The following is a 42400-nucleotide window of genomic DNA, read 5'->3' as shown; positions in this document are numbered from 1 at the left end:
AATCCGAAAACAACGCAAGTGTTTTTTTCAGAAAAATTGCAAAAAACTTTAAAAAAACGACCGCTTGGTGAAAAACAGAACAAAATGATTATTTATAATTCTATTTTATTTATTCAATTCGCAGTATTATGCAACTGCTTTTTTCTTAACTTAAATTAATAAGGAATTTTTATGCAAAACCAACATTTCATCGGCTTAGGCGTTGCAGGCAACTTTGCAGGGCATTTAGAACAAGCAGGAGAAGCGGCTGATTTCTTACAAGTAAAAACAGCCGAAGCAATTCAACCTAAAGCAATCTTTCCTTTTTATGTTCCTAGTAAAACATTATCTGAAACCTACCGCTTTCTTGCCACTTACCCACTATCAGCTGACACCATTACCTTTCCCAATGATGCGGATCATTTACAAATCGAACCTGAAGTTGCATTGATTTGCGATATTGAGTATTCAGATAAAAAGGTTATTGCCCTAACGCCAACGCATTTTGCTGCTTACAACGATTGTTCCATTCGCCGACCAAATGCTCGTAAAATTTGTGAGAAGAAAAATTGGGGAGAAAATTCTAAAGGGCTTTCCAATACATTTATTGCATTGGATCATTTTAACCAAGGCGGGAACTTAGATAATTACAATATCGCTTGCTTTCATAAACGTAACGGCGAGCTAAATGAGTATGGCGTTGATAGCCAAACTGTTGGTTATAGTTACTTTCATCAAAAATTATTAGATTGGATTGTAGATAGAATGAATAATCAACCTGATGAAGGCCCAATGAACCATATTGCCGAACTGCTACAACAAGCAGATTACCCAACCAAAGCGGTTATTAGTATCGGCGCAACACGCTATACTGATTTTGGCGAACATAATTTCTTACAAAAAGGCGATACTAGTATTGTTGTAGTTTATCCTCGAGAGCAGTATTCACATCAACAAATTGTCGAAATGGCACAAAATGAACAATTTGCACAAAATATTTCTGCTCTTATTCAATATGTGAAGTAATACAACGACTAGCGGTAAGATTTCGCAAATCTTTTGCAAAATTTATCGTAAATCCTACCGCTTATTCAGATAATTCCTTGACGACTAAGGGCTAAATCGTTACCATTCGCTCGTTTTTTTCACCTTGAGGATACAGCATTTTGGACAGTCACAGTCGATACTCATCAGTTTGTTAATTTCCCCTCGTCCAAAGTTCCTTTTGCCGACGAGAGTCGGTCTGTTCAGTATCTTATTTTTGTTCATTTGTGTTCATCGCCTCATACCATTTATTAGGAGTATGAAATGATCAGAGCTTTTTCGTTAAATAACGATCGCCTAATCAGCGTTGATGAAACCAACCCAAACACATTAAACGACGCCATTTGGATAGATCTTGTTGATCCAAGTGATGAAGAGCGTACAGTTCTCGAAAAACGTTTAGATCAAACCCTTGCCGAAGAGCGAGAATTAGAAGACCTAGAAGCCTCTGCTCGTTTTTTTGAAGACGAAGATGGATTACATCTTCACTCATTCTTTTACTGCTTAGATGATGATGACTATGCAGATATTGCCACCGTTGGCTTTACCATTCGTGATGGGCGTTTATTTACCTTACGAGACCGAGATCTACCCGCTTTCCGCTTATACCGAATGCGATCACGCAGGGAAAAAATGATCGATGGTAATGCCTATGAATTATTACTTGATTTATTTGAAACCAAAATTGAGCAATTAGCGGACGTGATTGAAAATATCTATGCAGATTTGGAAAAGTTAAGCCGAGTCGTATTAAACACTCAAGATAAAAGTGAAAAAGAAAAAAGAAACGGTACTGAATTTGATGATGCACTATCCGATTTAACAGAGTTGGAAGATATGAGTTCTAAAGTACGTTTATGTTTGATGGATACCCAGCGAGCCTTAAGCTTTTTATTACGCAAAACGCGTTTACCAAATAACCAGCTAGAACAGGCACGCGACATTATGCGAGACATTGAATCCCTTCAACCGCATAACGAATCATTGTTCCAAAAGGTAAACTTTCTAATGCAAGCTGCAATGGGTTTCATCAACATTGAACAGAACCGAATAATGAAATTCTTCTCATTGGTTTCAGTTATGTTCCTACCAGCAACACTTGTTGCATCGACTTATGGAATGAACTTTGAGTTTATGCCTGAGCTACATTTCCAATATGGATACCCAATGGCAATCGGCTTAATGATCTGTGCTGCCACTACCCCTTATCTTTATTTTAAACGGAAAGGGTGGTTGTAAAGTCGATATACTAAAGTTCTTCATTTTGACAACTCTATCAAACCAGTCAAAATTATGATCCATATCACAAAATAGACAAAAATATGAAAGGTATGCAGATTGAGCATTCCTTTCTAATCTGCTCAATGCTACTATTTTCTAGTTTACTCGTAACATTTAACTATGACTTTTAGGAGAAATTATGGAATTCCGTATTGAAAAAGACACAATGGGCGAAGTGAAAGTACCAGCAGATCGTTACTGGGCTGCACAAACTGAACGTTCTCGTAACAACTTTAAAATCGGTCCTGAAGGCTCAATGCCAGCTGAAATTATTGAAGCATTTGGCTACTTAAAAAAAGCAGCAGCCTATGCAAACCACGATTTAGGCGTATTACCCGTTGAAAAACGTGATTTAATTGCAACCGCTTGTGATGAAATTTTAGCAAATAAGTTAGATGATGAATTTCCATTAGTAATTTGGCAAACTGGTTCGGGCACACAATCCAATATGAATGTGAATGAAGTTGTGGCAAACCGTGCTCACGTTTTAAATGGGGGAAAACTAGGTGAAAAATCCATTATCCACCCAAATGATGATGTAAATAAATCACAATCTTCAAATGACACTTACCCAACCGCAATGCACATTGCAGCCTACAAAAAAGTTGTAGAGCATACACTTCCTTGTGTTAAACGCTTACAAAAAACCTTAGCAGATAAAGCTGAAGCCTTTAAAGATGTAGTAAAAATTGGCCGTACTCACTTAATGGACGCAACCCCTCTTACATTAGGCCAAGAATTTTCCGCTTATGCAGCACAACTCGCATTTGGTATTAAAGCCCTTGAAAATACCTTACCGCATCTTGCTGAACTCGCTTTAGGGGGAACAGCTGTCGGTACAGGTTTAAACACACCAAAAGGCTATGATGTAAAAGTGGCTGACTATATTGCCAAATTTACAGGATTACCTTTTGTTACTGCACAAAATAAATTTGAAGCACTCGCCACTCACGATGCGATTGTTGAAACCCACGGTGCATTAAAACAGCTTGCAGTCTCTCTCTACAAAATTGCCAATGATGTACGCCTATTAGCATCAGGCCCTCGCTCTGGCATTGGGGAAATTTTAATTCCTGAAAATGAACCAGGTTCATCAATTATGCCTGGTAAAGTAAACCCAACTCAATGTGAAGCAATGACAATGGTTTGTGCTCAGGTACTAGGTAATGACGTTACGATCTCCTTTGCTGGCACACAAGGTCATTTCCAATTAAATGTGTATAAACCAGTTATGGCATATAACTTCTTACAATCGGCACAACTATTAGCAGATGCTTGCGTTTCATTTGATGAACATTGCGCTATTGGTATTGAACCAAACCACCCACGCATTAAACAACAATTAGATCAATCACTAATGCTTGTTACTGCATTAAATACCCACATTGGTTATGAAAATGCAGCGAAAATTGCTAAAACAGCACATAAAAATGGTACTACACTTAAAGAAGAAGCCATTAACTTAGGATTAGTGACTGCAGAGCAATTTGATGAATGGGTTCGCCCTGAAGATATGGTTGGAAGTTTGAAGTAATCAACAACTCTAATAACTAAAATAATATTGTAGGACGTTTATAGCGTCCTACTTTTTCTATTATCCAAACTTGCGTTGAATATCCTGTATTACTTCAATGGGATTAAGCTCTAATCCTTCACAATATGCAATAAATTCAAATATATCTAGCCTTCTATCTCCAGTTTCTACTTTCCCAACAAAAGAAGAAACCACGCCCATTTTTTCACATAATGCTCGTTGAGAAAGTTGCAATTCAATACGTCGGTTAATCAAATGTTGTCGTAACCAAACATATTCTTCTGAATGAATAGATAATCTTAAATTTTTCATTGCACCTATTTTAGGTGCGAGTTATAATTGAACCTGTTTTAGGTTCAAAATATATTCTAAGGAGAAAAAAATGGAAAATAAAACAAAATCATCAGGTTTAATTGCAAGTATCGTTACTTGTGTATTAGCTGTATCTGGTATTACTGCTTGCAAGGAAGAACCAAAAACCATTTACGATTATTTAACAAATGAACCTTTATTAAATTCAGTCTTAAATGATTGTAAAAGTGGAAAGTTAGACAATAAGCATACTTGCAATAATGTAAAACGTGCCAATGGTTTATTAGATAATTACAAAAGCGGACTTTTAACTGAAGAAAGATTAAAAGAATTAGGTAAAAAATAACAAATAGGGGATTTTTACCTATATAGATAATTCAATATCAACATTAAAATAACTCAAACAAATGTAGCATTTATTCTAAATACAGAGGAATGCTGACACTTGCAGAAGAAGCAGTTGAAGAATTAGGGAAATATAGATAGTAATGGGGGGGGGGGGAATAAATCTAACACCTTACATATCCCCCACTAACCTGTTTAATAGCATCAAGTAGCTCTAAATTAAGCAATTCAATTAACGCATTGTCAATACCCATTCCACACGCTTTGGCGAGATCATCAATACTAATGGGCTCAAGCCCTATTTGAGCCAGTAGCTGTTGTTGGCAAGCGGTGAGATTAGGCAAATTTTTTGCAAGTGGTGGTGAAGCAGGCAAATGTGTAAATTCTTGAGTAGAACTGACCGCTTGTTCCGTCGAAAATAATGAAGGTTGGGTCACTCTATTCATTACACTATCTTGTCGTTGATATGCAATCGTTTCCAAAATATCGTCGATACTCTCAACCAATAATGCCCCATCTTTAATCAATTTATGGCACCCCTGACTATACGGATTTTGCACGCTATTGGGTAAGGCAAACACTTCTCTACCTTGCTCTAAGGCATATCGGGCAGTTATCAATGAACCGCTATTCAGCGTAGCTTCTACCACGAGTGTTCCTAAGGATAAACCACTAATAATACGGTTTCGTCTTGGGAAATTCTCTGCGAGCGGTGGTTGGTCAGGAAAAAATTCTGATACTAACGCCCCACCTTTTGCGACAATATTTTCCGCCAATTTTTTATGTCGGCTTGGGTAAACTTGATCTAAACCGCTTCCTAGCACCGCAATAGTTATACCATTCTCTGCCAGTGCTTTCTGATGACAAAACCCATCAATCCCTATCGCTAACCCACTTGTTACTGCAATTTGATTTTTGACTAACTCACTAGCAAAATAGCCAGCCCAATATTCTCCATAATGAGAATAATCCCGACTGCCCACCATTGCAATTTGAGCCATTGAAAGCACTTCAGTTTGCCCTTTCACAAATAATATAGGCGGTGCGGTACTAATTTGGCGTAGCAGAAAAGGATATTCCACATCAAATAATGAAATTAAATGCTGTTGTGGTTTTTCCGCCCAAGCTAAAGCAGTATCAATCCAACGCCAATCAGGATTAAACCAACGTTGGATCTGTTTTTCATTCCACCCGATTTGGCGTAACTGTTCTCTGTCATAGTCACAAAACACTGTAAAATCGACTTCATTTAATAATCGCCCAATTTTTTGGGCTCCCAACTGTGGAACTTGCAATAATGCTAATAATTTCGTGGTCTCGATCATTTTTTATTCTATTTCGTAATTTTCTTGCCTATCGTTTCCCTAATAGTAAGAAAAAGACTAGAATAGCCGAACTAATTATTTTTAATTTTTCGATGGAGATCGTAAAAATGGCAGTATTAGATGTACTAATTTACCCTGATGAGAATTTGGCAACCGTTTGCCAACCCGTAGATAAAGTCGATGACGAATTACGTCAATTTATTGATGATATGTTTGAAACAATGTACCAACACGAAGGTATTGGCTTAGCCGCACCACAAGTGAATGTATTAAAACGAGTTATCACTATTGATATTGAAGGCGATAAAGCTAACCAAATCGTACTGATTAACCCTGAAATTCTAGAAAGTAGTGGTGAAACAGGCATTGAAGAAGGTTGTTTATCTATCCCAGGTTGTCGAGCCTTAGTTCCACGCAAAGAAAAACTCACTGTTAAAGCATTAAACCGCCAAGGCGAAGAGTTTATCCTAGATGCAGATGGGCTATTAGCCATTTGTATTCAACACGAAATTGATCACTTAAACGGCGTATTATTTGTCGATCATATTTCTCCACTTAAACGCCAACGTTTCCGCGAGAAAATGCAAAAACTCAAGAAACAAATTGCTAGATCGAAATAACAAGCGGTCTGATTCCTGATATTTTTTACAAGAATAGTAATTATGAACAGTCTAGAAAAAACACAAGCCCTAGAAACGGCTTACAATGATATCCCTTATACTTCAGTTGCTTTCCCTCACTGCCAACCTAATCGTTTGCAAGCATTAGCTAAGTTAAAAGGGTTAAACCCACCTGAATTAGATAATGCACGAGTACTCGAGATTGGTTGCTCTTTTGGGGGCAATCTTATTCCTTTTGCAATCCGTTATCCCAATAGTCAGATTGTTGGCATTGATTTATCTGAAATCCAGATCAATATTGGACAAAAAATGATGCAAGAGATTGGACTAAACAATGTCCACCTTGTTGCTGCTGATATTAGTAAAGTCAACTTTGAGAATTTGCAATTCGATTACATTATCTGTCACGGTGTATTTAGCTGGATACCTGAATTTGTTCAAAACGCCATTCTACAATTAATTCAAACTTATCTAACCCCTAACGGGGTGGCTTTCATTAGCTATAATGCTTACCCAGGTTGGCATTTAAAAGATATGGTAAAAGAATTAATGCAGTTTGGCACAAGCAGCGATATTCACCACTATGAGCGTATTGACCAAGCCAAAGAACTCTTCGCACAAACAGAGACGCTATTGGAACGCTTTCATCCACAAACTAAACCTGAGTTTTCAAGAATTGCTCAACATATCCAAGATGCGGATAAATATTATGTTGCCCACGAATACCTAGAAGAAATTAATCAACCATTTTATTTTCATCAGTTTATCAAAAAAATTACCCCTTATGGCTTGGGCTATATTACAGATACCTCTTTACCTAGCACCAAAACGCTTAATATTTTCTCAGGGGAAAAATACGAGCAACTTTGTCAATATTTCCATAGAGATATTGTCAAAATTGAGCAATATACTGATTTTATCAATCAACGACCTTTCCGTTGCAGTATCTTGACACACCAGCATAATTTGAATGGTTATAACATTGATAAATATGATATGGTTCACGAATTTTATGAGCTGTATATCAAAGGTAATCTGACCAAATCCGATGATAATAGCCATTGGCTTCTGCCTAATGGTAACCAAGCATTTGCATCATTCCCATTATCTGATGAACTAGCAAAAGTGCTAAATGAAAACACAGTTCCTTATCCCATCAAGGAACTTTTCCCACTTCTTGCCAAAAATGAAGAAGATAAGAATACCTTAACGAAACTTTTAGTGGCATTGGTGCATCAAGAATCAATGTATATAAGTTACCATACTGAAGAATTAGCCCCCTTCGGTGAATATCCTAAATTATCAGACAAATTTGAACGCTTAATTAAATTTGTAAAAGATAACCCCAACATTACTAAATTATCCAGCATCTATGGTCAGCCAATAGAATTTAATGTTTTCACCTTATATTTAGTAAAACACTTAGATGGCAATCATAGCCTCGATGCTCTAAATAACATTATTCGCAAAGCCTTTGAAAACGATGAGCTTACTTTAAATCGAGAAGGTAAACCTGTTCCGTATGCTGAAATTCAAGATAAAGAAATCAGTGATATGCTCAATGGAACATTGCAGTACCTACAAAATCTTGGTTATTTCAACAATTATAATGAGGAGCAACAATGCTAACGCTATACGCCCTAAAACAATCTCGTGCCTACCGCATTGTTTGGTTGTTAGAACTATTAGAACTTGACTACAAATTAGAAATTGTTGAGCGAGATAAACACACTTTTCTTGCTCCGCATTCTTTACGCAATATCCACCCGCTTGGTAAATCACCCTTAATTCAAGATGGGGAATTAGTATTGGGCGAAAGCGGTGCGATTGTGGAATATCTTCTCAATAAATATGATCCTGAAAATCGCTTCCGCATCACAGCAGATCAACCTAATTACCCAAATTATCTCTACTGGTTGCACTATGCAGAAGGGTCAATAATGCCGTTTCTGATTATCTCGCTTCTTCTCAGACGGATTGATGAACGTAAAATGCCATTTTTCATCAAGCCGATTGTACGAAAAATTACCAATGGTGTAAGAGAGAGTTTTGTTACGCCACAACTTAAGCTACATTTAGACTACATTGAACAACATCTTGCTGAAAAACAATGGTTTTTAGGCGAGCAATTAAGCGGTGCAGATATTATGATGAGCTTTCCATTACAAGTTTTGACAGCTCGTGGCTTGGACGGATATCCAAATATTCACGCCTATACGCAACGAATTGGGCAAACTGCATCGTTTAAACGTGCTGAAGAAAAACTCGGCACATTTAAGCTCTAATTTCAACATAACAAAGGACAATAATATGATTATCGTAACAGGCGGCGCTGGCTTTATTGGCAGTAATATTGTTAAAGCATTAAATCAAATCGGACGTACTGATATTTTGGTGGTAGATAACCTTAAAAACGGAGAAAAATTTGTTAATTTAGTCGATCTAGATATTGCTGATTATTGTGATAAAGAAGATTTTATTGCCTCTATTATTGCAGGCGATGATTTTGGTGATATTGATGCCGTTTTCCACGAAGGTGCTTGTTCTGCCACAACAGAATGGGACGGCAAATATATGATGCAAAATAACTACGAATATTCAAAAGAGTTATTACATTATTGCTTAGATCGTCAAATTCCATTTTTCTACGCATCAAGTGCGGCAACCTACGGTGGACGTTCAGATAACTTTATCGAAAAACGAGAATTTGAACAGCCTTTAAATGTATATGGCTACTCAAAATTCTTATTTGATGAATATGTGCGTAAGTTACTCCCTGAAGCACAATCTCCTGTTTGTGGCTTTAAATATTTCAATGTTTATGGCCCGAGAGAGCAACATAAAGGCTCAATGGCGAGTGTTGCTTTCCACCTAAACACACAAATTTTAAAAGGCGAAAATCCAAAACTCTTCACAGGATCAGAAACATTCTTGCGTGATTTTGTTTATGTTGAAGATGTTGCTCAAGTCAATATTTGGGCTTGGCAAAATGCGATCTCAGGTATCTTCAATTTAGGTACAGGTAATGCGGAATCTTTCAGAGCGGTTGCTCAAGCAGTTATTGATTTCCACCAAAAAGGGCAAATTGAAACTATTCCATTCCCTGATCACTTAAAATCACGCTATCAAACTTTCACTCAAGCGGATTTAACTCAATTACGCCAAGCTGGCTATGATAAACCTTTCAAAACGGTTGCAGAAGGTACTCGTGCTTATATGGAATGGTTGAATAGATAAAATCTAAAAAATAATAGATTTTATTAAACAAAAATCAACAATACTTGGTTTTTATTTAAATTTCCCCTTATAAAATTGTCTCATCAAAGAAAAACCCCTAATATCACAACGCACCTCATATGAAGTGCGTTGTATTTCACTATATTAGGAGTACCAATGAAGCAAATCACAACCATTTTAAACCCTTTCCGCCTTGATGATTTAAGAGAAGCGGTTTCTGATCTTGGCATACAAGGAATGACAGTCACCGAAGTTAAAGGCTTTGGTCGCCAAAAAGGACATATTGAAAACTATCGTGGTGCGGAATATACGGTGGATTTTTTGCCTAAACTAAAAGTAGAAATTGCAGTAAGTGATGATATGGTTGAAAGTGTCGTTGATGCCATTCAGCAAGCAGTTAAAACAGGCAAAGTGGGCGATGGCAAAATTTTTGTCAATAATATAGAACAAGTTATTCGTATCCGAACAGGTGAAACTGACGATGAAGCTCTATAAATAATAAGGACGTTAATATGAAAAAATTATCAATTTTATCAATGCTATCGCTATTACCCACTTTTAGTTATGCCAAAACAACTTGGTGGCAACCGTTATCAGTGATCAACAATGGCGATACTGCTTGGGTAATGATTTCCACTATTCTTGTGCTATTTATGACAATTCCTGGGCTGGCATTATTTTACGGTGGTATGGTTCGTAAAAAGAACGTTCTTAATACGATGATGCACAGTTTTTCTATTACCGCACTCATCTGCTTATTGTGGGTTGCAGTGGGCTATTCTCTTGCATTTACTGAAGGAAACGCTTTTATTGGTGGCTTTGATCGCTTTTTTCTACAAGGAATGGGGCTAGATTTAGCCAACCAAATGGTCACTGTTGCACCAAATGCAAGCACAATTCCTGAACCTGTTTTTATGCTGTTTCAAATGACCTTTGCTATTATCTCTGTCGCCATTATTTCGGGAGCATTTGCAGAGCGTATTAAATTTTCTGCAATGATGTGGTTTTCAGGAATTTGGTTCTTACTCGTTTATGTGCCAACTTGCCACTGGGTTTGGGGCGGTGGATTTATGGCTGAAGGCGGTGTACTAGATTATGCAGGTGGCACTGTGGTGCATATTAACGCAGGTATTGCAGGGTTAGTTGCCTCCATAATGATAGGAAAACGTGTAGGCTATGGTAAAGAAGCAATGCCGCCACACAATATGGTTCTGACATTAATGGGAGCAGCAATGCTTTGGGTCGGCTGGTTTGGCTTTAATGCAGGCTCAGCAGTTGCTGCAAATGCCTCTGCTGGAATGGCAATGGCTGTAACACAAATATCCGCTGGGTGTGGGGCTTTGATGTGGCTATTATGTGAGAAAATTGCAGGACATCGTCCTTCATCTCTTGGACTTGCCTCAGGGGCGGTGGCTGGCTTGGTAGGCATTACACCCGCAGCAGGATTTGTTGATCCACAAGGTGCCATTTTTATCGGTTTGCTCACTTCACTTGCGTGCTATTTCTCTGTGGCAAAATTAAAACATAAGTTAGGCTATGATGATTCTTTAGATGCTTTTGGTATCCACGGTTTCGGCGGTATTATTGGGGCAATTTTAACAGGGTTGTTTTTTAACAATACCATTTTTGCAGGAAATTCAACCATTCCAACACAGCTTTTAATTCAGTTAAAAGATGCAGCGATTACCATCGTATATAGCGGTATAATGAGTGCCATTATTCTCACTGTTGTCACTAAAATTTGCGGTGGCTTGCGTGTAGAACGTGATGAAGAACGAGAAGGATTAGATATTTCTATCCACGGTGAACGTGTCGAATAATGCGTTGAACTATCAAGCGGTGAGATTATCTAATTATTTTGCAAAATATAATGATAATCTTACCGCTTTCTTTTTAAAGGAGATCAATAATGAAAAAACCATTTTTATTCAGTGTAATCGCCCTTTCTGTTGCAATGACGGCTTGTAGCTCGAAAAATTATCAAAGCACCTTAATGGAAGGGATTGATCCACAAGTTGCACCGCAACAGGATTTCTATCGCTATGTGAACGGAAAATGGCTGGCGACTGCTCAAATTCCTGCAGATAGAACATCGTGGGGAACAATAGCCGAACTCAGTGAACTCAATGAGAAACGCTCGGTGGAATTGCTACAAGCGGTGATTTCTGACCCAACACTTGCAAATGATCCAAAAGCACAACGCCTTAAAGCACTTTATGAAAGTTACACCGATTTATCTGCAAGAGAAAAAGCAGGTTTAGCCCCTATTCAAACGGATTTAGCCAAAATTGATCAAATCCAAAATTTTGCGGATTTAGAGCGTCATTTAATTGAAGAAACCAAGCAAGGTAATGACGTTTTATTTGGTTGGTCTGTTTTTGCTCATTTGAAAAATTCTCGCCAGAATGCGATCTATTTTAGCAATACGGATTTAGGATTAAGTAACGATTATTTCCAAAAAGACACGCCAGAAAACCGCAAAACCTTACAACTTTATCAAGAATATATCAGCCAAATGCTAGCCTTTGCAGGAGTAAAAAATCCTAAGCAAAAAGCGAAAGAAATTGTCAATTTTGAGAAGTCTATTGCTCAAACACTCTTTACCAACGAGCAACGTAGAGATATTCAAAAGCGTTATAATCCGATGAAAATCAGTGAGTTAGCCACCCAAAGTCGTTATCTCAACTTAGCAAATTACCTAAAAGCTGTTGGTGTAAATAGCGATGAAGTGATTGTTTGGGAGCCTGATTTCTTAAAACAATTTGACCGCCTAATTAACCCACAAAATCTATCGGTAATTAAAGATTATCTGCGTTTCCGCACCATTTCAGATTCAGCACCTTACTTAAATAAAGCCTTAGACGATGCACATTTTGAATTTTATCGCCATAAATTAGTGGGGCAAAAACAGCAACGACCGTTAGATAAACGAGCATTACGCTTAATCAATGGACAAATCGGGCAGGAGTTCGCTCAATTTTATGTGGAAAAATTCTTCCCTGCCAGTGCAAAAAAAGACTTATTGGAAATGGCAAGCTATTTAGTTAAAGCCTATCATCATCGTATTGATAATCTAACGTGGATGTCGCCTGAAACCAAAGCGAAAGCCAAAGTGAAATTAGATAAATTTATCACTGAAGTCGGCTACCCAAATAAATGGAAAGATTACAGCAAGCTACAACTGAAATCCCTTGCTGAAGGTGGAACACTCTACGACAACTTACGCAAAGTCGCAGCGTGGAATTACCAAGAAGCACTCGATAAAATTGGCAAACCTGTTGATTTAAATGAATGGGGAATGTTGCCACAAGTGGTAAACGCATCATACAGCCCATTGATGAACCGTATTGTTTTCCCTGCTGGTATTTTACAAGCACCACTTTATGATATTCACGCCGACCCTGCGGTAAACTTTGGAGCAATCGGAGCTATTATCGGACACGAAATTACACACGGTTTCGATGATAGTGGTTCTAAATTTGATGGCGATGGAAATTTACAAGATTGGTGGACAAAAGAAGATCGTCAAAAATTTGAAGCCCTTGCCGATCAGCTTGTGGCACAGTTTGATAAATTTGAAGTCGCACCGAATGTCTTTGTAAACGGACGTTTTACCTTAGGTGAAAACATTGCCGATTTGGGTGGACTAAGTATTGCTTACGATGCCTTAAAATTGTATGAAAAAGAGAATGGAAAAGCCCCACTGATTGAGAATTTAAGCTCCGATCAGCGTTTCTTTATGAGCTGGACTCGCTCGTGGAGAAATAAAGCCACCGTACAATCGCTCACTCACCAAGTCAAAAGCGATCCGCACGCACCAAGTGAGTATCGAGCATTCGCTACGGTTCTCAATATCAATGGATTCCATAATACCTTTGGCACAAAAGCAGGCGATGCAATGTTTAAACCAATCAATGAACGTATTCAGATTTGGTAGTTTCTAGCTGAAAGCAAATAAAAAGCGGTGCGATTGTTGCAAAATTTTGCAAAGATCGCACCGCTTGTTTATAGCGTTAATTAAGCATTTGTTGCTTTTTTCCCACCGAATATATTACCGATTAAGAAGGCAACTAGCCCGATAAGTAACGATGGAACAATGGCGTGGAAACTCAAAATTTTAATAGAGAAAGTAGTCATTAACACATAGCTACCAAGCCCTGCAATCATTGAGCAGATAGCCCCTGTTGCGTTCGCTTTATCCCAGTATAACCCGAGTACCATTACCCAAAGGAATGTTGCCTCTAGTCCACCAAGAGAAAGCAAGTTTAACCAAATCAACATATCAGGTGGATTGATTGCTGAAACCACCACAAGTACGGTTAATAATAAGGTGGTCGCAGTCGAGAACCACTTAATTTTACGTTCATTTACCACCCTATTTGGACGAACCGCCAAATAAAGATCTTTAATAATGGTTGAAGATGCTTGAATTAACATTGAGTCAATAGAAGACATAATCGCAGCCATTGGTGCTGCTAGGAAGATCCCAGCGACAACAGGTGGTAACACTTGCAACATTAGACTTGGAATAACTTGATCAACCACTTTTAAATCTGGCGTAACCGCAGGCCCTAATGCACCAGCTAAGTGCATTCCAAACATCAAGATAGTTAGCACGATAGTGCCGATTACCATTGCTTGATGCAAGGCTTTACTATCACGATATGCCATACTTCTGACGGCTAATTGTGGTAAACCAATTAAACCAAAGCAGACAAGCACCCAGAACGATGCCATAAAGGTAAAATCGAGTGGGCGTTCATCAATACCATAAGGTTCAATGAGTTGTGGGTTAATAGTAGCAAGCTGATCAATGGCATTGCTCACCCCTCCTGTTGCGTAAGTGATACCGCCTAATAATAATGCTGTACCGATCATCATCACTAAGCCTTGAATTGTGTCGGTCAGAACTACTGCCCTAAAACCACCAATAAAGGTATAAACCCCAACGGTTAGAGCAAAAATCATAATAGAAGTGGTATAAGAAATACCGAGAGTGGTTTCAAGTAAACGCCCCGCCCCAATAAATTGCACCATCATCATTGCAAAGAATGAGAGCAATAAGGCTAAACTTGATAGCCACACAACAACGGGGCTTTTATAGCGAGCCATCAGCATATCATTGACAGTAACACTTTTTGTTTGACGAGCAACCATAGCGAATTTTTTACCCAATGCACCGAGAGTTAAAATTACTGTTGGCACTTGGATCATTGCCAGTAATACCCAACCTAGTCCATATTTATAAGCTGCACCAGGCCCGCCAATAAAACTACTTGCCCCAACGTAAGTGGCTGCAATCGTCATTGCTAACACAAAGCCAGACATTGAGCGACCGCCAACGTAATATTCAGAAAGGAAACTACCGCTTTGGCGTTTACGATATGCGTAAAACGCCACACCGAACACAAATAACAAATAAACGATTAACGGAAGTAAAATTTCAATATTCATACAGCATTCCTTATTGTTTTTCGTCTAACTCAATCTCTTTATAGACTTTTTTAATGACCCAATAAGTCAATAAAGTAAAGGCTATCGGCAAATAAACACAAGCCAATTCAAACCAAAGCGGAAAACCAAGCCAACCTCGACCATCTGGTGAAAAATAGGCAAACACAACCCAACCAACCAAATAAATCAATGTTAGCCAAAATGCCCAACGCACTTCTCGTGCCATTTGTTGTTGTATATTTTTCATTTTCTCTCCTTAAAAAATACCCCACAAATGTGGGGTAGGTTACTTAGTATTTCCATTCGTCAGGATCAATCCCCATTTCTCGCATTTTCGCTTTTGCTTCTTCTGGGATCTCATCGCTACGTTCTTTCATCAAGTCGTCATCTGTCGGTAATGGCTGTCCTGTAAAAGCGTGGAGAAAGGCTTCACACAACAATTCGCTATTTGTCGCGTGACGCAAATTCCGAATTTGGCGACGTGTTCGTTCATTGGTTAAAATTTCCAATACTTTCACAGGAATCGACACCGTAATTTTCTTCACTTGCTCACTTTTCTTGCCGTGTTCTGCATAAGGGCTGATATATTCCCCATTCCAATCTGCCATAGTTACCCACAATTTCCCGATCTAAAATAAAAATTAGGCGACATTCTAATAAAAACTGACTTATATCGCAATCTAGACGTCTAGATTTCTCTAATCTTTGCTTATTTGATAGGGAAGTTACATCTTGTATCCTACAATATCAAGTAAACACTTTACACAAATATAGGGTTAATCTACTTCCTCGATTTGAAGCTGGTAGGATCTGTTTTGTGATACCTTGATTACAATATAAACAAGATTAGAATGCACACAATTTAATTTTTTAAGATATCTTCTACTAATAGCTGACTTTTATAGTCGTTGAGAAATATGAAAAATTTTATTAAAGAATACTTAATTTATATACATATCTTTGTAATTGTATGTATCATATTGCTATGTCCAGATTATACTGAAACCAATTTCCATAAAGACATCTCATCTTTTATTGATAACTATTTATTTGGAAATATTGGTTTAATTTCTGACACTCGTCCATTTATGTCAAAGATCGCTGGAAATTATGTTGCCATTGCAGCTATTGTACAAGGCATACTTTTATATTGGAGTGGTTCAATTTCATCTGAATATATTCAAAAAATTTCCCCTTGTTTATTTTTAGGTCAATTTATTATTATTTCTACTAGTTTTTATTTTACATTTTTCTCAAATATTATATTTAAAGTACCACCAAAGCCATATATAAATATATCCCCAGATTCTTTATTTATATATGGATTATCGCTTGTAACTTGTTTAGGAGTCTCTAGTCTTGGTATTTCGGTAATTCTATATTTCTTAGGAAAAATAAAGTTGTTTTTTGATTTAATAAAATAAATAAAATTAAAGAACTCACTATAGAATAGATATACAAATTGATTATAACTTTATCTCTACCATCTTTAAGATTAAAAAATAAGCAATACTTGATGAAAACAAAAAAAGAAAGACTCATTCAAATTACAGCTATATTTCATTTAGTAACTATCATTACTATGGCAATTATTTTACCCAATGAATATAAAGTAGAGTATCAATGGCTTGTTGAGCTTATTCAGAAATATCCTTTGCATACAAAAGGGCTTTATTCTGAAAGCCGACCTTTTCTTTCGTTTGTTATAACGAATTATGTTGCAATAACTTCTCCTATTTTTGCTCTACTCACTTTTTTAATTGGGATAATCATTAAGTCAAAAAGCTGGTTGGAAAAAGACGTTCAATATGTTATCAGTATTATTTGGCTGATCATTTCAATAATTTTTATTTACATAATAAAAACGAATGTATATGCAAGTGAAAATACCTTTAAGGGATTTGGGGGAGATTCCTTAGGGGCATATATTACTTCTGTTTATGGTTGCTATATTGGCTGCTCATTAATGTCAGCCTCTTTGTTACTGAGACTCAGAGAATATATAAAAAACAGAAAATAGTAATTTAACTTTAGAATTGACTGATATTATTTAATAAATCATCCTTTTTATAACATTGTTTAGGCGAAAAACAAAATGGAGAATTTTGTAAAAAACTATCTGATAAATATTAATTTGGCAATTATCATAGTATTAATCCTTACCGTTCCAAATGTTGCTATCACTGAGTTTCAGATAAATATCTCTCAGTTTATTGATGACTATTTATTTGGTGATATAGGTTTAGTTTCATTAGATAGACATTTTATGTCTAAGGTCATCGCAAATTATATTATTATATCTGCGGTTTTATCTGGAGTATTATGCTCTTTCATTAATTTCTTTGAAGGAGAATTCTCCTTTGGAGGAGTTATAATACTCTTAGTTTGTTTTATCATTGCTTTATATTGGTCTGTACTTTCTAATCATATTGTAATACCGCCTGAAAAACCTTATATACGGATAGCTAAGAACTCTTTAGTTTTTTATGGAATATGTGTGGCTGGCTGTTTTTGCTTTTTATCAATAGGAATTACAACAATCATTTCTCTTCTGAGAAAAACCAAATCATTTATTGAATTAATCAAATAAATATAAGGAGATTTGAGTGGAATTAAATAATGATCTTGCCCTTAATACTTAGGAGTTTTCTATGATTGCCTTAATGATTTTAACTTTCTTTATTTTCGTGATACTCATCACCATTGGCTTGGCTTATGTGGTTAAAAGAAAATGGCTTAAATGCTGTATTATTGTCTTCTTACCGCTAACTGCCTACTTTGGACTGTTTTTTGAGCACTTTCTTCAGCTCTTTGTTCAGCCGATTTATTGTCATATCCACCAAAAAGAGGCTGGCATTGTGATTCACACCACACCAGAAGAGTGGAAAGCAACTCAAGGAAAAGGCATTGTGATACAGCCATTAGATAGATTTAAACAGTATGATGCTTCTCTTTTTGTGGATGCCGATGATTTTGATTTTAACTATGAAACCCGAAAACAATTTGGTAATGATGAATATGAACTATCTGCAGTGAATAAGCAAAATCCTAGTATCGCTTTATATATTGATTATGGATTAGGAACTTTCTCTAAAAAACAATACCTCTATTACGATGTAGATAAAAATAGGGTATTAGCGACATTATCACAGTATCGTATTATCTATGAATCTTCATTTTTACCCTTCCCCAAAGTCGGTTATGAATGTGAGAAAGAAAATCTCTATTTTGAATTGAAGTCATATATCAATAAAAACTACACCGCATCAGAATAATTTAGAGGTTATATGATTGGCTTAATGATTTTAACTTTCTTTATTTTCGTGATACTTATCACCATTGGCTTGGCTTATGTGGTTAAAAGAAAATGGCTACGGTATTGTATTATTCTCTTTCTACCAATTATTAGCTATTTTACCTTATTCTTTGAAGATTTTATTAGAGTATTTATTCACCCTATTTATTGCTATGTTCATAAAGATGAAGGTATGCTTATTCATACTTCTCCTGAAGAATGGGGAAAAATAGAAGGAAAAGACATGGTAATAATGCCATCTTCTAGATTTAACAATGGTGAAACCTCTATTTTAACTGATCAAAGAGATTTTGATTTTGAATATGAAGACCAGAAAAAATTTGGTAATGATTTATATTATTTAATGTTTGTTAATAGAAAAAAACCAAACTTGGCTATATATATTTCCTACGATGGTGGACTTTTTGCTAAAGATACATACCTTTACTATGATATTAATAAAGATATTATCTTAGCTTCATTGTCTCTTTATCATAATAATTACCAACCCTTGATTTTTCATAAAAAAAATTATGAATGTAAAGCAAGGAATATCACAGATAATTTAGACAAATATATCGATGAAAACTACACTTCATCAGAGTAATTTAGAGGACGTATGATTGGCTTAATGATTTTAACTTTCTTTATTTTCGTGATACTCATCACCATTGGCTTGGCTTATGTGGTCAAAAGAAAATGGCTTAAATGCTGCATTATTGTCTTCTTACCGCTAACTGCCTACTTTGGACTGTTTTTTGAGCACTTTCTTCAGCTCTTTGTTCAGCCGATTTATTGTCATATCCACCAAAAAGAGGCTGGCATTGTGATTCACACTACGCCAGAAGAGTGGAAAGCCACTCAAGGAAAAGGCATTGTGATACAGCCGTTAGATAGATTTAAACAATATGATGCTTCTCTTTTTGTGCGTGCTGATGACTTTGATTTTAATTATGAAACTCAAAAGCAATTTGATGGGAATGAATATGAGTTATATTTTGTCAACAAAAAAAATCCTAGCATCGCTTTATATATGGACTATGGATTCGGAACCTTCTCTAATAAACAATATCTCTATTACGATGTAGATAAAAATAAGATATTAGCCACGCTATCAATGTATCGTATTATCTATGAACCTTGGTTCTTTCATAAAGCCACATTATGAATGTGAGGCTAGAGATCTTTTTTCTGAGTTAGGTAAATATATCGATGAAAACTACACTTCATCAGAGTAATTAAGATTTTACATAATTGGTCTAGTTCTTATACGCTCAAAAGAAAATGGCTGGGGGGTTACAGCTTACATAAAAGCACTCATCGCATTATTGGATTTATGCTAAACTCTCGCCCAATAATTTCCAGCTTGAGAAACACAATGAGCCAGCCACAGCCGTTAATCCGAATTTTACCCCCTCAATTAGCTAACCAGATTGCCGCAGGCGAAGTGGTTGAGCGTCCTGCATCCGTAGTGAAAGAGCTGATCGAGAATAGCCTTGATGCAGGGGCCAGTCAAATCCAAATTGATATAGAAAAAGGCGGTTCACAGCTAATTCGTATTCGAGATAATGGTTGTGGGATCGGTAAGCAAGATTTAACCCTTGCCCTTGCCCGTCACGCAACAAGCAAAATTTCCACCCTTGAAGATTTGGAAGCCATTTTAAGTTTAGGCTTTCGTGGCGAAGCGTTAGCCAGCATTAGTTCGGTATCTCGTTTAACGCTCACTTCTCGCCCTGAATATCAGGCAGAAGCGTGGCAAGCCTATGCTCAAGGCAGAGAAATGGAAGTCGAAATTCAGCCAGCCTCTCACCCTGTTGGCACAACCATTGAAGTAGCAAATCTCTTTTTTAATACCCCTGCACGCCGCAAATTCTTGCGTACGGATAAAACGGAATTTACCCATATTGATGAAGTTGTTCGCCGAATCGCACTCGCCAAACCTAATGTAACTTTTGTGCTAACCCATAATGAGAAAAAAGTACGCCATTATAAAGCGGTGGCAGATCGTAGCCTTGAGCAACAACAGAAACGAGTAGCTGCAATTTGTGGCGATGAATTTATTCAACAGGCGACACATATTGACTGGCAACACGATGATTTACATCTCTATGGTTGGGTCGGCTCCCCTGCTCTTGCTCGCCCACAAAATGATGTCTGTTATAGTTATGTAAACGGACGAATGATGCGAGATAAAACCATTAACCACGCCATTCGCCAAGCCTATGGCGATCTATTACCGAAAGAAACCTATCCTGCATTTGTATTATTCTTGGATATTGATCCGAGTTATGTAGATGTTAATGTCCACCCAGCTAAACACGAAGTCCGTTTTCATCAAGGCAGATTAGTTCACGATTTTATCTATCAAGGCGTGCTGAATGCTTTGCAAGCTCAGCCACACTTACCTTTATCGGAAAGTGAACTCGGCGAGCCTCTGCCAACTTATGTGCCAGATACAAATACGGGAGCATCAGGGCGAAATATCTTTGCAACGCCTACGGTTTCATCAATGCCATCATTCTCATCATCAGAAAGAGACAACAAAGAACGCCCTAGTCGTTCAACATCGACTTATTTTGCGGAACACCAACGTGAAAACGTCAATAAAGGGGCACAAAAATGGTATGGGGAATTATTAAAAACTGAAAGAAACCCAAGAGAGTACCAAGCAGATCCTGCGGATAAGCGGGTAGATCCTACGGATATTTTGCAAAAAACTCCGCCAATCTCACCGCTTAACAATGTCGCCCCGCCATCAGCCAGTGATTATAGTCAAGTGCTTGCCGTTGTAAAAAATCAAGCGTTGTTATTAAAACAGCGTGATGAGTTCTTTCTCTTGCCTTTAAATAAACTGGCACAACTTCACTTACAGCATCAGCTAGAAAAACAGCAGAGCCAAAGTTTACTTATTCCACTAAATTTAACGCTTGATCAGCCACAAGCAGAACATTGGGAAAAAATTGCTCAACCACTTACAGAATACGGTTTTGTGATCCAACCCAAGCAATTTCAAGGGCAAACACGTTTAAGTATATTGCAAGTGCCAAACTGTTTAAGAGAGCAAAATTTACAGCAATTATTGCTCAAGCTACTGCAACAACAAGCGGTAGATTTAGCCGATTTTTTTGCAAAAAATATTGAATATTCAACCGCTTATACCCTAGCTGACGGAATTAGTTTAATGGCGGAATTAGAACAGCACGCTCACACTCAACAACGGTTAGATACACTCAAAATCCGAATAGATTTTGCTCACTATTTAGCCCCATTAGCTGATTAATAATCTCAAGGGAATACGCTATTAAGCACAATTAATTGTATTTTTTATCTGTTTAAAACTGGTAGGAGTAGTTTTGGGGTACCTTGATTGCAATATAAACAAGATTAAAATGAACATAGTTTCATCTCACTTGGTATTCAAAATGGCAAAAAATCGTTCATCTAGTAGCTCTTCTCGTGATCGTAATTCATCAAACAACCATTAGGAGATTAGCAATGAAATCAAAATTTTACAAAAGAAATTTTATAGAAATAATATATTAGCAACAATAACCTCTATATTAACTATTATTCTTATAAAATATAGGGTAGATGTTTCCCAACATTGTAAAAAGGATAATGTATGAAAAATAACTTTTTTAGAAAGAATATTATGGAGATAATTTTTACATTATATGTTTTTATATCTGTAACAATTTTCTTTTTATTGAGAAACCTTAGCGACACTCAGAAAGATTTTATCAATAGTTTTTTAGATAGATATTTATGGGGAGATGTTGGAATCTACTCCAGAATGGAACCATTATATTCTAAGTTAGTAGTTAATATACTTGCCACATTAACCCCAATATTTATTTTGTTATTTTTATCATTTAGGAAATATAGAAAACATCCAAGAAAAATAGAAACACTATCTCATTATGTAATCAATATTTGTTTGGTTCCTATATTGTATTTATATCTATGGGGTGATAGCTGGAAGCTAATTAGTGATCCTAAATATACTTTATTTAGGGAGATGTTTAATTTTAATATTATTGTTTGTCCTTTATATGTTTTTTCTATTAGTGAATTTTGGTACTTTTTTGATATGCTTGAAAAAATCTATTTTAGATTAATTAAGAATAAACTGTTTTAAGGGTTATATCTTAATATTGAAGTTATCATTTATATTATAAACCAGTTTAATAAGGATATTTAATCTTATCTAATAGATAATCTCATTCAAGATGGCTATTGCTAATAAACTGAGTGGTGGGTAAGTGGAATTAACAAATCTATCCTCTTCTACTGATATTTCACTCACATTTAATCATACTTAGGAGTTTTCTATGATTGGCTTAGCTTATAGTTAAAAGAACATAGCTGAGATGTTAATCAAGTAGATAACCTGAAAAAATATGCATTCTAATAAAAATATATTAATAATGGTAATATAGAATATATTAGTTATGAACCTGCTAAACTTATTCTGTTAGGAAAGGACTAAAATGAAAAATTTCTTACTTTATTATTCTTTTCATATCAATGTAATAATTATCAGTTTAATAATATATTATTGTCCTGCTTATGCTGAAACAGGTTTTCAAAAAGATATTTCATCTTTTATTGATAGCTATCTATTAGGAAATATTGGATTAATTTCCGATAATCGTCCATTTCTGTCAAAAGTTATAGGAAATTATGTGGCATTGAATTCAATTTTTTTAGGTATAGTATTATACGTTTTTAAGGTTATTCCATATAAAAACAATCAAGAACCATCCCCTTGCTATCTAGTAGGAATGATATTTATAACATTGATATGTTTTTATTTTACATTCTTCTCAAATGTTATATTTAAAGTTCCGCAAAAAAGTTACATTAATATTTTACCAGATTCATTAATTATGTATGGATTAGTTGTAATAGCATGTTTTTTTATGTCTACTATCGGTATTTCAATGATTCTATATTTTTTAGTAAAAACCAAATCATTTATTGAGCTAATAAAATAACTATAAGGAAAATTAGGTGGGATTAAATGGCGAACTCTCCCTTACAGCTCAAACACCAATTTGATATTACAGTAAAGGACTACCTAAACAAACTAGATTTTAGAGTTAGAAGAGGATAATGCCATTGTAAAAAGGGCAAGATCTCAACTAAAAAATGAGAACAACACACTCACACTCAACAGCGGTTAGAAACACTCAAAATCCGAATAGATTTTGCTCACTATTTAGCCCCATTGGCTAATTAACATCGTAAACGAAAAAAATTATCGGAAAAAATGTGCAGTACTCCACATTTTTGAACATTGGTTACTGACAATAACAATGAAATCAGTAGAGTATCGCCCTAGATTATTTTTTTAGAGTTTACCCAAAATGAAAGACGCTTATCAGTTCCCCGATTTAGCGTCCATTGTGCGAATTGTGCAGATTACCGATCCCCATTTATTTGCTTCGGACGATGGACGATTGCTTGGTGTTCCGACCATTCAAAGTTTTCAAGCCGTATTAGATGCTATACAGCAAGAGCCTTTTGACTATGATTTTATTCTCGCCACTGGCGATTTAGTTCAAGATCATAATCGAGAAGGTTATCATCGCTTTGCTCAGATGGTAAAGCCATTGAAAAAGCCACTTTTCTGGTTAGAAGGCAATCACGACTTACAGCCGCAAATGAACAATGCCTTGGCACTTTACGCTCAAATTCAACCACATAAACAAATTTTAGCTGGTGAAAAATGGCAGATTCTTATGCTAGATAGCCATATTGAAGGTATTCCTAAAGGGGCATTGAGTGAAATGCAATTAACGTGGTTAGCTGAAAAATTAGCAGAATATCCTGAACGTTATGTCTTGATTGCCTTACATCACAACATTCTACCCACTCACTCTGCGTGGTTAGATCAGCATAGCCTTGCGAATCCTGATCAGCTCGCAAATGTATTAGCCCCTTTCCGTCATAATATTAAAGGTATTTTGCACGGACATATTCATCAAGAAGTGGACGATGAATGGTTAGGCTACCGTATTCTTGCCACGCCATCTACTTGTATTCAATTTAAGCCAAATTGCGATCAATTCACTCTTGACCGATTACCGCAAGGCTGGCGAGAGTTATCTCTACTACCTGATGGTACAGTCCATACCCAAGTGAAACGCTTATCCCATAATGCTTTTTTACCTGATTTTAATGGGTGGGGGTATTAAGAGAGCTACTCATAATCAGAGCGTAGAGTGTATACCCAAAATAGCGAATGCTCTCTATAATAACGCTGTTTGTAATCAAAAAAGGACATAAGAATGGAACGTCAGCCAGTTATTGCGATTGTTGCAGGGGAAATATCAGGGGATATTCTTGGGGCAGGATTGATCAACGCATTGAAAATTCACTATCCGAATGCTCGTTTTATTGGCGTTGCAGGGCAACAAATGTTAGCGGCTGGCTGTGAAACGCTCTTTGATATGGAAGAACTTGCGGTAATGGGGTTAGCTGAAGTCGTTAAACATTTACCAAGATTATTAAAACGTCGCCAACAAGTTATTGAAACAATGTTAGCTGAAAAACCTGATATTTTTATTGGAATAGACGCTCCAGATTTTAATATCGGGATCGAAGAAAAACTCAAAGCAAAGGGTATAAAAACCATTCACTATGTTAGTCCTTCCGTTTGGGCGTGGCGACAAAACCGCATTCATAAAATTGCTCGAGCAACGGATCTTGTGTTGGCATTTCTTCCTTTTGAAAAAGCCTTTTACGATCGTTTTAATGTACCTTGTCGCTTTATTGGACATACAATGGCAGATGCGATTGCACTCAAGCCAAGCCGTAACGAAGCTTGTCGTTTAATCAATGTTGATGAAAAACAGCGTTATTTAGCGATTTTAGTCGGTAGCCGTAGCAGTGAAGTAGGCTTTTTAACTGAACCATTTCTTAAAACAGCTCAACTACTTAAACAACAATATCCTGATTTACAATTCTTAGTCCCATTAGTCAATCAGAAACGCATTGAACAATTTATGCAAATCAAAGCAGAAGTTGCCCCAGAACTTGATGTAACGATCTTAGAAGGCAATGCAAGATCAGCGATGATTGCCGCAGATGCAACACTATTAGCGTCAGGCACTGCTGCATTAGAAGCGATGTTATGTAAATCGCCGATGGTTGTGGGGTATAAAATGAAACCAACGACTTACTGGTTGGCACAAAGATTAGTCAAAACAGACTATATTTCATTGCCAAATTTATTGGCAAACCAACCGCTTGTGCCTGAGTTAATTCAGCACGAATGTAACCCTGAAAATTTAGCTCAACAGCTTAGTATTTATTTATCTGAAGATAGCGATAATCAAGCTAAAACTAACGCACTAAAACAACGTTTTACTGAATTACACCAACAAATTCAATGTAATGCTGACGTTCAAGCTGCTCAAGCAGTAGTAGATGTGTTAAATCAAGCAACTTCATATTGATAAAATACCTACCATTTTCGCAATATACCGATTTTGCGGTATAATGGACGCAGTCTAAATTTATTGAGAACAAGATATGTACAGCAGAATTTTAGCGACTGGTAGCTACTTACCAAGTCAGATCCGTACGAATGCGGATTTAGAAAAAATGGTGGACACTTCAGATGAGTGGATCACAACCCGTTCAGGTATTAAAGAACGCCGTATTGCCGCTGCTCACGAAACTTCCGCAACAATGGGGGCAGAAGCTGCAAAAAAATGTTTAGAGCAGGCACAACTTGATCCACAAGAGATCGATCTGATTATTGTTGGAACAACCAGCAATTCACACGCTTACCCAAGTGCTGCGTGCCAGATCCAAGGTATTTTAGAGATTGAAGATGCCATTGCCTTTGATGTAGCCGCAGCTTGTACAGGCTTTGTTTATGCATTAAGTGTTGCGGATCAATTTATCAAAAGTGGTAAAGTGAAAAAGGCATTAGTGGTTGGTTCTGATCTTAACTCTCGCAAACTAGATGAAACCGATCGTGGCACAGTTGTGTTATTTGGTGATGGTGCTGGAGCGGTCATTTTAGAAGCAAGTGAACAAGAAGGGATCATTTCTACGCATTTACACTCTTCGGCAGATAAAACAAATTCTCTCGTATTACCGCAAGCAGAACGTGGTGTTGAAAAATCTGGCTATATTGAGATGCAAGGCAATGCCACATTCAAGCTTGCCGTAAGAGAACTGGCTAATGTCGTTGAAGAAACATTAAGTGAAAATAACCTTGATAAATCGGCTCTTGACTGGCTTGTTCCACACCAAGCAAATTTACGCATAATTAGTGCAACGGCAGAAAAATTGGCTATGGATCTTTCCCAAGTGGTTATTACTCTGGACCGCTACGGTAATACAAGTGCAGCGACAATCCCTGTTGCTTTAGATGAAGCAGTGCGTGATGGACGTATTCAACGTGGGCAATTATTGTTGCTTGAAGCCTTTGGTGGTGGTTGGACTTGGGGTTCTGCCTTAGTTCGTTTCTAGCTAAGCGGTCAGATCATTAGGATTTTTTACAAATGACAGAAAATACCTTTAAACAGATTACTGAGCGTTCATTAGCTATTCGTGAAAAGTATCACCAGCTTGAACAAAAATATCACGGTAGTCATTGGAGCATTGAAGAAGATGCTTTAGCATTTATGTCTGATGCGGGGTTAGTTGCTCGCCTAACAATGGCACAACAAGAACGTTGGACAAAATCAGATAGTGATGTACCTAAAGAACTCGCTCATAAATTAAGTGAAAATATTTGGTGGCTTATTGTTTTAGCGGATCGAATGAATATTGATATCAATCATTCAATGGAACAATTTTTATCTTCAATGGAGCAAAAACTAAAATAATATGGAACAGATAACTTTTGCGGATAAAAAACGTAAAACCGTTGAACAAGCCGAATTTACTGCCGATGGTCGTTATGTCCGAAAAGTGCGTAGTTTTGTGTTACGCACAGGTCGCCTAAGCGATTATCAACGAGATATGATGAATAATAACTGGGCTAATCTTGGTTTAGATTATCAAAATACCCCTTTCGATTTTGCAACTATTTTTGGTAACAATAACCCTGTTGTGCTAGAAATTGGTTTTGGAATGGGGAAATCCCTGGTGGAAATGGCTGAACAAAATCCAGATCGCAATTATATTGGGATTGAAGTTCATACCCCTGGTGTTGGGGCTTGTATTGCCTATGCAGTGGAAAAAGGCGTTAAAAACTTGCGTGTAATTTGCCACGATGCGACAGAAATTTTACGAGATAGCATCGCACCAAATTCACTGGGTGGATTACAGCTTTACTTCCCAGATCCTTGGCAAAAAGCAAAACATCATAAACGCCGTATTGTACAACCTGCTTTTATCGAACGTTTACTCGAAAAATTAGCACCAAAGGGTTTTATTCATATGGCAACGGATTGGGAAAACTACTCTGAACATATGCTTGAAGTATTACGTCAGTTCCCACAATTACAAAATCAATCTGCAACGAATGATTTTATCCCTCGCCCTGACTTTCGTCCGCTTACAAAGTTTGAAGAACGTGGACATAAACTTGGACACGGCGTTTGGGATCTCTACTTTATTAAACAGTAATGACATAGGAGACTTAAAATGACACAACCAACTCGCAACCGCAGACAACGTAAAAAAATGCACTTAGCTGAGTTCCAAGAACTTGGTTTTTTAGTGAAATTCCAATTTGCTGAAGGCACTGGTATTGACCAAATTGATAATACCGTTGATCGTTTTATTGATGAAGTGATCCGCCCAAATGGTTTAGCTTATGAAGGTAGCGGTTATTTACATTGGGAAGGCTTAGTTTGCTTAGAAAAATTGGGCAAATGCGATGAATCACACCGCGAACTTGTACAAAAATGGTTAGAAGCTAACGGTTTAATTGAAATTGAAGTGAGTAGCTTATTTGATATTTGGTGGGATTTACCAATTAACGAAGCGTAATCATATCTATACTCTCTCTTTAAGAGAGAGTATGTCGGAGAAATAAAATGGAGTTCCTAGCCCCTATTTTGTCAATTATTGTTGGCTTTTTTAATTTTGTCTTGGTATTAAGAACTTGGCTACAATTTTGTAATGTTGATCCTTATATGCCGATTTCACAAACATTAATGCGTTTAACCAACCCGATTGTGAACCCTGTGAGCAAAATTATCCCAACGGTTAAACGAATAAATTTTGCCGCACTATTATTAGCAATGGCAGTTGTTACCTTACAATTTATCTTATTTGGTGTAGATATTCCTAGGGCTGTACTTATTGGCTTACTCAGTTTATTCAAAACCTTTGGACAAATTCTCTTTTTTACAACCTTAATTCGTGCCTTAATGAGCTGGGTAACACAAGGTAATCATCCACTTGATTATGTCGTTGCACAAATTACTGAACCAGTTCTCAGCATTATCCGTAAAGTATTACCACACACAGGAATGCTTGATTTTTCAGTAATGGTATTGGGATTTGGTTTGCTACTACTCAATACACTGTTCTATAACCTATTCGGGCAGCTGTGGGCTGTGGCTTAAGGATTAGCAGTGCAAGCCGTTGAATTCACTACAAATCCGCAAGGTATTCGCTTGCGGATTTTTTTACAACCCAAAGCCAGTCGAGATCAAATTGTCGGTTTACACGATAATGAGCTCAAAATTGCCATTACAGCACCACCTGTTGATGGGCAGGCAAATGCTCACTTAATCAAATATTTAAGTAAGTTATTCAAAGTACCTAAAAGCAGCATTGTGTTAGAAAAAGGTGAATTACAAAGACATAAACAAATTTTTATTCCTGAGCCAAAACAGATCCCGAATGAAATTAACGATCTGCTTAATATAAATTTTTGATCCGTATCGTAGCCAAAAAATCGAAAAACTGATAACGTTATACTCTATTGAAAACTATTCTTATTTTTTAGGCATTCAAAATGTTATTCGCTATATTAGCCATTCTGACTTATCTTGGTGCATTGTTATGGATTACACCAACATTAGCCCATTTAGAAACGAGTCAAAAACTTAATGTAAAAGCAGTCTTTCTGTTAGGATTGACTGCAGTGATTTTCCATTCAGTTAATGTTTCACAGCTCTTGTTTATCGGAGAAGGGCAAAATTTCACAATAATGAATGTCGGCTCACTAATTAGCCTTAGCATTAGTGGGGTAGCCACTTTAGCCTTACTTCGATGGAAAACCATTTGGTTTCCCTTGTCTATTATTTATGCGATAGGAATGATCCACGTTACTTTATCGACCTTTGTTGAAGGTAGCTTTATCAAACAAATTGCTGAAAACAAAGGGTTGATGTTCCATTTAGCTATTGCCATTTTTTCTTACGCTCTCTTTTTTATTGCACTACTCTATGCTTTCCAACTGAAATGGCTAGATAGTCGCTTAAAAAGCAAGAAAAAGGCACTTTCCCCAGTATTACCGCCATTGATGACAGTAAACCGCCATTTTTTTACGCTAACATTAGTTGCACAGCTATTTTTAACCCTAACACTCACATCGGGAATGATTTATTTGCAAAACTTCCTTGCTCCAGAGCAAATTCATAAAGCTATTTTCTCGTTTATGGCGTGGATTGTGTATAGCATTTTATTATTAGGGCAATGGAAGCTACACTGGCGTGGAAATCGGGTGCTAATTTACTCAATTTCGGGTATGATGCTACTCACATTTGCCTATTTTGGCAGCCGTATCGTATAAATACGGGTTAGGAAGCGGTTAGATTCTCGCTATTTTTTGCAAAAATTTTCTTAAATCTCACCGCTTATTTGATTAACGAACATAGGAATTTTACGTTGGAAAGTATCCCCCTGAGTAGCTTATTTATTGCCCTTGCTATTCTTTTAATTCTATCCGCATTTTTTTCTGGCTCTGAAACAGGGCTGATGTCTTTAAACCGCTACCGAATGCGACACTTGGCTGAAAAAGGTCATCGTGGTGCAAAACAAGCAGAAAAACTACTTGGTAAAACCGACTCGCTATTAAGCCTTATTTTAATTTGTAATAACCTTGTCAATAACGCTGCCGCTACCATTGCAGGTATGATCGGTTTACAACTTTCTGGTGATGCAGGGGTAGCGATTGCAACAGGTTTACTTACACTTGTAATGCTCGTCTTTTCTGAAATTCTCCCAAAAACTGTTGCTGCCATTTACCCTGAAAAAGTCGGTTTTAGTGTTAGCCATATTTTAATGCCGCTCCAAAAATTGATGTTGCCAATTGTTTTCTTAATGAACTTAATCATCAATGGCTTAATGAAAGTTTTTCGCATTCGTAAATCAGAAAAATCAGGGTTAAGTAGCGAAGAGTTGCGTGGAGTGGTACTTGAGGCAGGACGTTTTATTCCAACCGCTCACCAAGATATGCTTGTTTCTATCTTAGATATGGAAAAAGTAACGGTGGACGATATTATGGTTCCCCGCAATGACATCGGTGGAATTGATATTGATGACGACTGGAAAGCCATAATGCGTCAGCTCACAGGTGCTGCACACGCTCGTGTGGTAATTTACAAAGGCAATATGGATAAAAGTATTCTTGGAATGTTACGCGTTCGAGAAGCCTTCCGTCTAATGCTAGAGCGTAATGAATTTACTAAAGAGATGCTTGTTCGTGCTGTTGATGAAGCCTATTTTATCCCCGAAGGTACACCATTAACTACACAGTTAATGAACTTCAAAACCAATAAAGAACGTATCGGACTAGTAGTTGATGAATATGGTGATATTAAAGGTTTGGTTACGCTAGAAGATATTTTAGAAGAAATTGTGGGAGAATTTACCACATCAGCCGCACCGACATTAGACGAAGAAGTTAAACCGCAATCTGACGGTTCGGTATTGATCGAAGGTTCTGCAAACTTGCGTGATCTTAACAAGCTCTTTAACTGGAATTTACCCGTTGATGAAGTCCGCACCTTTAACGGCTTGATCTTGGAACATTTAGAAAAAATCCCAGATGAAGATACGCAATTTACCTTACTAAATCTGAAAGTTACGATTTTGGAAGTAAACGACAATATGGTAAAACTCGCTAAGGTTGAACCGCTTAATCCACTGTCTTCTGGTGAAACAGAAGAGTAATGTATAATGGGACGCAGATCACAATTGGCGTCCTTTCTACTCATAAAATCCTTTAATACTGCTATTTTTGCAAATTTCTCATCGGAACAGACCGCTTGGTTGCATTCTTGTTTTGAACCAATCTACACATTAAGGTAAAATCTCGCCTTATTTATTATCAAAAGATTTCATCAATGACAAAGCAACTTACCCTTGAACAGATTTCTGCACTTGCCAAAGCGGATATGCAAGCTGTTGATCACGCAATTTTGGCTCAACTTAATTCCGATGTTGTTCTCATTAACCAACTTGGTCATTACATTATTAGTGGGGGGGGCAAACGCATTCGTCCGTTAATCGCTGTGTTAGCGGCTAACGCTTTAGGCTATCAAGGGCAACAGCATATTACCTGTGCAGCTTTTGTGGAATTTATCCATACGGCAACGTTACTGCACGATGATGTGGTCGATGAATCGGATATGCGTCGTGGACGTGAAACTGCAAATGCACGTTTTGGCAATGCTGCAAGCGTATTAGTTGGCGATTTTATCTATACTCGAGCTTTTCAGATGATGGCAAGTTTACAATCCTTAGATATTTTAGCGGTAATGTCTGATGCAACTAACGTGATCGCCGAAGGTGAAGTTCAGCAACTAATGAATGTTAATGACCCTGACACAACCGAAGAAAACTATATGCAAGTTATTTACAGCAAAACCGCTCGCCTGTTTGAAGCAGCAACACAATGTGCGGCGATTGTTGCTGGAGCAGATGCTCGCTTGATTACGGCACTAAAAGATTACGGACGTTATCTCGGTACGGCTTTCCAGTTAATTGATGATATTTTAGATTACAGTGCGAATGCAGAAAAATTAGGCAAGAATATCGGCGATGATTTAGCCGAAGGCAAGCCAACCTTACCATTATTACACGCAATGAAAAATGGCAATGAACAACAATCTGCACTGATTCGAGAAGCAATTGAGCAAGGCGGAAAACGTGAAGCACTCGATGAAATTCTGGCAATTATGGCGGAACATCATTCACTTGATTATGCAATGCAACGAGCCAAGCAAGAAGCACAAAAAGCCGTTGATGCGATTGCAGCGTTACCTGAGAGCGAATATAAGCAAGCATTGATTTCATTGGCGTATTTGTCTGTGGATAGATCTTATTAAGCCGATATGGCGTAAATTTTTTAATTTCAAGTGATACTTATGACTGAACAACCAATCAAAAAGACCCGTAAGGGCAAAGATCCGAATGCACCTTTTGTGCGTGAAAAATTAGAACTGCCAAATGGACATAACAAATTGTTGCTACACTCTTGTTGCGCCCCTTGTTCTGGAGAAGTGATGGAAGCCATTCACGCATCAGGGATTGAATTTACCATCTATTTTTACAACCCGAACATTCACCCATTGAAAGAGTATTTGATCCGCAAAGAAGAAAATATTCGCTTTGCTGAAAAATGGGGTATTCCTTTTATTGATGCTGATTACGACCGCCAAAATTGGTTTGATCGTGCAAAGGGAATGGAAGATGAACCTGAGCGTGGTATTCGTTGCACAATGTGCTTTGATATGCGTTTTGAAAAAGCCGCGGAATACGCTCATCAAAACGGTTTCCCTGTGTTTACGAGCTGTTTAGGGATTTCTCGTTGGAAAGATATGAACCAAATCAATGGTTGTGGGCATCGTGCCGCTGAAAAATATGATGATGTGGTCTATTGGGATTACAACTGGCGTAAAGGCGGTGGTTCACAACGAATGATCGAAATCAGTAAACGTGAGCGTTTTTATCAACAAGAATACTGTGGCTGTGTCTATTCATTAAGAGATACCAATAAATGGCGTGAAGCAAATGGTCGCCAAAAGATTGAAATCGGTAAGCTATATTATTCAGCGGATTAACTGATTAGCTCAATCTCTATTCGTCATAAAAACGGGAAAAATTCAGAAATTAAATAAGAGGATAAAAAATGTCTAAATTTGCAATGGTATTCCCAGGACAAGGTTCGCAAGCGGTTGGAATGTTAGCGGATCTTGCACCTATTTACCCAGTTGTTGAACAAACTTTTAAACAAGCGAGTGATGTTCTCGGCTATGATTTATGGGATCTTGTTCAAAATGGAACGGCTGAAGATCTTGGTCAAACACAGCGTACACAACCTGCTTTATTAGCTGCATCAGTGGCACTTTATCGTATTTGGCAAGAGAAATTCCCAGAGCAAAAACCTGCAGTAATGGCTGGACATAGTTTAGGGGAATATTCTGCCTTAGTTTGTGCTGGAGTATTAGATTTCCAAGATGCGATTAAGCTAGTTGAACTGCGTGGACAAGCAATGCAAAGTGCTGTACCAGCAGGGACGGGGGCAATGTTTGCAATTATCGGCTTAGACAATGATTCAATCATCAAAGCCTGCGAACAAGCCCAACAAGAAGTGGGCGAAATTGTTTCGGCAGTGAATTTCAACTCACCAGGACAAGTTGTGATCGCTGGGACAAAAGCAGCTGCAGAACGTGCTGGCGAATTGTGTAAAGAAGCTGGAGCAAAACGTGCATTACCATTAGCTGTTAGCGTGCCATCTCACTGTGCCTTAATGAAACCAGCTGCTGAAAAACTAGCTCAAGCATTGCAAAATATTCAATTAAACACACCGCTTGTGCCTGTTATCAACAACGTTGATGTTGTGGTAGAAAGTGATGCAGATAAAATTCGTGATGCTTTAGTTCGCCAACTTTACAGCCCTGTTCGTTGGACAGAAAGTGTTGAAAAAATGGCACAAGAAGGCGTTACAACTTTATATGAAATCGGGCCGAATAAAGTATTAACAGGCTTAACAAGTCGCATTGTCAAAGAACTTTCGGCAAAAGCAGTCAATGATGTCGCAACCTTTGAGGCTATCGAATTTTAATTTACCTTTTCTCGCTTTTTGAAAGAGAGAATAATCAATCAATTAGGATAAACATATATGCAGAATAAAATCGCATTAGTAACGGGTGCAACTCGTGGAATTGGACGAGCAATTGCAGAAGAATTAGTGTCTAAAGGTGCTTTCGTCATCGGGACAGCAACATCTGAAAAAGGAGCAGAATCTATTTCAGCTTATTTAGGTGAACAAGGTAAAGGCTTAGTGTTAAACGTTGCTGACGCTGAATCTATCGAACAAGTACTCGCTCAAATTAAAGAACAATTTGGTGATATTGATATTCTTGTCAATAATGCAGGTATTACACGCGATGGCTTGTTAATGCGTATGAAAGAAGACGATTGGTTCGATATTATTCAAACTAATCTCACGTCAGTCTATCGTTTATCAAAAGCAGTATTACGCCCAATGATGAAAAAAGGTGGACGTATTATTACGATTGGATCAGTGGTAGGTTCAATGGGTAACCCTGGTCAAACAAACTATTGTGCAGCTAAAGCAGGTTTGGTTGGTTTCTCAAAATCATTAGCAAAAGAAGTGGCATCTCGTGGCGTTACAGTAAACGTGGTAGCCCCTGGCTTTATTGCAACAGATATGACTGATGAATTAACCGAAGATCAAAAAAATGCGATTTTAAGTCAAATTCCTGCAGGCAAATTAGGCTCAGCACAAGATATTGCGAAAGCAGTTGCGTTCCTTGCTTCTGATGATGCTGGCTACATCAACGGTGAAACCATTCACGTTAATGGCGGTTTATATATGAGCTAATCGCTATAAGCGGTCGGTTCTACCAATAAAAATGTAATAGATAAAATTGCTCAATATATGTAGCAACTGTATAAAGAGCAATTTTAAGAAAATTTGTATAGGGGCAACTCTCGAATGTTATATTCATTTGTGAGTGAGCCTCTACAAGATAGATTAAGTATTTGTGTTACCGAAGATATGATGTAAAGACATACTCTTTAACACATTGTCTTTTAAAATAAAATGGTGAGCTAACGCTGCTAAAGCGTGGATACCAGCTAATCCTACAAAGCCATTCCCTAGTAACTCGTGTAACTCGCCAACTGATAAATCCCAATCCCAAATCGGAATTTCACTGAATAACGGTAACTCTATTCCTAAAATTTCATACTGAATTGCATTATCTGATAACGCCATAAAGCCTGTTATCGGAATGAAAATCATACAGAGATAAAGCATAATATGTGTGATTGAGGCTAAATAGTGCTGCCAATTCGGTAAACTATGTTTGGGTATCTTGGTGTTAAACCATAAACGTATAACCAATCGTATAAGAAAAATGGTTGCGATCATTATTCCACAACCTGTATGAATTTGCCCTACAATTCCATTTCTGACTGGGTTTCCAGCTGTAAGATAAGTCGCAATAACAAGAATCACAACAAGCCAATGGATAAAAATCATTGCTTTTGGATAGTGAGTATTCATAGTTCCCCCTTTCTAATAAATAAAAAATAGCAAAAAGTTGAAATAGCGTTAGGTAATACAAATCAGAGCTTAAGAAATTTTTAAGAATATTAGAAGTTAGTTTATTTCTCTGATAGTATTTAGCACAGGGAGTTTAGCAACAATCTGAGCCAATTCAAAATTGAATTGGTTCATCATTTTTATTTTATTGATTTTTAGTGGATAGTACGCAATTTGCGTTTTTGTGAGGTTTTATAATGAATAAAAATACCCTTGTGGTGGGTTTTATGTTATTTGCTGTTTTCTTTGGGGCGGGTAACTTAATTTTCCCACCAAAATTAGGTTTTGATAGTGGTGTCGATTTCTGGATATCGATTGGTGGGTTTGTTCTAACAGGTGTTGGCTTACCTTTAGTCGCAACTATTGTGGCGGCGTATTATGAAGGTGGTTATAAAAAAGCCTTAGAAAATATTAGTCCAATCATTTCTTTATTACTGTTAAGTGCTATTTACTTAACGATTGGGCCTTTCTTTGCCATTCCACGCACAGCCGCAACGGCGTATGATATCGCCCTTACACCATTTTTAGAGCAAGCTAGCCCTACATCATTATTGTTGTTTACCGTTGGCTATTTTGCGATTACGTTATGGGTAAGTCTAAACCCAAGCAAGATGGTTGATCGTATCGGTGCAATTCTTACTCCAGCTTTATTGATTGCAATTATCGCCTTAGTAATAAGAGCAATAATGCTCTTTTCGGGAACTGACACCACTAAAGCTCAGACATTAGATGCTCCATTTTTTACAGGCTTTATTGAAGGCTATCAGACAATGGATGCACTAGCAGCATTCGCTTTTTCAGTACTCGTCATCAATGGTATCAAGGCAAAAGCTCAAGCTAATAGTTCTTTGGTAAAACAAACTACGTTAGCCGCATTGATTGCTGCCGTTTCACTTGCTGTGATTTATATCTCTATCGGTTGGATTGGCTATAAAATTCCATTGAGCACAGATATGGTTACTGATGTTGCAACAAAAGGTCAGCATTTAGGAACATTTATTCTAAATACAACAGCAAATCAAGCCTTTGGCGAACTTGGACGTAGTCTGTTAGGTTTAATTGTAACTCTTGCGTGTTTAACAACAGCGATTGGCTTAGTCGTTTCAACTTCTGCTTATTTTAATAGTATTTTCCCGAAAATCCCTTACAAAGCCTATGCAGTTTTATTTACCCTCATTGGTTTTGGTTTAGCGAACCAAGGGCTAAATGCGGTGATCAGCAAATCAGTTCCTGTATTATTGGTACTTTACCCAATTTCAATGACAGCTTTATTGGTTCTGTTAGTTAATTTGGTCATACCATTGCCTAAATTAGCTCAACGCTTACCGATTATTTTAGTTACCGTAATCGCCATTGCATCGGTTGCTAAAATTGAATTTATTACACAATTACCGTTAAGTGCCTATTCAATGGAATGGCTTCCTTTTGCGATTATAGGTATTGTATTTGGGAGTTCTTTTTCGAAAATTACTGTTTTAAAATAACCTCCAGTTTACTTGAATATATTCTTTAAAAAATTTACCTTAAGACCTATTAGTTTTTAGGGTATAATCGCAAGCGGTTAGTTCTGCTATAATTTTTGCAAATTATGGCAGTTTTTTATTTTATGCAGAGGACAAAAGGTTGATCAAATTAGGTCGTGGGTTTTTAACCAAACTTATCGCAACATCTGTTGCACTATTTGCCATCACTGCTCAAGCAGCAGAAAAATTGTATGTGTATAACTGGACGGAATATGTGCCGTCATCTCTTTTGGAACAATTTACTAAAGAAACGGGAATTGAGGTCATCTACTCAACCTTTGAAAGTAATGAAGAGATGTACTCTAAACTTAAATTAGCCGATAGCAAAGGCTATGATATTGTTTTTCCTTCAAGTTATTATGTCGGTAAAATGGCAAAAGAAGGAATGTTAGCAGAAATCGATCATAGCAAATTAAGTAATTTCGCTAATGTTAGTAAGGCTCTGATGGGTAAGCCGTTTGACCCTGAAAATAAATTTTCTCTCCCTTATGTATATGGTTTAACAGGCATAGGGGTAAATGCTTCAGCAATCGAACCGCAAAGTATTACTAGCTGGGGCGACTTTTGGAAACCAGAATTCAAAGGCAAATTATTGCTAATGAATGATGCTCGTGAGGTGTTTCATATCGCATTGTTGTTAGACGGTAAATCACCGAATACCACAGACGAGAACGAGATTAAAGCCGCTTATGAGCGTTTAACAAAACTTGTGCCAAATGTACTTGTATTTAACTCAGATTCCCCTGAAATGCCTTACTTACAAGGTGAAGTGGATATTGGTATGCAATGGACAGGCTCGGCACATCGTGCGAAAAGCGAAAATTCAGACATTCAATTTGTTTTCCCGAAAGAAGGTGCAGTTGTTTGGATGGATAATTACGCAATTCCTAAAAATGCCCAAAATAAGGAAGCAGCACATAAATTTATTGATTTCTTGCTGCGTCCTGAAAGTGCAAAAGAGGTGATTGAAACAATGGGATTCTCAATGCCAAACGAAAACGTCAAAGCGTTATTAAGTGAAAGCCTTGTCAATGATCCCTTGGTTTTCCCACCCCTTGAAGAAATTGAGAAAGGTATTTTACAAAGTGATGTCGGCGAAGCTGTCGAAATCTACGAGAAATACTGGAATTTACTTAGAACAAATAACAAATAGAGGTTTTAATGTCTGCTCACAATACAGCAACAGCAAATCCAGGCCCATTAGGTTTATGTGGATTTGCTTTAACAACTTGGTTACTTAGCTTAATCAATAATGGTACTTTTTCTGGCGATAACGTTGGATTAGTCCTTGCAATGGGTTTTGCTTTCGGTGGTACAGCTCAAATGATCGCAGGAATGTTTGAATTCTCAAAAGGCAACACTTTTGGTTTTACTGCATTTACCAGCTACGGTGCGTTTTGGTGGTCATTTGCATTATTCAAAGTATTTTTTGCATCAACCGTATCACCTGAGTTTATTGGTTGGTACTTAGTGGTTTGGGGTACGTTCACTTTAATGATGTTCATTGGTACATTAACAAAACCTCGTGCGTTACAAGCTATTTTCTTAGCCTTAACCATTACTTTCTACTTATTAGCAGCAGGTGATTTTACAGGTAACCACGCAATTACGCATATTGGCGGTAACTTTGGTTTATTAACTGCATTTTTAGCATTCTACTTAGCGGCTGCAGAAATTATTAACGAAAGTTTTGGTCGTACGGTATTACCAATTGGTGCTCCTAAGGCTTAAATCTATAGACTATGATTCAAAGGGCTTATTCGATATATCGGATTAGGCCCTTTTCCTTTTCTAATTTAACGTTCGTAGTTACCTTCTCAAATAAAGCAAATTATTCTCTACTATCAGTTAATTTAGAATAAAATAATCACAATTAGTTTAGTTATAGGAAATTTTTAATGATGGTTTCAATCAATCAGTTGATCACTGAGAGCCAAAATACGGCAAGCCAAAATATTGATCGACTTTCAACCTTAGATATGCTTAAAGTGATAAACCACGAAGATCAAAAGGTGGCACTTGCTGTACAAAAAGTATTGCCAGAAATCGCTAAAGCCGTTGATTTAATCGCTAGCAGCTTTAATCGTGGAGGAAGACTAATTTATCTCGGTGCAGGGACTTCTGGACGTTTAGGTATTTTAGATGCAAGTGAATGTCCACCAACTTTTGGAACTCCAAGCGATCAGGTTATCGGATTAATCGCTGGCGGCTATCCTGCCATATTAAAAGCAGTTGAAAATGCTGAGGATAATCGTGAATTTGCAATACAAGACCTAAATAATATTGCATTAAATAACAAAGATGTTCTTGTTGGAATTGCTGCAAGTGGAAGAACACCTTATGTTTTATCTGGAATTGAATATGCTCGGGAAATAGGATGTACTACAATTGGAATAAGCTGTAATCCTAACTCTCAATTGGCTGTATTATCAAATATTGCAATTACCCCGATTGTTGGAGCAGAAGTCATTACAGGCTCATCAAGAATGAAAGCAGGAACCGCTCAAAAATTAATTTTGAATATGCTAACGACAGGTGCAATGATTAAAACAGGTAAAGTGTTTGGTAATCTGATGGTTGATGTTGTTGCCACCAATGCAAAATTAGTTGAACGACAAAAAAATATTGTTATACAGGCTACACAGTGTGAACGACTGGAAGCAGAGTTAGCATTACAAGAAGCTAATGGTGAGTGCAAGGTTGCGATTGTAATGCTACTTTTAAAAATATCGGCAAAAGAAGCAAAAATGCGTTTAAGCCAATCAAATGGTTTTATTCATCAGGTATTAAATCCCACAAAATAAGACTCTATGTTGCTACCATAATAACATCCTTAGGACGAATACCTAATGCAATTAAGGTAGTAAAATAGGCAATCGCAGCAAGGGAAATTAACCAAATAAGCCAATGGATTTTTCCCCAAATTGAAAGCAACACCCATTGGTGTAATTCAGGTGAAAAATAAGAAACAAAAGCCCCCATAATACAGCCTGCAATCAGTAATTTTAGGCTGAATAGAATGGTTTTATTACTGATTTTATACACCTGATTTTTCATCAACCCACGATACAGTAATGTAGCATTCACCAAAGCTGATAATGCCGATGCCATTGCGAGTCCAACATACCCAAATGGAATAGCTAATACGCCAAGACAAATATTACTGATTGCAGCAATAATCCCGATTCTAACAGGCGTTTTCGTATTTTGATGGGCATAGAACCCATTCGCCAAAACGTTAATCAACATATAGCTAATTAGCCCAAAACACATTACAAATAAGGCTTTAGCAGAGGCCACAACATCAACAAGCTGAAATTTACCGTGCATAAACATCGTCATCATTAACGGCTCAGCTAAAATTGCAATCCCTATCATTGCAGGCACACCAAGCAACAACACCATTCTAACCCCCCAATCCATCGTTTGAGCAAAGTTATCTGCTCGTTGGTGTGCTGTCAGATCTTTCTGTTTAGCAATACGAGAAAGACTTGGTAAAATAACCGTAGAGATGGCAATCCCAAATAATCCCAAAGGGAATTCGATCATACGATCGGCATAGTAAAGCCAACTAATTGAGCCTGTAACTAAAAAACTGGCAATCACTTGATTTAACAGTAAATTAAGCTGTGTCACAGATACACCAAACAGTGCAGGAATCATCAATGTGCGGACTTTTTTTACGCCCTCATCGTGCCACGCCCACTGCGGTTTAACTAATAATCCTTCTTTTTTTAAGAAAGGTAATTGGAATAAGAATTGAAGTAATCCACCAAGAAATACTCCCCAAGCTAATGCGACATCAGCCGAATCAAAATAAGGTGCTGCCCAAATAGCCACTGCGATAATTGCAACATTTAATAAAACAGGGGAGAATGCCATTACACCAAATTTACCTAAGGTGTTAAGTACCGCTCCTGCCAATGCAACAAAGGTTATAAACCACAAATAAGGGAATGTTATCTTTAATAATAACGATGCTTGGGTAAATTTCTCCGCATTAGGTCCATCTTGAACCCAATCTAAAAACCACCCAGTTCCAAATAATGCCGCAACAACAGGTGAAGCAATCATTGCAACTAAAGTTACAATCGAAACTAATCCACCCAATGTACCAGAGACTTTAGCAATAAACTCACGGGTTTTATTCGGATCATCATCGGCATTATATTCGGCTAATACAGGTACAAAGGCTTTAGAAAATGCACCTTCTGCAAATAGCCTGCGTAAAAAATTTGGAATGCGGTTAGCGAATAAAAATACATCTGCCGCAATTCCTGTGCCAAGTAAATTGGCAACAACTACATCTCGAACTAAACCTAATATACGAGAAATCAGAGTCATACTACTTACGATGATCCCCGATCTTAATAATTTCTTACTCACAAGCTTTCTCTTTGTCATTGAAAATTGATCGGAATTTTAGCAGTTTGTTGTAGGAAAATCAGAAAAAAACTGCTAAAATCGCCCACTATCTTTTACACAAGAATTGTTCTTGCGTGAAACGATGTTATTTTCAAGCACGTGTCTCGTTGAAAATGAATCTTTAAACTATCGATAGCACATAAAAAGCCCAATTATCTGCTTTTTATGTTTTTTATTTTTACACAGATATTTTTAGGAGTTTGACCTTGGCTAATATCAAGTCAGCAAAAAAACGCGCGATTCAATCTGAAAAACGTCGCCAACACAACGCAAGCCAACGCTCTATGATGCGTACATTCATCAAAAAAGTTTACGCAGCAGTAGCAACTGGTGATAAAGCAGCTTCAGAAGCAGCTTTCGTTGAAATGCAAAAAGTAGTGGATCGTATGGCATCTAAAGGCTTAATCCACGCTAACAAAGCAGCTAACCACAAATCTAAATTAGTTGCTCAAATTAAAAAATTAGGCTAATTAGTATTTCATACTAAACAGACTGATGACAAATCCCAATTTGTTGTATCCAA

The 42400-nt window shown here is 37.2% G+C and carries 45 protein-coding genes and 1 pseudogene; 39 read left to right on the top strand and 7 right to left on the bottom strand.

Annotated elements, in window-relative coordinates; genetic code table 11:
- Window positions 1-171: 171 nt before the first annotated feature.
- The 3 genes from A1D25_RS00545 (at window position 172) to fumC (ending at window position 3838) form a co-directional block, all read left to right on the top strand.
- On the top strand, window positions 172-1005 hold the full coding sequence (locus A1D25_RS00545; RefSeq protein WP_157393777.1) for a DUF5718 family protein: 834 nt from the start codon (window positions 172-174) through the stop codon (window positions 1003-1005).
- Between the two features lie 282 nt (window positions 1006-1287).
- Window positions 1288-2262: a magnesium/cobalt transporter CorA gene (gene corA / locus A1D25_RS00540; RefSeq protein ID WP_157393776.1), complete on the top strand. Its 975-nt coding sequence runs from the start codon at window positions 1288-1290 to the stop codon at window positions 2260-2262.
- 181 nt (window positions 2263-2443) lie between these two features.
- Window positions 2444-3838: a class II fumarate hydratase gene (gene fumC / locus A1D25_RS00535; RefSeq protein WP_157393775.1), complete on the top strand. Its 1395-nt coding sequence runs from the start codon at window positions 2444-2446 to the stop codon at window positions 3836-3838.
- 60 nt (window positions 3839-3898) lie between these two features.
- Here the strand turns inward: fumC and A1D25_RS00530 are convergent, their stop codons facing one another.
- Window positions 3899-4150 (bottom strand): helix-turn-helix domain-containing protein, encoded by a 252-nt coding sequence (locus A1D25_RS00530; protein ID WP_157393774.1) that lies wholly within the window; start codon window positions 4148-4150, stop codon window positions 3899-3901.
- A gap of 70 nt (window positions 4151-4220) precedes the next feature.
- On the opposite strand from A1D25_RS00530, the gene A1D25_RS00525 reads away from it, so the two are divergent.
- Window positions 4221-4496, top strand: coding sequence for an EexN family lipoprotein (locus A1D25_RS00525; RefSeq protein ID WP_157393773.1), 276 nt, complete (start codon window positions 4221-4223; stop codon window positions 4494-4496).
- A gap of 163 nt (window positions 4497-4659) precedes the next feature.
- Here A1D25_RS00525 and dprA read toward each other — a convergent pair whose 3' ends face one another.
- Complete coding sequence (gene dprA / locus A1D25_RS00520) at window positions 4660-5817, bottom strand: DNA-processing protein DprA (protein WP_205420561.1); 1158 nt, start codon at window positions 5815-5817, stop codon at window positions 4660-4662.
- Between the two features lie 110 nt (window positions 5818-5927).
- On the opposite strand from dprA, the gene def reads away from it, so the two are divergent.
- The 7 genes from def (at window position 5928) to A1D25_RS00485 (ending at window position 13614) form a co-directional block, all read left to right on the top strand.
- Entirely contained in the window at window positions 5928-6440 is a 513-nt protein-coding gene (gene def, locus A1D25_RS00515) for a peptide deformylase (RefSeq protein ID WP_157393771.1), read from the top strand.
- A gap of 42 nt (window positions 6441-6482) precedes the next feature.
- A complete protein-coding gene (locus A1D25_RS00510; RefSeq protein WP_157393770.1) occupies window positions 6483-8069 on the top strand; it encodes a methyltransferase regulatory domain-containing protein in 1587 nt (528 codons plus the stop codon).
- A complete protein-coding gene (locus A1D25_RS00505; RefSeq protein WP_157393769.1) occupies window positions 8063-8725 on the top strand; it encodes a glutathione S-transferase in 663 nt (220 codons plus the stop codon). Before A1D25_RS00510 ends, A1D25_RS00505 begins: the two co-directional genes overlap by 7 nt.
- Before the next feature lie 25 nt (window positions 8726-8750).
- Window positions 8751-9677, top strand: coding sequence for an ADP-glyceromanno-heptose 6-epimerase (rfaD, locus tag A1D25_RS00500; protein WP_157393768.1), 927 nt, complete (start codon window positions 8751-8753; stop codon window positions 9675-9677).
- Between the two features lie 156 nt (window positions 9678-9833).
- Window positions 9834-10172 (top strand): P-II family nitrogen regulator, encoded by a 339-nt coding sequence (locus tag A1D25_RS00495; RefSeq protein WP_157393767.1) that lies wholly within the window; start codon window positions 9834-9836, stop codon window positions 10170-10172.
- A gap of 17 nt (window positions 10173-10189) precedes the next feature.
- On the top strand, window positions 10190-11497 hold the full coding sequence (locus A1D25_RS00490) for an ammonium transporter (RefSeq protein WP_157393766.1): 1308 nt from the start codon (window positions 10190-10192) through the stop codon (window positions 11495-11497).
- 89 nt (window positions 11498-11586) lie between these two features.
- Complete coding sequence (locus tag A1D25_RS00485; protein WP_157393765.1) at window positions 11587-13614, top strand: M13 family metallopeptidase; 2028 nt, start codon at window positions 11587-11589, stop codon at window positions 13612-13614.
- Between the two features lie 80 nt (window positions 13615-13694).
- Here the strand turns inward: A1D25_RS00485 and panF are convergent, their stop codons facing one another.
- The 3 genes from panF to metJ are packed head-to-tail and all read right to left on the bottom strand — an operon-like array spanning window position 13695 to window position 15739.
- Window positions 13695-15131, bottom strand: a complete 1437-nt coding sequence (gene panF / locus A1D25_RS00480; protein ID WP_157393764.1) for a sodium/pantothenate symporter — start codon at window positions 15129-15131, stop codon at window positions 13695-13697.
- A 10-nt stretch (window positions 15132-15141) separates the two neighbouring features.
- The gene (locus A1D25_RS00475; protein WP_205420559.1) at window positions 15142-15378 is read right to left on the bottom strand and encodes a YhdT family protein; all 237 of its coding nucleotides are present in this window, start codon (window positions 15376-15378) and stop codon (window positions 15142-15144) included.
- Window positions 15379-15421: 43 nt separating this feature from the next.
- Window positions 15422-15739 carry a met regulon transcriptional regulator MetJ gene (metJ, locus tag A1D25_RS00470; protein ID WP_157393763.1) on the bottom strand — a complete coding sequence of 106 codons (318 nt, stop codon included), beginning with the start codon at window positions 15737-15739 and terminating at the stop codon, window positions 15422-15424.
- Window positions 15740-16048: 309 nt separating this feature from the next.
- Here metJ and A1D25_RS00465 point away from each other — a divergent pair, with 309 nt between their 5' ends.
- The 23 genes and pseudogenes from A1D25_RS00465 to fabG all read left to right on the top strand — a co-directional run bounded on the left by A1D25_RS00465 (window position 16049) and on the right by fabG (window position 35203).
- On the top strand, window positions 16049-16555 hold the full coding sequence (locus tag A1D25_RS00465; protein WP_157393762.1) for a hypothetical protein: 507 nt from the start codon (window positions 16049-16051) through the stop codon (window positions 16553-16555).
- A 92-nt stretch (window positions 16556-16647) separates the two neighbouring features.
- Window positions 16648-17151 (top strand): hypothetical protein, encoded by a 504-nt coding sequence (locus A1D25_RS00460; protein WP_157393761.1) that lies wholly within the window; start codon window positions 16648-16650, stop codon window positions 17149-17151.
- Window positions 17152-17226: 75 nt separating this feature from the next.
- Complete coding sequence (locus A1D25_RS00455) at window positions 17227-17721, top strand: hypothetical protein (RefSeq protein WP_157393760.1); 495 nt, start codon at window positions 17227-17229, stop codon at window positions 17719-17721.
- 61 nt (window positions 17722-17782) lie between these two features.
- The gene (locus A1D25_RS00450; RefSeq protein WP_157393759.1) at window positions 17783-18406 is read left to right on the top strand and encodes a hypothetical protein; all 624 of its coding nucleotides are present in this window, start codon (window positions 17783-17785) and stop codon (window positions 18404-18406) included.
- Window positions 18407-18418: 12 nt separating this feature from the next.
- The gene (locus A1D25_RS00445; RefSeq protein WP_157393758.1) at window positions 18419-19033 is read left to right on the top strand and encodes a hypothetical protein; all 615 of its coding nucleotides are present in this window, start codon (window positions 18419-18421) and stop codon (window positions 19031-19033) included.
- 12 nt (window positions 19034-19045) lie between these two features.
- Window positions 19046-19594, top strand: coding sequence for a hypothetical protein (locus A1D25_RS00440; protein ID WP_157393757.1), 549 nt, complete (start codon window positions 19046-19048; stop codon window positions 19592-19594).
- Between the two features lie 210 nt (window positions 19595-19804).
- Window positions 19805-21706, top strand: coding sequence for a DNA mismatch repair endonuclease MutL (gene mutL / locus A1D25_RS00435; protein ID WP_157393756.1), 1902 nt, complete (start codon window positions 19805-19807; stop codon window positions 21704-21706).
- 342 nt (window positions 21707-22048) lie between these two features.
- Window positions 22049-22564, top strand: a complete 516-nt coding sequence (locus A1D25_RS00430) for a hypothetical protein (RefSeq protein ID WP_157393755.1) — start codon at window positions 22049-22051, stop codon at window positions 22562-22564.
- 352 nt (window positions 22565-22916) lie between these two features.
- Window positions 22917-23423 (top strand): hypothetical protein, encoded by a 507-nt coding sequence (locus A1D25_RS00425; RefSeq protein ID WP_157393754.1) that lies wholly within the window; start codon window positions 22917-22919, stop codon window positions 23421-23423.
- A 372-nt stretch (window positions 23424-23795) separates the two neighbouring features.
- The gene (gene cpdA, locus A1D25_RS00420; protein ID WP_157393753.1) at window positions 23796-24626 is read left to right on the top strand and encodes a 3',5'-cyclic-AMP phosphodiesterase; all 831 of its coding nucleotides are present in this window, start codon (window positions 23796-23798) and stop codon (window positions 24624-24626) included.
- A 93-nt stretch (window positions 24627-24719) separates the two neighbouring features.
- Complete coding sequence (lpxB, locus tag A1D25_RS00415) at window positions 24720-25889, top strand: lipid-A-disaccharide synthase (RefSeq protein ID WP_157393752.1); 1170 nt, start codon at window positions 24720-24722, stop codon at window positions 25887-25889.
- Between the two features lie 76 nt (window positions 25890-25965).
- Entirely contained in the window at window positions 25966-26916 is a 951-nt protein-coding gene (locus tag A1D25_RS00410; protein ID WP_157393751.1) for a beta-ketoacyl-ACP synthase III, read from the top strand.
- Between the two features lie 32 nt (window positions 26917-26948).
- A complete protein-coding gene (locus A1D25_RS11010) occupies window positions 26949-27275 on the top strand; it encodes a nucleoside triphosphate pyrophosphohydrolase family protein (RefSeq protein ID WP_157393750.1) in 327 nt (108 codons plus the stop codon).
- Between the two features lies 1 nt (window position 27276).
- A complete protein-coding gene (gene trmB / locus A1D25_RS00400; RefSeq protein WP_157393749.1) occupies window positions 27277-28020 on the top strand; it encodes a tRNA (guanosine(46)-N7)-methyltransferase TrmB in 744 nt (247 codons plus the stop codon).
- An 18-nt stretch (window positions 28021-28038) separates the two neighbouring features.
- Entirely contained in the window at window positions 28039-28386 is a 348-nt protein-coding gene (locus tag A1D25_RS00395) for a YggL family protein (RefSeq protein ID WP_157393748.1), read from the top strand.
- A 47-nt stretch (window positions 28387-28433) separates the two neighbouring features.
- Window positions 28434-28967 (top strand): YggT family protein, encoded by a 534-nt coding sequence (locus A1D25_RS00390; RefSeq protein ID WP_157393747.1) that lies wholly within the window; start codon window positions 28434-28436, stop codon window positions 28965-28967.
- Window positions 28968-28976: 9 nt separating this feature from the next.
- A complete protein-coding gene (yggU, locus tag A1D25_RS00385) occupies window positions 28977-29282 on the top strand; it encodes a DUF167 family protein YggU (protein WP_157393746.1) in 306 nt (101 codons plus the stop codon).
- Window positions 29283-29362: 80 nt separating this feature from the next.
- Window positions 29363-30142, top strand: a complete 780-nt coding sequence (locus A1D25_RS00380) for a cytochrome C assembly family protein (protein ID WP_157393745.1) — start codon at window positions 29363-29365, stop codon at window positions 30140-30142.
- Window positions 30143-30237: 95 nt separating this feature from the next.
- Window positions 30238-31524, top strand: coding sequence for an HlyC/CorC family transporter (locus tag A1D25_RS00375; RefSeq protein ID WP_157393744.1), 1287 nt, complete (start codon window positions 30238-30240; stop codon window positions 31522-31524).
- Between the two features lie 173 nt (window positions 31525-31697).
- Window positions 31698-32681 carry an octaprenyl diphosphate synthase gene (gene ispB, locus A1D25_RS00370; protein ID WP_157393743.1) on the top strand — a complete coding sequence of 328 codons (984 nt, stop codon included), beginning with the start codon at window positions 31698-31700 and terminating at the stop codon, window positions 32679-32681.
- 69 nt (window positions 32682-32750) lie between these two features.
- Window positions 32751-33416 (top strand): annotated as a pseudogene (locus A1D25_RS00365) (epoxyqueuosine reductase QueH); the annotation flags it as partial.
- A gap of 68 nt (window positions 33417-33484) precedes the next feature.
- Complete coding sequence (fabD, locus tag A1D25_RS00360; protein WP_157393741.1) at window positions 33485-34420, top strand: ACP S-malonyltransferase; 936 nt, start codon at window positions 33485-33487, stop codon at window positions 34418-34420.
- Between the two features lie 57 nt (window positions 34421-34477).
- Window positions 34478-35203, top strand: a complete 726-nt coding sequence (fabG, locus tag A1D25_RS00355; protein ID WP_157393740.1) for a 3-oxoacyl-ACP reductase FabG — start codon at window positions 34478-34480, stop codon at window positions 35201-35203.
- Window positions 35204-35356: 153 nt separating this feature from the next.
- Here the strand turns inward: fabG and A1D25_RS00350 are convergent, their stop codons facing one another.
- Window positions 35357-35890 (bottom strand): cytochrome b, encoded by a 534-nt coding sequence (locus tag A1D25_RS00350; protein WP_157393739.1) that lies wholly within the window; start codon window positions 35888-35890, stop codon window positions 35357-35359.
- A 236-nt stretch (window positions 35891-36126) separates the two neighbouring features.
- On the opposite strand from A1D25_RS00350, the gene brnQ reads away from it, so the two are divergent.
- From brnQ to murQ, 4 genes are all read left to right on the top strand, one after another.
- The gene (gene brnQ / locus A1D25_RS00345) at window positions 36127-37413 is read left to right on the top strand and encodes a branched-chain amino acid transport system II carrier protein (RefSeq protein ID WP_157393738.1); all 1287 of its coding nucleotides are present in this window, start codon (window positions 36127-36129) and stop codon (window positions 37411-37413) included.
- 139 nt (window positions 37414-37552) lie between these two features.
- On the top strand, window positions 37553-38605 hold the full coding sequence (locus A1D25_RS00340; protein ID WP_157393737.1) for an extracellular solute-binding protein: 1053 nt from the start codon (window positions 37553-37555) through the stop codon (window positions 38603-38605).
- An 8-nt stretch (window positions 38606-38613) separates the two neighbouring features.
- The gene (locus A1D25_RS00335) at window positions 38614-39183 is read left to right on the top strand and encodes an acetate uptake transporter (RefSeq protein ID WP_157393736.1); all 570 of its coding nucleotides are present in this window, start codon (window positions 38614-38616) and stop codon (window positions 39181-39183) included.
- A gap of 170 nt (window positions 39184-39353) precedes the next feature.
- Window positions 39354-40256, top strand: a complete 903-nt coding sequence (murQ, locus tag A1D25_RS00330; protein WP_420825100.1) for an N-acetylmuramic acid 6-phosphate etherase — start codon at window positions 39354-39356, stop codon at window positions 40254-40256.
- Window positions 40257-40260: 4 nt separating this feature from the next.
- Here murQ and murJ read toward each other — a convergent pair whose 3' ends face one another.
- The gene (murJ, locus tag A1D25_RS00325) at window positions 40261-41838 is read right to left on the bottom strand and encodes a murein biosynthesis integral membrane protein MurJ (RefSeq protein ID WP_157393778.1); all 1578 of its coding nucleotides are present in this window, start codon (window positions 41836-41838) and stop codon (window positions 40261-40263) included.
- 245 nt (window positions 41839-42083) lie between these two features.
- Here murJ and rpsT point away from each other — a divergent pair, with 245 nt between their 5' ends.
- On the top strand, window positions 42084-42347 hold the full coding sequence (rpsT, locus tag A1D25_RS00320; RefSeq protein ID WP_157393734.1) for a 30S ribosomal protein S20: 264 nt from the start codon (window positions 42084-42086) through the stop codon (window positions 42345-42347).
- Window positions 42348-42400 lie beyond the last annotated feature (53 nt).

The organism is Ursidibacter arcticus, from assembly GCF_009761375.1.
In the GTDB taxonomy this organism is placed as follows: Bacteria; Pseudomonadota; Gammaproteobacteria; order Enterobacterales; family Pasteurellaceae; genus Ursidibacter; species Ursidibacter arcticus.
Note: the sequence above shows the minus strand (reverse complement) of the source record. Positions and strands in the feature narration are given on the sequence as shown.

Excerpts from the sequence above, each read along its gene's own strand:
- A1D25_RS00545 (WP_157393777.1), top strand. The coding sequence starts at position 172 with ATGCAAAACCAACATTTCATCGGCTTAGGCGTTGCAGGCAACTTTGCA.
- corA (WP_157393776.1), top strand. The coding sequence starts at position 1,288 with ATGATCAGAGCTTTTTCGTTAAATAACGATCGCCTAATCAGCGTTGAT.
- fumC (WP_157393775.1), top strand. The coding sequence starts at position 2,444 with ATGGAATTCCGTATTGAAAAAGACACAATGGGCGAAGTGAAAGTACCA.
- A1D25_RS00530 (WP_157393774.1), bottom strand. The coding sequence starts at position 4,150 with ATGAAAAATTTAAGATTATCTATTCATTCAGAAGAATATGTTTGGTTA.
- A1D25_RS00525 (WP_157393773.1), top strand. The coding sequence starts at position 4,221 with ATGGAAAATAAAACAAAATCATCAGGTTTAATTGCAAGTATCGTTACT.
- def (WP_157393771.1), top strand. The coding sequence starts at position 5,928 with ATGGCAGTATTAGATGTACTAATTTACCCTGATGAGAATTTGGCAACC.
- A1D25_RS00510 (WP_157393770.1), top strand. The coding sequence starts at position 6,483 with ATGAACAGTCTAGAAAAAACACAAGCCCTAGAAACGGCTTACAATGAT.
- A1D25_RS00505 (WP_157393769.1), top strand. The coding sequence starts at position 8,063 with ATGCTAACGCTATACGCCCTAAAACAATCTCGTGCCTACCGCATTGTT.
- rfaD (WP_157393768.1), top strand. The coding sequence starts at position 8,751 with ATGATTATCGTAACAGGCGGCGCTGGCTTTATTGGCAGTAATATTGTT.
- A1D25_RS00495 (WP_157393767.1), top strand. The coding sequence starts at position 9,834 with ATGAAGCAAATCACAACCATTTTAAACCCTTTCCGCCTTGATGATTTA.
- A1D25_RS00490 (WP_157393766.1), top strand. The coding sequence starts at position 10,190 with ATGAAAAAATTATCAATTTTATCAATGCTATCGCTATTACCCACTTTT.
- A1D25_RS00485 (WP_157393765.1), top strand. The coding sequence starts at position 11,587 with ATGAAAAAACCATTTTTATTCAGTGTAATCGCCCTTTCTGTTGCAATG.
- panF (WP_157393764.1), bottom strand. The coding sequence starts at position 15,131 with ATGAATATTGAAATTTTACTTCCGTTAATCGTTTATTTGTTATTTGTG.
- A1D25_RS00475 (WP_205420559.1), bottom strand. The coding sequence starts at position 15,378 with ATGAAAAATATACAACAACAAATGGCACGAGAAGTGCGTTGGGCATTT.
- metJ (WP_157393763.1), bottom strand. The coding sequence starts at position 15,739 with ATGGCAGATTGGAATGGGGAATATATCAGCCCTTATGCAGAACACGGC.
- A1D25_RS00465 (WP_157393762.1), top strand. The coding sequence starts at position 16,049 with ATGAAAAATTTTATTAAAGAATACTTAATTTATATACATATCTTTGTA.
- A1D25_RS00460 (WP_157393761.1), top strand. The coding sequence starts at position 16,648 with ATGAAAACAAAAAAAGAAAGACTCATTCAAATTACAGCTATATTTCAT.
- A1D25_RS00455 (WP_157393760.1), top strand. The coding sequence starts at position 17,227 with ATGGAGAATTTTGTAAAAAACTATCTGATAAATATTAATTTGGCAATT.
- A1D25_RS00450 (WP_157393759.1), top strand. The coding sequence starts at position 17,783 with ATGATTGCCTTAATGATTTTAACTTTCTTTATTTTCGTGATACTCATC.
- A1D25_RS00445 (WP_157393758.1), top strand. The coding sequence starts at position 18,419 with ATGATTGGCTTAATGATTTTAACTTTCTTTATTTTCGTGATACTTATC.
- A1D25_RS00440 (WP_157393757.1), top strand. The coding sequence starts at position 19,046 with ATGATTGGCTTAATGATTTTAACTTTCTTTATTTTCGTGATACTCATC.
- mutL (WP_157393756.1), top strand. The coding sequence starts at position 19,805 with ATGAGCCAGCCACAGCCGTTAATCCGAATTTTACCCCCTCAATTAGCT.
- A1D25_RS00430 (WP_157393755.1), top strand. The coding sequence starts at position 22,049 with ATGAAAAATAACTTTTTTAGAAAGAATATTATGGAGATAATTTTTACA.
- A1D25_RS00425 (WP_157393754.1), top strand. The coding sequence starts at position 22,917 with ATGAAAAATTTCTTACTTTATTATTCTTTTCATATCAATGTAATAATT.
- cpdA (WP_157393753.1), top strand. The coding sequence starts at position 23,796 with ATGAAAGACGCTTATCAGTTCCCCGATTTAGCGTCCATTGTGCGAATT.
- lpxB (WP_157393752.1), top strand. The coding sequence starts at position 24,720 with ATGGAACGTCAGCCAGTTATTGCGATTGTTGCAGGGGAAATATCAGGG.
- A1D25_RS00410 (WP_157393751.1), top strand. The coding sequence starts at position 25,966 with ATGTACAGCAGAATTTTAGCGACTGGTAGCTACTTACCAAGTCAGATC.
- A1D25_RS11010 (WP_157393750.1), top strand. The coding sequence starts at position 26,949 with ATGACAGAAAATACCTTTAAACAGATTACTGAGCGTTCATTAGCTATT.
- trmB (WP_157393749.1), top strand. The coding sequence starts at position 27,277 with ATGGAACAGATAACTTTTGCGGATAAAAAACGTAAAACCGTTGAACAA.
- A1D25_RS00395 (WP_157393748.1), top strand. The coding sequence starts at position 28,039 with ATGACACAACCAACTCGCAACCGCAGACAACGTAAAAAAATGCACTTA.
- A1D25_RS00390 (WP_157393747.1), top strand. The coding sequence starts at position 28,434 with ATGGAGTTCCTAGCCCCTATTTTGTCAATTATTGTTGGCTTTTTTAAT.
- A1D25_RS00380 (WP_157393745.1), top strand. The coding sequence starts at position 29,363 with ATGTTATTCGCTATATTAGCCATTCTGACTTATCTTGGTGCATTGTTA.
- ispB (WP_157393743.1), top strand. The coding sequence starts at position 31,698 with ATGACAAAGCAACTTACCCTTGAACAGATTTCTGCACTTGCCAAAGCG.
- fabD (WP_157393741.1), top strand. The coding sequence starts at position 33,485 with ATGTCTAAATTTGCAATGGTATTCCCAGGACAAGGTTCGCAAGCGGTT.
- fabG (WP_157393740.1), top strand. The coding sequence starts at position 34,478 with ATGCAGAATAAAATCGCATTAGTAACGGGTGCAACTCGTGGAATTGGA.
- A1D25_RS00350 (WP_157393739.1), bottom strand. The coding sequence starts at position 35,890 with ATGAATACTCACTATCCAAAAGCAATGATTTTTATCCATTGGCTTGTT.
- brnQ (WP_157393738.1), top strand. The coding sequence starts at position 36,127 with ATGAATAAAAATACCCTTGTGGTGGGTTTTATGTTATTTGCTGTTTTC.
- A1D25_RS00335 (WP_157393736.1), top strand. The coding sequence starts at position 38,614 with ATGTCTGCTCACAATACAGCAACAGCAAATCCAGGCCCATTAGGTTTA.
- murQ (WP_420825100.1), top strand. The coding sequence starts at position 39,354 with ATGGTTTCAATCAATCAGTTGATCACTGAGAGCCAAAATACGGCAAGC.